The sequence below is a fragment of the Symmachiella macrocystis genome, assembly GCF_007860075.1.
Lineage (GTDB): Bacteria > Planctomycetota > Planctomycetia > Planctomycetales > Planctomycetaceae > Symmachiella > Symmachiella macrocystis.
The window spans coordinates 4,195,254-4,252,924 of sequence record NZ_SJPP01000001.1 but is presented as its reverse complement, the minus strand read 5'-3'; the positions used below and the strand labels follow the sequence as shown (position 1 = coordinate 4,252,924).

At 55.5% G+C, this 57,671-nt stretch carries 44 protein-coding genes (2 of these 44 cut by a window edge); 24 read left to right on the top strand and 20 right to left on the bottom strand.

Features of this window, described 5'->3' with window-relative positions; genetic code table 11:
* The 3 genes from CA54_RS16615 to CA54_RS16605 form a co-directional block, all read left to right on the top strand.
* Positions 1-1,887 carry the 3' portion of a hypothetical protein gene (locus tag CA54_RS16615; RefSeq protein WP_146371928.1) on the top strand. The gene continues 264 nt to the left of window position 1, outside the view, so only the last 1,887 of its 2,151 coding nucleotides appear in the window; its start codon lies off the left edge, out of view; the stop codon is at positions 1,885-1,887.
* A 602-nt stretch (positions 1,888-2,489) separates the two neighbouring features.
* Entirely contained in the window at positions 2,490-4,307 is a 1,818-nt protein-coding gene (locus CA54_RS16610) for a hypothetical protein (RefSeq protein WP_146371927.1), read from the top strand.
* Between the two features lie 101 nt (positions 4,308-4,408).
* Positions 4,409-5,167, top strand: a complete 759-nt coding sequence (locus CA54_RS16605) for a cytochrome c (protein WP_197532513.1) — start codon at positions 4,409-4,411, stop codon at positions 5,165-5,167.
* Positions 5,168-5,196: 29 nt separating this feature from the next.
* Here CA54_RS16605 and ygfZ read toward each other — a convergent pair whose 3' ends face one another.
* The 3 genes from ygfZ to CA54_RS16590 all read right to left on the bottom strand — a co-directional run bounded on the left by ygfZ (position 5,197) and on the right by CA54_RS16590 (position 7,927).
* Positions 5,197-6,261 carry a CAF17-like 4Fe-4S cluster assembly/insertion protein YgfZ gene (gene ygfZ / locus CA54_RS16600; protein ID WP_146371925.1) on the bottom strand — a complete coding sequence of 355 codons (1,065 nt, stop codon included), beginning with the start codon at positions 6,259-6,261 and terminating at the stop codon, positions 5,197-5,199.
* Between the two features lie 87 nt (positions 6,262-6,348).
* Positions 6,349-6,684 carry a DUF983 domain-containing protein gene (locus CA54_RS16595; protein WP_261343736.1) on the bottom strand — a complete coding sequence of 112 codons (336 nt, stop codon included), beginning with the start codon at positions 6,682-6,684 and terminating at the stop codon, positions 6,349-6,351.
* A gap of 139 nt (positions 6,685-6,823) precedes the next feature.
* On the bottom strand, positions 6,824-7,927 hold the full coding sequence (locus CA54_RS16590; RefSeq protein WP_146371923.1) for a Nif3-like dinuclear metal center hexameric protein: 1,104 nt from the start codon (positions 7,925-7,927) through the stop codon (positions 6,824-6,826).
* A gap of 239 nt (positions 7,928-8,166) precedes the next feature.
* Here CA54_RS16590 and CA54_RS16585 point away from each other — a divergent pair, with 239 nt between their 5' ends.
* The 3 genes from CA54_RS16585 (at position 8,167) to CA54_RS16575 (ending at position 10,175) form a co-directional block, all read left to right on the top strand.
* Positions 8,167-8,535: a GxxExxY protein gene (locus tag CA54_RS16585; protein ID WP_197532512.1), complete on the top strand. Its 369-nt coding sequence runs from the start codon at positions 8,167-8,169 to the stop codon at positions 8,533-8,535.
* A gap of 99 nt (positions 8,536-8,634) precedes the next feature.
* Complete coding sequence (dinB, locus tag CA54_RS16580; protein ID WP_146371921.1) at positions 8,635-9,822, top strand: DNA polymerase IV; 1,188 nt, start codon at positions 8,635-8,637, stop codon at positions 9,820-9,822.
* A 170-nt stretch (positions 9,823-9,992) separates the two neighbouring features.
* Positions 9,993-10,175 carry a hypothetical protein gene (locus CA54_RS16575; RefSeq protein ID WP_146371920.1) on the top strand — a complete coding sequence of 61 codons (183 nt, stop codon included), beginning with the start codon at positions 9,993-9,995 and terminating at the stop codon, positions 10,173-10,175.
* 102 nt (positions 10,176-10,277) lie between these two features.
* Here the strand turns inward: CA54_RS16575 and CA54_RS16570 are convergent, their stop codons facing one another.
* On the bottom strand, positions 10,278-11,516 hold the full coding sequence (locus CA54_RS16570; protein ID WP_146371919.1) for a hypothetical protein: 1,239 nt from the start codon (positions 11,514-11,516) through the stop codon (positions 10,278-10,280).
* A 233-nt stretch (positions 11,517-11,749) separates the two neighbouring features.
* Between CA54_RS16570 and CA54_RS16565 the strand changes: the two genes are divergently transcribed.
* Positions 11,750-12,730, top strand: a complete 981-nt coding sequence (locus CA54_RS16565) for a sensor histidine kinase (protein WP_146371918.1) — start codon at positions 11,750-11,752, stop codon at positions 12,728-12,730.
* Entirely contained in the window at positions 12,727-13,479 is a 753-nt protein-coding gene (locus CA54_RS16560) for a response regulator transcription factor (RefSeq protein WP_146371917.1), read from the top strand. The genes CA54_RS16565 and CA54_RS16560 overlap by 4 nt, the downstream gene beginning before the upstream one ends.
* Before the next feature lie 9 nt (positions 13,480-13,488).
* Here CA54_RS16560 and CA54_RS16555 read toward each other — a convergent pair whose 3' ends face one another.
* Positions 13,489-14,601 carry a tRNA-queuosine alpha-mannosyltransferase domain-containing protein gene (locus tag CA54_RS16555; protein ID WP_231963120.1) on the bottom strand — a complete coding sequence of 371 codons (1,113 nt, stop codon included), beginning with the start codon at positions 14,599-14,601 and terminating at the stop codon, positions 13,489-13,491.
* 188 nt (positions 14,602-14,789) lie between these two features.
* Here CA54_RS16555 and CA54_RS16550 point away from each other — a divergent pair, with 188 nt between their 5' ends.
* Entirely contained in the window at positions 14,790-16,169 is a 1,380-nt protein-coding gene (locus tag CA54_RS16550) for a glutamine synthetase family protein (RefSeq protein WP_146371915.1), read from the top strand.
* A gap of 72 nt (positions 16,170-16,241) precedes the next feature.
* Positions 16,242-16,973, top strand: coding sequence for a gamma-glutamyl-gamma-aminobutyrate hydrolase family protein (locus CA54_RS16545; RefSeq protein WP_146371914.1), 732 nt, complete (start codon positions 16,242-16,244; stop codon positions 16,971-16,973).
* 248 nt (positions 16,974-17,221) lie between these two features.
* On the opposite strand, the gene frr is transcribed toward CA54_RS16545, so the two are convergent.
* From frr to dnaE, 3 genes are all read right to left on the bottom strand, one after another.
* Positions 17,222-17,782 (bottom strand): ribosome recycling factor, encoded by a 561-nt coding sequence (frr, locus tag CA54_RS16540; protein ID WP_146371913.1) that lies wholly within the window; start codon positions 17,780-17,782, stop codon positions 17,222-17,224.
* Between the two features lie 56 nt (positions 17,783-17,838).
* A complete protein-coding gene (gene pyrH, locus CA54_RS16535; RefSeq protein ID WP_145378579.1) occupies positions 17,839-18,639 on the bottom strand; it encodes a UMP kinase in 801 nt (266 codons plus the stop codon).
* Between the two features lie 135 nt (positions 18,640-18,774).
* Positions 18,775-22,278, bottom strand: a complete 3,504-nt coding sequence (gene dnaE / locus CA54_RS16530) for a DNA polymerase III subunit alpha (protein WP_146371912.1) — start codon at positions 22,276-22,278, stop codon at positions 18,775-18,777.
* Between the two features lie 331 nt (positions 22,279-22,609).
* Here dnaE and CA54_RS16525 point away from each other — a divergent pair, with 331 nt between their 5' ends.
* On the top strand, positions 22,610-23,326 hold the full coding sequence (locus CA54_RS16525) for a PEP-CTERM sorting domain-containing protein (RefSeq protein ID WP_146371911.1): 717 nt from the start codon (positions 22,610-22,612) through the stop codon (positions 23,324-23,326).
* A gap of 172 nt (positions 23,327-23,498) precedes the next feature.
* Positions 23,499-24,566 (top strand): leucine-rich repeat domain-containing protein, encoded by a 1,068-nt coding sequence (locus tag CA54_RS16520; protein WP_146371910.1) that lies wholly within the window; start codon positions 23,499-23,501, stop codon positions 24,564-24,566.
* A 1-nt stretch (position 24,567) separates the two neighbouring features.
* Here the strand turns inward: CA54_RS16520 and CA54_RS29420 are convergent, their stop codons facing one another.
* Together CA54_RS29420 and CA54_RS16515 are read right to left on the bottom strand one after the other, a co-directional pair.
* A complete protein-coding gene (locus CA54_RS29420; RefSeq protein WP_197532511.1) occupies positions 24,568-24,705 on the bottom strand; it encodes a hypothetical protein in 138 nt (45 codons plus the stop codon).
* Positions 24,706-24,875: 170 nt separating this feature from the next.
* Positions 24,876-25,592, bottom strand: coding sequence for a TVP38/TMEM64 family protein (locus tag CA54_RS16515; RefSeq protein WP_146371909.1), 717 nt, complete (start codon positions 25,590-25,592; stop codon positions 24,876-24,878).
* Positions 25,593-26,020: 428 nt separating this feature from the next.
* Here CA54_RS16515 and CA54_RS16510 point away from each other — a divergent pair, with 428 nt between their 5' ends.
* Positions 26,021-27,100 (top strand): DUF1559 family PulG-like putative transporter, encoded by a 1,080-nt coding sequence (locus tag CA54_RS16510; RefSeq protein ID WP_146371908.1) that lies wholly within the window; start codon positions 26,021-26,023, stop codon positions 27,098-27,100.
* Positions 27,101-27,172: 72 nt separating this feature from the next.
* On the opposite strand, the gene gpmA is transcribed toward CA54_RS16510, so the two are convergent.
* From gpmA to CA54_RS16490, 4 genes are all read right to left on the bottom strand, one after another.
* The gene (gene gpmA / locus CA54_RS16505; protein ID WP_146371907.1) at positions 27,173-27,922 is read right to left on the bottom strand and encodes a 2,3-diphosphoglycerate-dependent phosphoglycerate mutase; all 750 of its coding nucleotides are present in this window, start codon (positions 27,920-27,922) and stop codon (positions 27,173-27,175) included.
* Between the two features lie 199 nt (positions 27,923-28,121).
* Positions 28,122-29,477 (bottom strand): hypothetical protein, encoded by a 1,356-nt coding sequence (locus tag CA54_RS16500; RefSeq protein WP_146371906.1) that lies wholly within the window; start codon positions 29,475-29,477, stop codon positions 28,122-28,124.
* Between the two features lie 33 nt (positions 29,478-29,510).
* Positions 29,511-30,452 carry a dihydrodipicolinate synthase family protein gene (locus CA54_RS16495; RefSeq protein WP_146371905.1) on the bottom strand — a complete coding sequence of 314 codons (942 nt, stop codon included), beginning with the start codon at positions 30,450-30,452 and terminating at the stop codon, positions 29,511-29,513.
* 287 nt (positions 30,453-30,739) lie between these two features.
* The gene (locus CA54_RS16490; RefSeq protein ID WP_146371904.1) at positions 30,740-32,593 is read right to left on the bottom strand and encodes a hypothetical protein; all 1,854 of its coding nucleotides are present in this window, start codon (positions 32,591-32,593) and stop codon (positions 30,740-30,742) included.
* Between the two features lie 237 nt (positions 32,594-32,830).
* Between CA54_RS16490 and CA54_RS16485 the strand changes: the two genes are divergently transcribed.
* The 4 genes from CA54_RS16485 (at position 32,831) to CA54_RS16470 (ending at position 43,349) form a co-directional block, all read left to right on the top strand.
* Positions 32,831-33,598, top strand: coding sequence for a phosphorylase family protein (locus tag CA54_RS16485; protein ID WP_146371903.1), 768 nt, complete (start codon positions 32,831-32,833; stop codon positions 33,596-33,598).
* Positions 33,599-33,656: 58 nt separating this feature from the next.
* Complete coding sequence (locus CA54_RS16480) at positions 33,657-35,015, top strand: sulfatase-like hydrolase/transferase (RefSeq protein ID WP_146371902.1); 1,359 nt, start codon at positions 33,657-33,659, stop codon at positions 35,013-35,015.
* A gap of 309 nt (positions 35,016-35,324) precedes the next feature.
* Positions 35,325-36,602, top strand: coding sequence for a peptidase MA family metallohydrolase (locus CA54_RS16475; protein WP_146371901.1), 1,278 nt, complete (start codon positions 35,325-35,327; stop codon positions 36,600-36,602).
* A gap of 660 nt (positions 36,603-37,262) precedes the next feature.
* The gene (locus tag CA54_RS16470; RefSeq protein WP_197532510.1) at positions 37,263-43,349 is read left to right on the top strand and encodes an alpha-2-macroglobulin family protein; all 6,087 of its coding nucleotides are present in this window, start codon (positions 37,263-37,265) and stop codon (positions 43,347-43,349) included.
* Between the two features lie 45 nt (positions 43,350-43,394).
* Here the strand turns inward: CA54_RS16470 and CA54_RS16465 are convergent, their stop codons facing one another.
* The 4 genes from CA54_RS16465 to mnmG form a co-directional block, all read right to left on the bottom strand.
* The gene (locus tag CA54_RS16465) at positions 43,395-45,605 is read right to left on the bottom strand and encodes a Na+/H+ antiporter NhaC family protein (protein WP_146371899.1); all 2,211 of its coding nucleotides are present in this window, start codon (positions 45,603-45,605) and stop codon (positions 43,395-43,397) included.
* Positions 45,606-45,713: 108 nt separating this feature from the next.
* The gene (locus CA54_RS16460; protein WP_146371898.1) at positions 45,714-46,493 is read right to left on the bottom strand and encodes a two-component system sensor histidine kinase NtrB; all 780 of its coding nucleotides are present in this window, start codon (positions 46,491-46,493) and stop codon (positions 45,714-45,716) included.
* Positions 46,494-46,622: 129 nt separating this feature from the next.
* Complete coding sequence (locus tag CA54_RS16455; protein WP_145378597.1) at positions 46,623-47,204, bottom strand: response regulator; 582 nt, start codon at positions 47,202-47,204, stop codon at positions 46,623-46,625.
* 550 nt (positions 47,205-47,754) lie between these two features.
* Positions 47,755-49,584: a tRNA uridine-5-carboxymethylaminomethyl(34) synthesis enzyme MnmG gene (gene mnmG, locus CA54_RS16450; protein WP_146371897.1), complete on the bottom strand. Its 1,830-nt coding sequence runs from the start codon at positions 49,582-49,584 to the stop codon at positions 47,755-47,757.
* 306 nt (positions 49,585-49,890) lie between these two features.
* Here mnmG and tpx point away from each other — a divergent pair, with 306 nt between their 5' ends.
* Complete coding sequence (gene tpx / locus CA54_RS16445) at positions 49,891-50,409, top strand: thiol peroxidase (RefSeq protein ID WP_146371896.1); 519 nt, start codon at positions 49,891-49,893, stop codon at positions 50,407-50,409.
* A 102-nt stretch (positions 50,410-50,511) separates the two neighbouring features.
* Here the strand turns inward: tpx and CA54_RS16440 are convergent, their stop codons facing one another.
* Positions 50,512-51,399 carry a DMT family transporter gene (locus tag CA54_RS16440; RefSeq protein ID WP_146371895.1) on the bottom strand — a complete coding sequence of 296 codons (888 nt, stop codon included), beginning with the start codon at positions 51,397-51,399 and terminating at the stop codon, positions 50,512-50,514.
* 88 nt (positions 51,400-51,487) lie between these two features.
* Here CA54_RS16440 and thpR point away from each other — a divergent pair, with 88 nt between their 5' ends.
* From thpR to CA54_RS16420, 4 genes are all read left to right on the top strand, one after another.
* A complete protein-coding gene (gene thpR / locus CA54_RS16435; RefSeq protein WP_197532509.1) occupies positions 51,488-52,036 on the top strand; it encodes an RNA 2',3'-cyclic phosphodiesterase in 549 nt (182 codons plus the stop codon).
* 151 nt (positions 52,037-52,187) lie between these two features.
* Positions 52,188-52,919: an SDR family oxidoreductase gene (locus CA54_RS16430; RefSeq protein ID WP_146371893.1), complete on the top strand. Its 732-nt coding sequence runs from the start codon at positions 52,188-52,190 to the stop codon at positions 52,917-52,919.
* Positions 52,920-52,935: 16 nt separating this feature from the next.
* The gene (locus tag CA54_RS16425) at positions 52,936-53,706 is read left to right on the top strand and encodes a methyltransferase family protein (protein WP_197532508.1); all 771 of its coding nucleotides are present in this window, start codon (positions 52,936-52,938) and stop codon (positions 53,704-53,706) included.
* A gap of 371 nt (positions 53,707-54,077) precedes the next feature.
* Positions 54,078-54,386, top strand: coding sequence for a hypothetical protein (locus CA54_RS16420; RefSeq protein WP_146371891.1), 309 nt, complete (start codon positions 54,078-54,080; stop codon positions 54,384-54,386).
* Between the two features lie 31 nt (positions 54,387-54,417).
* Here CA54_RS16420 and CA54_RS16415 read toward each other — a convergent pair whose 3' ends face one another.
* The gene (locus CA54_RS16415; protein ID WP_146371890.1) at positions 54,418-55,146 is read right to left on the bottom strand and encodes an OmpA/MotB family protein; all 729 of its coding nucleotides are present in this window, start codon (positions 55,144-55,146) and stop codon (positions 54,418-54,420) included.
* Between the two features lie 288 nt (positions 55,147-55,434).
* Here CA54_RS16415 and CA54_RS16410 point away from each other — a divergent pair, with 288 nt between their 5' ends.
* Together CA54_RS16410 and CA54_RS16405 are read left to right on the top strand one after the other, a co-directional pair.
* Positions 55,435-56,763 (top strand): hypothetical protein, encoded by a 1,329-nt coding sequence (locus CA54_RS16410; protein ID WP_146371889.1) that lies wholly within the window; start codon positions 55,435-55,437, stop codon positions 56,761-56,763.
* Positions 56,760-57,671: the 5' portion of an ABC transporter permease gene (locus CA54_RS16405; RefSeq protein WP_146371888.1), read on the top strand. Its footprint extends 237 nt past the window's final position; only the first 912 of its 1,149 coding nucleotides appear in the window; it begins with the start codon at positions 56,760-56,762; the stop codon falls past the right edge of the window. The genes CA54_RS16410 and CA54_RS16405 overlap by 4 nt, the downstream gene beginning before the upstream one ends.

Below are 57,671 nucleotides of genomic sequence, written 5' to 3'. Positions count from 1 at the left end.
CCAACCAACTCAGAGGATCCCATTGATAAGGGCGAAAAAGTGCCCGTTCCCGATGCGGGAGGTGAGGTCAAGGCGCCGCCTGTAGTCAACCTACCAAGACTGGCAGCAGACCTCGCAAGCGCGGCACGACGTGTCCCACGTACTCGCAAACCCTTTGCGCGACGTTGGTCGGCTGAAGCAGCTGCGCGAATGGGGAAAGTGAGCGAAGCGAATGGACAGCTGAGAAAGTTAGAAGAAGTCGGTAGAACAGTATTCTTCCTCAAGGTCCCCCCCCTGGCAGAAATTGGTTGGCAACAACGCCAGGAAAAAGCGGGCGACGCCGAAGTTGCGGCCACACTGGAAGAAGCATTGCAGGCGGCAGAAACATTGCGGCCTCAGGGCCGATTCCGCTATGACGCGGCCATGAGCTTGGCCAGTTTGTTGGTGGCTGCCAATCGGGATCAGGAGGCGCTGGATATGATTCGCCAGCATCACACCTCGTCGATGACAGGTCGTGCGGCGGCGGACGTTTTTGTCGCCATGCAGGCAACGGATTTTGACTTTGCCCGTGCGACTGAAGCAGCCCCGATCGGCGGCTGGCATGCACCGCAATTCAGTGGAATGACTGCGGCCTTGGTCACTCGCGGCGAACCAGACGCAGCGTTGCGCTGGGCAAAGTTGGCGGACGGTCCTGAAAAACTCGCCGAAGCCACGATGGTCTGGGCGGATTTCCTCGTCCAATCGACAACAATTGCGGAACTGCCCGATCAACTTGCAGCGATCGACGCGGCAATCAAAAACCTTTCACCTGCCGGTCGCGCATTGGTGCGCGGTCGCACCGCCTTGGCCCTTCTGAAACGTGAACAAGCCGAAACGGCTGATGTTTGGGCCACGGCAGCCCGTGCAGAGTTGGCGGGCATTCCGATCCCGCCGGCCATGGAATTAAAGAGCAAAAAAGAAATCATCAACTTTCGCGCACCAGAACTGGGTGAAATCCGAACAGCGGCACGGGCCACCGCTGAATTGGCCCGTCTGGAAATTGCGCTGGGCAATACCAAAGCGGGTATCGATGCGGTCGACCGCGGACTGCAATTCTGTCGAGCCATGGGTCCTGCTCCAGCGGTCGTACAAGGTTGGCTTAATGAAATCAATCAGTTGGGAATGTCGGTCATAGAATCCCGTATCAAATCGGAATTGTCGCTTCCCAGTAACGACCGGGCCCGGCAACAAGCCGCCGATTATGTTCGCAACTGCAAAGTGCTGAAGGAGATGGCTGATGAGCGGTTTGAATTGCAAGTCGCCACTATCGAAGCGGCCATCGCTCCCACCTCGTTGGAGGCAGTCGTCGCATTCATTACCGACAAACAAAAAATACCCGACAATGAAGCGTTCGGCGACACCGCAATCTCATGGATGTTGGTCGAACAATTCCAAGCGACCGGCGAGAATGACCGGGCCAAGCAGGTCTACAACCAAATGGCAAAAGATTCAAAATCTAATGCCTGGCAACTCCCGCAAATCCGCAACATGATCGCTGATGGAGAGATTGACGATGCTGCGGATCAGATCAATCGTCTGGCCGGAACCGCTGACCAACGTGACCATGACGTGCATCAACTGTTGAGTCGTCTTGTGCGCCAAGGTGACTGGAAATCGGCCTTATCCATCGCTCATCTTCTGTCAGATGCCGGATTGTCCGAGGAGGCATTATTACTAGTGTCTGCCCAGGCATCGACGATGGGTCACGGTGCAGAAATCCTGAAATTTGCCGACCAGCTGCAACCGCAGTACACGGAAAAAGTCTCGATCTACACAGGTATCTTGCTGGGCTCAACGGTCGAGAAACCAACGAACCCTACCCCCCCAATCCCCCCAGAGGGCGCCGACGCAGCTGCATCGAACGAGTAGAATTCCTTTTGTCGGGAAAACTTAGGGGCAATTTTGTGATGGACTTCCCTAAACTACGCAGCCCGAATAAAATCACGCGCTGCCTTCAAGCGGGTCGAATGCTTGGTTCGGATTAGGTGAAATCAGGCGGTTCGTTCATTCGCCTCAGTTCGTCTAGATCTACGGGGTTCGGTCGCCGTGTTGATGGCATCGATGGAGTTTTCTCGATAAGCCAAGTAGATGTTGTCCTTCCACTCGATTTTTCATCGAATCCGGTGGTGCCGCATAGCTGGGCAAGCCCCATGCGCTCTGTGTCGTTTGAAGCTCCTCACCCTTTTGACTGAATTCAAGTACTGGTGCAGCATTCACTTTGTGATGTCAGGTTGTTTTGTATTGGACGAGCACAAATCCAATAGGATTGTGCGCGGAATTCACCAAGAGCAACGTAACATTTTAGAGTGGTTGTGCCACGACAAATCGTTTCAAAACCCTCTGACGCATCTCGCTGAGAATGATTTGCAAGTTTCCGGAGCAAGCGCAACCGAGTTTTGAAACTAATTCTAGGCATTTGTGCCATCCTGCATACAGCCGATACCGCTGTCTATCGAATCAAGGAGTCCGTAGTGGCCCGCATTTTTCATTTGATGTTCGCGTCGTTTGTCCTGGTCGCTTTAGCTGCCCCCAGCGTCTCTGCTCAAGAAGAGACGCCGGCTCCGGTTACGGAAGCAGCTGCAGAAACGCAGGCAGCGGAGACTGAACCCGCTGCCGCAGCGGAACCGCAAGGGTCGGGTCCCTTGGTGACCTTTATGTTCACCAATGCCAATGAGTTTTTGGCCGATTTGAAATTTTTGATGGGCAAAGGACATGATGAGGATAAGGCGCTTGAAAACCTGCAATTACTGTTGTTAGATCCCTACCTGGTCGGCCTGGACCCGAAAAACCCGCCGGTACCGAGCGACAAGCCATCAGGCGCAGTGGTCTACTTGGAAGATGCCAAACTCCAAACCGTACTGTTCTTTCCGGTTCAAAACGAAGCAGAATTCTTTGACACCATTTCCGATGTCGGCATTGATAACGAAGAAGTCGGCGGGGGCTTTTACGCCATCAGTGGCGAGGTCTTCCCCAACAGCCACGCTCGGCTGGCCAACGGATACGTCTATTTTGCCGAATCCAAGGCATTGTTGCTGCGAGACCTTCCCAAACCTGAAGAATTGTTTCACGACTTCTTGGAAAAGAAGTACGATGTGGCCGCTCATATCGACGGTTCGTCGACATCGATTGAACAACGGCGGGATGCGTTTAAAGAATTTCGCAAGGAAACCACCGGTTCGCTGAAAAAATTGAAGGACGAAGAGGAGCTTGATTTTCAGATTCGAAAGTCTGTCGTGGAATTCCAACTCGACGAAATTGAACGCTATTTCTCCGAATCCAAAACCATTGAATTAGGTTGGACGACCGACGTCGAAGGCAAGCGGGGCGTGGTGCATATTGAATTGGAAGCGCTGCCGGATACCGAGTTGGCCAAAACCATTGAAGTCTTGGAACAGACCGACGGCGACGCCAATACAACGGTGACCAAGGATTACGTCAGTTATAGCTCGACCCATTTTCTGTTCGACAAAATGCGGCAGGAGCACATGCTGGCAATTTCGAAATTGCTCCGAGACAAGGCGCACCAGCTGATCGGCGAAGACGAACAGATTGCCGATGCGGATAAAGAGAATGCCAAAAAGGTGAGCGACCTGATTTTCAGCCTGCTGGATGCCAATACCAATGAAGGCACCCTGTTCGGCTGGATGAAGGTTCTCAAGAACGAAGAAAAACAGCACACGCTGTTGGGGCAAACCACGGTTAAGAACGTCCCGCAGATCGCCACCATTCTCACCGACAGTGGCGTGGCTGAACTGAACGTGGATAAGGTCGCGGACAAAGCGGACATACATAAAGTAGCCATTTACGGCGATTACGACGGGTTGAAAGGGCAATTCGGCGATGACTTGGCGATCTACATTGCAACCGGTGCAGGAGAACTGCAGGACCGCGTATGGGTTGGCATGGGACACAACGCCGTCGCCGAAATTAAAAAAGCGATCGAGGCCAACGAAGCGGCTGGTCCGGTCGCTGCGCAACTCCGCATTAAAGTCGGTTCATGGGTCGATGCCCTGATCGATCCGGAAAGCAAAAAGGCGGAAGCTCCGGCGAAAAAATCAAAACGCCCCCGCCGCGGCCGCCGTCGCGCCCGGGGAGCCAAGAAGAAGGAAGCGTACGACATCGGCCGTATTGCCTGGCAAACGCTGGGAAATGTCGAAGATGATATTCTGGTGCTTACACTCGAAAAAGTGGCGGAGAATCGTGTCGTCGTTCACGAAGACATCGACACCGGCCTGTTGAGATTCATCGGCAAAGTGCTGGCCCAGGAAATCAACGCGAATCTCAAGTGACCTGACAGCTCACACCCAAGGCACCGATCACTCTAGACGATGTTTCGATCGTTGCCTTTGGTGAGATTCCTAATAACGTTCTCCAACGTATGAGCATGCGCATGCCCAAGTTGACAGCCCTAGTTCTGACCGCCCTGTTGTTTGTCGCGGCCGTCACCGTTTCAGCCGATGGTGAAACGCAACCCAAAATGTCGGATATCGCCCCGGTTGAGAATTTCACTTCCGCTGCTGATGAGAAAATTGTCGCGCTGCAGAAATATGTTGCCACTCCCGAAGCCTTCGACAAGTCCGCGCGGAAATTAAAGCGTGATGCGGGGATGGTGGCCATCTTGGCGCAGGTGATCGCCGAACACGATCAGGAGTCTCCGGCAAAACAATCGGCTGTGCCGCTGCGAAACGCTGCTATAAAATTAGCCGAGGCCAAAACCCTAGAAGACGCTACGCAATCTCTCAAAGAACTCCAGCAGGCTCAGGCAGGCAAAGAGACAGGCGGCGATGTCTCCATGGATTGGGCACAGCTCATCAAATTCGACAGCTTGATGAACGAGGTCGCGCTGCGAAACAGAAGTGTCGGCCGCGCGGTCCGAAAAATGCGACGCGGCTTGGATCAAACCGCGCGGGACGAGGTGGCCAACGACGCAGACATCCTCGCTGTGCTCGCAATGGTTGCTGTCGCCGATACACATCCCGTCAAAGACAAAGCTACAATCGCCGGCTGGATAAACTACGCAAACGAGCAACGAACGGCAGCGATCGCAACTGCTGCCGCGTTTCGCAAGAACGATGGCCAGGGAGCCAAGACAGCCTACACCCGTCTGGCGAAATCCTGCAGCGGCTGCCACAAAGCGTACCGCAAATAACATCACTCACCGACAATTGTCGGCGGATCTTATTCTTGCCAAAACACGGTGGCGGGCGTTGGCTCGTCACTGTGTTCAACGAGAACCGTCACCCCGGGTTGCACATGATTGCGGCGCAGGTAGGCCAGGGCCACCGGCAGGTCATTGCGATAGGAGAGCGCAGCTGAGGTGATTTCACCGATCGGATTTCCGCCCTCTTTGCCGAGGATTGGTGTTCCTGTCGGCGGGATCGGACCAGCCGATAGCCGCAGGCCGCGTAACTCGCGATTGACATGCCCCAGCGCATCGATGCGGGCAATCGGTTCCTGTCCCAAATAACACCCTTTGCTAAAGCTGATCGCCCGATCAGTGCGGGCGACTTCCTGAGCCAGATTGTCATCGGTGATGTCCACCCGGTCCCAGGGCATACAGGCTTCGATGCGCAGCGCATGAAACGCTTGACTGCCGACCGGGCGAATTCCGCCGTCGATCAGCCGCGACCAAATCGCCGCCAATTCGCTCCGTGCCATGACGAGCGAAAACCCCGGCTGTGACGTCCAATTCACACGGCGGATATTCAAAGGGATGCCGTCGATATCGCCAGCCCGATGGCCGTAGGGCAACAGGTCCTCCACTGCAATTCCCAACCCGGACAAGCGATGCACACAATCCGGTCCGGTTAAAAAAAACTCGCCCCATTCGTCTGAGCGGGGAAGAATTTCCACATCTTCTGCGATCAGATACTTGTCGAGATGCGCGGCAATTACGTCAGCGGTTCCTGCGGCCGCTTCGATCGCGAGGCGATTCTCATCGACGAACACAAACAAATGCGCCAGCACCTTCCCCTTGAGCGAGGTCAAAAACGCCTCACAGCCTTGCCCAGGTTGTAACGGCAGCAGGTCGTTGGTGCAGAAGTTCTGCAGAAATTTCACACGATCGTTGCCTGTCAATTCGAAATGACAACGCTGGCTAAAATCCACGACGCCTGCTTCGGCATCGGCGATTGCGTATTCCCCATGGGGGTTGCCGTAGTGGAGAGGCGCCGCGACGGAATCCTCAGCGAAAACGGCGCCGGATTGTTTCTGCAAGTCGGCAAGTGTAATGGCAAGTGACAACGGGAAATGCCCTCTTGTGTCTGATGTGAGCTTTTAGATTTTAAAGTTATTGCAGTGACGACAGGAACCATCGGCAATTGCAATCCGTCAAGCCGGTGGAACGGGTGGGTTCGTGTACTGTGCGGAGTGGTCATCAGCGGCATCGTCGCGCGAGAAACCTTCGGGGTCGAAATAGCAATCCAGCCCGATCCAGAATGAACGCGCGTATCGCACAAAGAGGATCGGAAACAACAAACAAAAGGCGATCACCGGCGGAAGGACTTCGCGATTTTCATATCCCAGAACAATGTGAAACAGGATGTACGAAAAACTCATCGTCATCGCTGTGATCGCATAGTTGATGTAAATCGAGCCGAGAAAGTAGCCCGGCGCCCGTTCGTATTTCAGCGCACAATGGTCGCACCTGTCATGCATGCGAATCAAACTGCGATACAACCGCCCTTCTCCGCAACGCGGACAGCGTAGATGAACTGCCCTCGATAAAATCGTATCTAATGGAAGTCGATTCAAGAGTTTGCCTTCGGTGAGGATGGCCTAGGTTGGGTCCTGTGGTAACGCGGTCTTAGATATCCCAGTTTAGCGGATCAGATTCGATTTGGCTGGCCGAGACGAATAATTCCTGAAACTGGGACGACAACGTTTCGGCCAGACGTTCCATGGCCGGGCGTTCGCTCGCGTAATGTCCGGGTAAGACCAGCGCCATCCCCAGATGCCGCGCCTCCAAACAATCGTGAAATCGGGCCTCTCCGGTCAGTAAGACGTCACAGCCAAGGCGGTGCCCGTCCCGCATAAACTCCGCCGCCGCTCCACAAGCCATGGCGACGCGGCGGACAGTCCGCTTGGGATCTCCCACAAATTGCAAATGCTCTACGCCCAAACCGGATTTCACGCGGTTATTGAATTCTCTCAGCGTGATTTCGTCAGCCAGGACGCCATACCGTCCGGCTCCGATATCCGCACGTTGTTCGGCGAGCGGGTAAACATCATAGGCTGGTTCTTCGTAGGGATGCGCGGCAAGCATGGCCGCGACAGCGCGGCTGACATTCTCACTTGAGCATTGGACTTCCAAACGGATTTCAGTGACTTGTTCCAGTCGCCCCGCTTCACCAACAACGGGAGAGGTCGCCTCGGCTCCATGAAAGGTCCCGGTTCCTAGTGCGGCAAAACTGCATTGCGAGTAGTCACCGACTTCGCCCGCTCCGTGGTCCCACAGTGCCTGTCGCACAACGAGCAGGTGTGCTTCCGGGACAAAACAGACAATTTTCGACGACGCATGCATCCGAGGACGCAGCGGCGCGATCTGCTGCAGGTTCAGCATTTCCGCCAGTTGTTGATTAATCCCGGCAGCGGCGCTGTCGTAACTGGTGTGCGGGCTATAAACGGCAATTCCGGCGGCGATCAGATCCAACAACATTTTGCCTTGTGTATCGCCGTCGGTGATTTGTTGAATCGGACGAAACATGATCGGATGATGGCTGACGATCAGTTGGACGTCTTGTTCGATGGCTTCAGCAGCCACATCCGGCGTGAGCGTCAAACAAGTCATCACCTTAGTCACCGCCGCATCGCCGCTCCCCAGCAACAGCCCCACATTGTCCCAATCCTCGGCCAATTGTGGTGGCGCGAATTGCCGGAGAAATCGCACAATGTCAGAAACGCAATACATAGATGTCACCATCCCTCAGCTTCGCCAGAGAGCGTCGTTCCATTCGAACCAGAATTTCGTCGACAATAGTTGTTATTATGCGACGGATCAATTCCGTGACGGTAACAATCGTGTTGATCGCGTTCGGCGTAATCAAAAAGGGCTTCACGCGAAGGCGCAAAAGACGCAAATATTTTAGGGGACACTTTTTTAAGAGAATCTAAAAGGATAAACGTGTGGGAAGGCCTAGTGAAAATGAGTTGGCGACCGCGGTCGTGGATGTTGCCTACCACGTACACCGCAAATTAGGACCAGGACTGCTGGAATCGGCCTACGAAGCCATCATGGTTCATGAATTGAAACAACGGGGGTTCCGTGTGGAATCTCAAGCTTCTGTTCCTTTGCTGTGGGGTGGCATTGAAGTTGAAACCGCCTATCGCGCTGATTTGATTGTTGACGGCAAAATGATTGTGGAATTGAGGTCCATAGAGCAAATTGCACCTGTCCACAAAAAACAGCTACTCACGTATCTGAGAATCACCGATTGCCGTCTTGGGTTATTGATCAATTTTGGCTGCGAACTATTCAAGAACGGAGTTTCACGCGTAGTAAATAATTTAGAAGAATAACGCCCTAGAATCACAAAACGTAAATCCAACCCCTTGCACGCCATTAAACACCTTTGCCGCCTTAGCGCCTTCGCGTGAGGCATTTTAAAAAAACACACAATGATCCTACACGTCGACATGGACGCGTTCTACGCGTCAGTGGAACAACGCGATCGGCCGGAGTTGCGGGGGCGACCGGTGATCGTGGGGGGTACGCCGGAAGGGCGGGGCGTGGTGGCGGCGGCGAGTTATGAGGCGCGGCAATTCGGGATCCATAGCGCCATGCCGGCAATCACTGCGCGACGACTGTGTCCGCAAGCCGTCTGTCTGCCGGTTCGCATGCGACATTATGCTGCCATCTCCGCGCAGATTCGCGAAATCTTTCAGCGCTACACACCGACGATCGAACCGCTTTCATTGGACGAGGCGTTTCTGGATGTGGCGGGGACTGAAAAACTGTTTGGTTCCGCTTGCGATGTCGCACGACAGATCCAGACAACCATTCGCGAAGAGTTGAATCTGGCAGCATCGGTTGGCGTCGCTCCGAATAAATTTGTTGCCAAAATTGCCAGTGACCTCCGCAAGCCGCAAGGGTTTGTGTACGTTCCGCCCGACGGAGTGGCCGCATTTCTTGAACCCTTGGGGATCGAGCGGTTGTGGGGCGTTGGTAAAGTTTCCCAACAGGTTCTGCACAAATTGGGGGTGCGGACGATTGGTCAATTGCGGCAAATGGACGTCAGTATTCTGCGGGACCATTTTGGGAAACAGGGGGACCATCTGTGGGATCTGGCACATGGGCGCGACGAGCGGCGCGTGGTGCCGGATCACTTGGCGAAATCGATTTCGCACGAAACTACCTTTGCCCAGGACGTGGGTGACTTCGACGTTCTGCGGGCCTGTTTGTTGGATCTCACAGAACAGGTTGCCCGGCGGTTGCGACGACAGAAACTTAGCGGCCGGACGATTCAGTTGAAAATTCGGTTTGCCAATTTCCGCACGATCACGCGTGCGAACACCTTGCCGGTGCCGACAAATGTGACGCAGACCTTGTGGGAGACGGCGGCGGAATTACTAGCGTCGAACCTGTCGGCCGCGACACCGCCGGTGCGGTTATTGGGGATGGGAGTGAGCGGTTTTGACAATCGTGGTCCGCAGCAAGGTTCGTTGTTTGCCGACAAAGACACGGAGCGGCATAGCCGGCTGGATGTTGTGCGGGACGCGATTCGGGAGAAGTTCGGCGAATCGGCCTTGGGCCGAGGCGCGCGTCTGACGGATCAGGAAAATGCAAGCGGCGGACCTAGTGAATAACGCAGCTCAGCGGCAGGTGGTGCGGACTATGCCGAATTCGCGGGGATTAAGAACTGAAAAAAAGGCGATCTGGCGATTTCCCCACTGGAATCCGATACGCCAAGCCGCATATACTGGGAACTTAAGGCAAGATTTCCTCCTGATGAAAATTGCGGGCAACGGGACGAGGCATGGCGAAAAAAATCGTAATTGTATCATTAGCGGCATCGGGACTAGTGGGAGCCATCGCGTTGGTGGACTTGATCACAGGATTCCCGTTTGGCAAATTTAGCGCCGTGATGGACATCTGCATGATCATCGGTGCTGCCGTTGTGCTTTATATGGCCTACGACACGATCGACGAGGTCAAGTAAGCGGCATTGGGCCACTGAATCATTGGAACGGCTGCGCCGAGTCCCCTCGCGGCGCGGCCGTATTGTTTATCCGCCTCAATGATTTTTTACACGCCAAGCGGCTCAGCGAAAATACGCGGGCAGATCCGGAATGGTTTCCCGCAGGATCTCAAGAATGGCCTTCCGCTCGGCCAGCGGGATTTTCTGAAAATCCTGCCCCGGCTCCTCCCCACTCAGCACTTTCCAAATGCGTTTGTACAAGCGAGCCTTGGCAGCGGCTGGGAGTTGCTGAAATGCGGGGGTGTAGATCTGGTAGCTCAAGCGGTACTTGAACAGCCGCGTGTTCAAGTCGAATTGCCGCAAGCTACGGCCGTGAGAATCCTCCGGCCCGTTGAATTCAAAGGCACCGGTGAATCCGCTATCGCCCAGCACCTCCTCCGTCAGCGGCGGTTCGTCGATGAAAAATAGATACCGCAACAAAAACTCCTCCACGGTCGACTCGCGTTCCAGACGCGTTTCATAATTCAGCCGCGTCAATAGATTTTGGAGATAGGTTTGGTGCTCCATCACCATCAAAGCCACGATGTCGCTGTGAGGCGTCAGGTAGAGTTGGACGTCAAAAAACGAGGAGAGGTCGTTGATGTTGCCGTGCAGCAACGGGTCCTTACGGAATTCACGGGCGGCGTCGGCGCCGATGACATTGCCCATGTGCGGTTGAGCGCCATGGTCACCGGTGACGTACCATCCGCCCCAGCGTTTGATGAGCGGGCTGTCGTGGTTAATGAGGGAGCGACCATTGAGCGGTTCGCCACGATGGTCGGTGAAAAAGGAGCGTGCAAGATGTCCGGGAACCTGCAAGGTATTGGTCGTCACATGGCAGGTGAGGCAGTTTTTGGCGCGCACGAACTTGGCCGGCTGTTCCGGAGTTTGCGGCATGGTGTAAAACATCCCCCCTTTTTGAGGGTCGACCGTGGAAATTTCCAAAGCCTGACTCCCGGGAGTCCAACTCACGTAGGTTTGGTCATTGAAGTAAATCGCCCGCGGCGTTTTGGGGCTGATCAATTTGCGGTTCAGTGAGGTTTTTGAATAAACCAACACCTGCGATTCGACAGAAATGTCCAATGCCCGCAACAGAGACCGCAGGTAGCCGCGCGATGGTTCATGCTTCAACCGCACCTGCCGGGCGTCTAATTTTTTGCTGAGCTGGGCAATTGGATCCGCGCTGGATTCATCCTCGTAATCGATCGGCGGACGGCCATAGGGAAACGGCGTTGCGACGTCAGGAATCCGATCCTCCGCCCGAGCGATGGCCCCGACCGTCAATTCCCCGATCAAAAAAACTACCAGCAAACAGATTCGCATCGTCGCACAACCTCTCCCCAACGGGCTCGCTGCCCCAAACATTATCTAACCTCCGCGTATGACAGATACTTGAGGGTAACACAACTGAATCGGAAGACACAGCAAACCCTGCGGGTACCGAGGGGGGCGCGCGGACGGTTTCCTGATACAATACCAACAGCGAGACCGGCGACGGTTTCTCGGAATCTGCCATCCTTCATTTCCAGGGGCGCGTTCCCGGCGCTGGATTTATCATGGTTCATTACTCCTCACGCAAATGGCCGATCATTCTCGGTGTGATCCTCGTCGCGCTGGTCGTGGCGATGTTGGTGATTTGGATCGTCAATCAAGCCTCCTCCCAACAGTGGGGGATGTTGATTCTCGGCGCCATCTTCTTTTCGCTGGTGTTGATCGGCGTCGTGCTGTATTTCATCCTCACGATCAAAGAGGTCAATCTCAGCCGGCGACAGGCGAATTTTATTGACGCGGTCACGCACGAATTAAAATCGCCGATTGCCTCAATCAAGTTGTACCTGCAGACGCTCGACATGCGCGAAGTCGATCTTGAGCAACAGCGGGAATTTCATCGGTTTATGCTCGAAGATGTGCAACGGCTCGACGCGCTCATCGATCATCTGTTGGTCGCGGCGCGGCTAGATTTTGAAGAACAGGAGGAAGCGCCGCGGGATGTTGATGCGGTGGATTGTTTGACCCACTGCGTTGATATCGTCTCGCGACGTTTTCAGTTGCAACCGGAACAAGTCCAAATGGACCTGGTCCCTTGCACCGTGCATGCCCGCAACCGCGATTTGGAAATGATCTTCACCAACCTGTTGGACAATGCCGCCAAGTATGCCGGCGAAAATCCAAAAATCCACGTACAAGTCCGCCCCGGCGGCATAGATCGCGTGATCATTCGCATTTCGGACAATGGCCGCGGTGTGCGGTTTGAAGTAAGGCGAAAGATATTCCAGCGTTTTTTCCGCGGTGGATCGGAGTTGGTTCGCACCACCGTCGGCACCGGACTGGGGTTGTATCTGGTCCGTTCGCTGGTCAAAAAGGCCAAAGGCAAGATTTCGGTAAACAATCGTGGACCGTTCTCCGGCGCGACGTTTGAAGTCGAGCTGCCGGGGCGTATGATAGAAGCAGCTCAACAGCCACCGACGCCGGAACAACCGGCTGAAAACCTGACACCCCAGCATTCGGCGGAGACTCCGCCGTCCCCACACACATGAACAAGAAAGTTTTGATTGTCGAGGACGAAGCGCACATCGGCATCGGGATCAAGTTCAATTGTGAGGCTGAAGGTCTCGAGGCGACGTTGGTCGAAGATGGTCCGTCGGCGTTGAAATTGATTGCCGACGAACCCGATGAATTTTGCGCCGTCATCTTAGATATCATGCTCCCCGATATGAGCGGCTATGCCGTGCTCGAAGAGATCCGTGCCCGCGGCATTCAGATTCCGGTGCTGATTCTCAGCGCGCGGACCCTGACTGAGGATAAGGTCCGCGGATTCGATGCCGGCGCCGACCAGTACCTGACCAAACCGTTTGAACTACCAGAGCTAATTAGCCGGGTCAAAAGCCTCGTCAATCGCCGCAAGCCCGAACCCGCTGCTCTGCCGACTCCCGATGTCTTTACCTTCGGCAATGCCCGTATCGATTTTAAGCGGCATGAGGTCACAGTCGATGGCGAGTTATTGGAATTGACGACCAAGGAATTGGACCTGTTGCGGTTTTTCGTCGCGCGGGAAGGACAAGTGTTGTCCCGCGGTGATTTGTTGGACAACGTCTGGGGCGTCGATTCATCGCCGATCACCCGTACGGTCGACAATTTCATTGTCCGCCTGCGACGCTACTTCGAGATCGACCCAGCCAACCCGCAGCACTTCCTGTCAGTCCGCGGCGTCGGCTATCGCTTTGTCGCCGACCCCAATGGCGAAGAGAACGAGGAAAGCAAAACCGAGGATGATAAAAACGAATAACGTCGTTCGCTAACGCAAGTTGTCCATGGCAGCGTCCATCTCCGCCGCAATACGATCCCAATAATACTGGCGCATTGCCAGACGACCGCGCTGGGGAGTCGCACCCCACAAACGGCCCGCTTGCTGCCGGGTAGCTAATTCTTGCAAACGATCCGCCAGCCCGCCCACAGTGCCGTCGAAAAAAATAGCGGCGGTCTCATCACTCTCAAGTGCCGCCAAGGTTTCCGGATAGGCCAATCGTCTCGGCACGACCGGAAACGCGCCGGCGGTGACTGCTTCGATGATGCCGATTCCGAAAAACTCATGCACAGCTGTTGAAACAGCGACGTCCGCGTCCAGCAGCGCTGCGACGTATTCCTCGCGCGATGTTTGATAGCCCCACCGGTCGATTCGGTCAGCGAAACGGCGCCGCGCCTCGGCGAAAACCGCGGGAACCTGTGCGAAGGATTCGCCGATCACGCTCAGCCGATATTCAATGCCGGACTGCTGAAGGATTTCGAGCGCCGCGAAAAAATCGTCGGGGTTCTTGTCATGCTCCCAGCGCGCTGCCCATAAAATCCGCAATGGACCGTCACGCCGCGCACCGCGTGCAGGGAACTCATCAATGCCCGGCGAATGCACGACCGCTTTGTCGTGGATACCATCCAACACGTCCGCATGCGAGTAATCCGGCATCCGCTGCAGAAATGTGGCAGCTGCCTCGAGAAAAATGTCGTGATGATACTTCGAATTGAACCACACCGCCTCAGCCGCATACGCCGTGGTGATGTTGGTGTAGGCAAAATGTAAATCCCGCTCTTTTGCTCGTTGTTGCGGATATGTCAATTGGTTCTCGTGGAAATAGACCACCGCTGGCAACGACGCCACGTGCGGCGCGGTCAGACCGCGAAACTCCGGCAGATTCAACATGTCGGAACAAAAGATCGCATCCCACCGCTGGCCCTGATCGACGCGTTTGGCGACCATCTCCGCAAACGTCACAGCAGCATGCCGCATCCGCCATTTCCACTTATAGGCCGGCAGCCCCAGCAGTGTGAAATCATGCTCACTCTGCGCTTGCCAACCATCCAGAAAAGCGCGATGGCTGCCGCCGTAGTAGGGTTCGAGGGCCAAGATGCGCATAGACAACAGGGATCTCCAAAGGACATCGGCGGGCGGGTCTATTTTTCGTCCATTATGGTCCCGTTGCCGCAGTTTGTATATTCTGTAAGACTCTGGCACCACTTGCGACGCCTAGAGCGTCGGCACGATGCCTCACTTCCGTTGCTGTTAAAATTGTCGACAATTGTTTCCGAGAAAACGAAAATACCATGACCGTACCGCAAGGTCTTCTCACCTCCAGCGAATTAGCTGAACTTGTCACGGCCGAAACGATTGACACCGTGTTGGTCGCATTTACGGACCTGTATGGGCGACTCGTTGGCAAACGTTTCGATGCCTCGTTTTTCGTCGAACAGATCGAAAAATCGGGCACGCACGCGTGTGACTATCTGCTGACTGTCGATATGGAGATGACGCCGGTCGCCGGTTATCGCTTTTCTAACTGGGAGCGTGGTTACGGTGACTTTCATCTCGTGCCCGATTTGACCACGCTCCGCGTCGCTACTTGGCTGGACCGCACAGCCATGGTGCTGTGCGACGTCCACAATGAATCGGCCCACGCGCTCGTCAACGTGGCACCCCGTTCGTTGTTGCAAAAACAAATCGAGCAGGCGGAAAAGTTGGGATACGCCGCCAAGGCCGGTTCGGAATTGGAATACTTCATCTTCGAGAATTCCTACCGTGATGCTGCCGAAGGGGGATATGCAAATCTCAAACCGGCGGGATGGTACATCGAGGATTATCACACACTGCAGGGCACGCGGGAGGAATCGTTCAACGGCGCCGTCCGTCGGCATTTGTCACGGTCGGGAATTCCGGTGGAATGCACTAAAGGGGAATGGGGACTCGGGCAGCACGAACTGAATGTACGATACGCCGACATCCTGGCCATGGCCGACAATCAGGGCATCTATAAACAATGCGTGAAGGAAGTTGCCGATTCGCAAGGCATCAGCGTAACGTTCATGGCCAAATATTCTCACGACCATGCCGGTTCCAGTTGCCACATCCATCTCAGCCTGTGGAAAGATGGCAAAAACGCGTTTGCCGGTGATCAGGAATTCGCTGGAATCCAATGTTCAGACCTATTTCGCTGGTTCCTCGCTGGTTGGATGGGCCATGCGGCGGAATTGATGGTCTGTTATGCCCCCACAGTCAATTCCTACAAACGCTATCAATCCGGCTCCTGGGCACCAACGCGTTTGGCTTGGTGCCGCGATAATCGGACCGCTGGGTTTCGCGTCGTCGGTAATGGCCCGAGCTTGCGGATCGAATGCCGCATTCCCGGTGCGGACTGCAATCCGTATCTGGCCTACGCAGCTGCACTCGCCTCGGGTTTGGACGGCATCGCCAACAAAACCGAGCCGCCGTCGATCTTCGAAGGGGACGTCTATGCTGCGGAAGAACTGGAGCATGTCCCCCGCACCCTCGAAGAAGCCGCCCACAATTTCGCAAACAGCGAATTCGCCAAAGCGGCTTTTGGCGCGGAGGTTGTCGAACATTACGCACACTTCTTCCGCACTGAGGTCGACGATTATCACAAGGCGGTCACGGATTGGGAACGGCAGCGGTATTTCGAACGGATTTGATCGACCTGGTGAGACTGAGCCGCGTACAACAGGCAGCGGCACGGGCGACGTGAATATTTCAGAGCAGCAGACATGACAACTCCATTACATAACTCTCGGACGGCCCCGCTGATTGGCATCACGACGTATGGGCGGGATGAGGGAAACCGATTTACGCTCCCAGGCGAATACGTCGATGCCGTCCGCCGCGCCGGCGGCATTCCGTTGCTGATTGCTCCCGGCGAATCGCAGGTGGATGACGTGCTCGCGATTCTCGACGGACTCGTCCTTGCCGGTGGCGGCGATCTCTGTCCGACCTTGTACGGAGGGAGCATGCACGAATCGATCTACATGGTCGACAGCGAACGGGACAACAGCGAACTGGAATTGGCGCGCACGATTATCAAAGCGGGGTTTCCCACATTGGCGATTTGCCGCGGCGCTCAATTGGTCAATATCGCGCTGGGCGGCAATTTGCACGAGCATCTTCCCGATGTGGTCGGCGAAGAAATTCTCCACCGCCTACCGCCGCGTGAACCAGTCGAACATCAAGTCACGATCGACGCCGATTCACGTTTGGCCGCCGCCATGGGCGAAACCGATGTCTCGACCGCTTCGTGGCATCACCAAGCGATTCGCGACGTCGCACCAGCGCTAACAGTCACCGCCCGAGCACCCGACGGCACAATCGAAGCCGTCGAAGCGCGCGAACATCCCTGGCTACTCGCCGTACAATGGCACCCCGAACTCACCGCCGCCCGCGACGCGCACCAACAACGTTTATTCAACGCCTTGGTCGAAACCGCACAGCAAACAAAAACGTAGGGTGCGTCGCGACGCACCTTTCTCGCGTAGCATGAAAGATCCCCCCCAGCCTAATCAGCGACGCAAACCATTCCGCCCCGCGCATCGCACCGAACGCATTTGAATGTGTTCCGTAGACTGTGGGATGGCCTGTCGCTTGGCGATCGAAAACTCTCACCCCGGCCCTCTCCCAGAGAGAGAGGGGGAGATTTTCTTGGCGCGTTTTTTTAGCAGCGGCCCGGGAGAGCGCGGCTTTCGCTTCGCCGCGACTATTCTTCCATGACCTCTTTCTCTTTGGTCGTCGCTTGTTCGTTCACGCGGCCTTCATATTTTTTGGTCAGTTCCTGCACCTTGTCTTTGGTCGTATCTCGAATGTCTTCGGTCATCAGCTTATCTTTTTCCGCCTGCTCCGCATGTTTATTACCGTCTCGGCGGATATTGCGGATCGAGATCCGGGCTTCTTCGGCGAACTCCTTGACCCGCGACACCAATTGCCGACGGCGTTCCGTGGACAGCGGCGGAATGTTCAGGCGAATGATGCGGCCGTCGGAGTTAGGCGCTAAGCCGACGTCGCTGGCTTGAATTGCCTTGGAGATCGCGCTGATCGAAGAGGCGTCGAAGGGGCGGATGGCGATTTGTTGCGGCTCGGGAACAGTAATGCTCGCCAACTGCTTAATCGGTGTTTGTGAGCCGTAATATTCCACGCGAATTGAATCGACTAGTCCGGGAGTGGCGCGGCCGGTGCGCAGCCCTTGCAGTTGGCCGTGAAATACTTCAACGGCTTTTTCCATCCGCTCCTCGGCATCGAGCAAAATTTCGTCTTGATCCATAGTTGAAGTTCCTGCTTATATAATGTCCGTAAAAACGGTTCGATGAGGCAGAACAGTTATTCCGCAGCCTCTTTGCGAATTTGTGCGGCGGGGAGGACACGGGTGCCAATCCGCTCTCCGGCGGCGGCCCGTTCTAAGTTGCCCTCCCGTTTGAAATTGAAAACAACAATCGGAATGCCATGCTCCATGCAATGATGGAAAGCCTGCGCATCCATCACCTGCAGATTTTGAGCAAGCACATCCTGATAGGAAATGTCCGAGTAACGGACGGCATGTGGATTTTTTTCAGGGTCTTCGGCATAAACGCCGTCAACGCGGGTCGCCTTCAACACGACATCCGCTTCGATTTCCCGGGCGCGGAGCGCGGCGGCGGTGTCGGTCGTCACAAAAGGACTGCCGGTCCCCGCTCCCAAAATCACCACGCGGCCTTTTTCCAAATGGCGAATACAGCGGCGACGAATGAACGGTTCCGCCACACCCTCCATACGAATCGCCGTTTGCAACCGCGTGGGGACCCCGGCGTTTTCCAAGGCATCCTGCAGTGCCAACCCGTTGATCACGGTCGCCAACATCCCCATGTAGTGGGCTGTGGGAGCCTTAATCGAGGCGCTCACGGCAGAAAATTGCTTGCCGCGGAGAATGTTCCCCCCGCCGACCACAATCGCCAATTGCACGCCCGATTCGACGACCCGTTTGATTTGTTGTGAAACGGCAGCAACTTCGGACATGGTAATGCCCGATTCGCCGCTGCGGCAAAAACTTTCGCCGCTCAATTTGAGCAACACACGCGGATAAATCAGCGCGTCTTTGGAGACCGAGGAGTCATCGGACACTGGAGAGTCATCAGAGTCGGGCATCGCCGCTGTTCCTTTTGGGCATTGAATCTATCGGACGGAAAACCGCGCCAATTGTTGGTCGAGCCATGCCGTTTTATATCAGGTCACCCAATTCGTGCAACCGGCAAGGTCTGTGAACTGGGGCGTAATATCGACTTAACCGGTCCGCCGACGTCGACGTCGCGCGCCGTGCAAGCGGACATTTGCCTGGCCGACGACATCCTGCAATTCCGCTGCGACGCGGGGATCGCCGGAAACGCGCATCTCTGGAGGCGTTGAGAGGATAAACCGCACCTGCCGGGAACGATCTTCCTGATCGACCGATTCGACGACCAGCACAACTTCACATTTGCCGGGATGCCGGCGGAGAACATCATGCACGCGTTCGATATCTTGGTCGCTGTGAAGACCGCTTTGGAATTTGATGGCCACCTGTTCGGTGAACTTCCGTTTGGCATCCTCGATGGTCACCATTTCGTTGACGATCAAATTCGGCTCGCGACCACGCCGGTCGACTCGCCCGCGAATAAAGCAGATCATTTCCGGTTTGATCAATTCCTCATACCGGGCATAATCTTCCGGCCAGCAAATGCACCGGACAATGCCCTGGACATCCTCGAAATCGAAGTTGGCGTAGCGGGAATGGCCGTTGGTGCTCGGCTTTTTGGTCGCCGCCATCTTCACCGAATTGATGATGCCCCCCAACAGAACTTCGGCTTTATCGTCCAAGGCATGCAGGTCGCTGGTCGTGTGCGTCGCATACAAATTCAAGACGGCCGCACTCTCCGTCAACGGATGTGACGTCAGATAAAATCCAAAAACCTCTTTTTCAAAGGCCAATTGCTGCGCGTGTTGCCAGTCCGGGACCTCCGGCAATGTGCAGACCGGTTCGTCCGTCGTATTGTTCTCCGGTTCGTCGTCGTCGCCAAACAAGCTTTTTTGACCGCTGGCTTTATCGCGATGAATCGCAGCCGCCCCCTGCACCGCTCGTTCGACCACAGCCATTTGTTGTGCGCGGGTGCCGTCGAGGTTGTCCAGTCCCCCAGCTTTGATGAGGATCTCCAACGTCCCTTTGGTCATGTTCTTGGGATCGACCCGTTCGGCGAGATCGAAAATGCTCTTGTACGGTCCGTTGGCCTGCCGTTCCTCGACGATGGCCTTGGTATTGCTTTCGCCGAGACCTTTGATGGCATTCAATCCAAACGTCAATCCATCCTCGATGACGCCAAATTCTTCCACCGATTGATTCACATCGGGAGGATACACCTTGATGTTCATCCGCCGCGCATCGTCCATGTGCTCGTTGATGCGGTCGGAACTTTCCATGCCGCAGGACAACAGCGCCGCCATGAACTCCCAGGGATAATGCGCCTTGAGGTAGGCCGTCTGATAAGCGATCGCTCCGTAGGCCGTGGAGTGCGATTTATTGAATCCGTAACCGGCGAAGAACTCGATCATCTGAAACAGTTCTTCCGCCTGTTTCCGATCCATGTTGTTTTCGACCGCCCCGTTTAAAAACTCCTCGCGGTACTTGGCAATCACAGCCAGCTTTTTCTTACCGATCGCCTTAATACATTGATACGACGACGAAAGTTCAATATTCCCCAACCGGTTGAGGATCCGCATCACCTGTTCTTGGTAGACCATCACGCCGTACGTCTCAGCCAGGATCTCGTCGACCACCGGGTGCACGGTCGGTGGATCCATGCGACCGTTTTTCACGTCGACGTAGGTCATCACCATGCCCCCTTCCAACGGGCCGGGACGATACAGGGCCGAGGTGGCGATGATATCTTCAAACCGGTCAGGACGCATTTTCTGCAACAGGTCCCGCATCCCGCCGCTTTCCAGCTGGAAGATGCCTTTGGTCTCGCCCCGTTGCAGCAGGGCAAACGTCTCCTTGTCGTCCAGTGGAAACTTAGAGGGATCAATATCGTGGCCGGCGTGCTTTTTGACGTTTTTGACCGCCTTGTCGAGAATCGTCAGATTCCGCAGCCCCAAAAAGTCCATCTTCAGCAGCCCGGCAGTCTCGACGTCGGTCCACTGTGTGAGGATGTCGTCTTTGCCGGTGATTTTCTGCAGCGGCACATACTCGTCCAATGGCCGGTCGGCGATCACCACACCGGCGGCGTGGGTTCCGACATTGCGTGCCAAACCTTCCAACCGCATCGCGAAGTCGAGCACCTCTTTGATTTCCGGGTCGGAGTTGTAAACGGCTTTCAACTCGCCGCTCTCTTCGATGGCATCTTTGAGTTTGATCCCCAAGGTTTCGGGAATCATTTTGGCAACTTGATTCACCCGATCGATGGGAATGCTCAGCACCCGTGCCACGTCGCGGACCGCCGCTTTGGCTTTCAGCGTCCCGAACGTGCCAATTTGGGCGACGTTGGCTTCGCCATATTTTTCCTTCACATAGTTGAGCACGTCCGCGCGGCCATCGCGGCAGAAGTCGATGTCGATATCAGGCGCCTCGGCCCGGTTGGGATCGAGAAACCGCTCGAACAGCAGGTCATATTCCAACGGGCAAACGTTACTCAGGCCCAACACATAGGCCACGATCGCTCCACACGCCGAACCGCGGGCCAGATTCGGAATGCCCTTGGACCGTGAAAAGCGGACGAAGTCCCACACGATCAAAAAGTAACTCGAATACCCCATCCGCTCGATGATGCCCAGCTCGTAGTCCAAGCGGTCGAAGTACTTCTGGTCGGCGTCTTTTCCATACCGCCATTCAATGCCGTCCGTGCACAATTCACGGAGGTACTCGACATCGGTTTTGCCTTCGGGTGGTTTGAATACGGGATAATGCCGCGCGGTTAGGTCAATTTGAATATCGACCTTGTCGGCGATTTCCTGACTGCGGGCCACGGCGTCGGCGTGATCGGGGAAGGCGGCGTACATCTCTTCGGGCGAACGGACAAAAAACTGCGAGCCTTCCATCTTCATCCGCCGCGTGTCGCTGCGGTAGCTCTTGGTATTCACGCACAGCAGCACATCGTGAGCGGCTGCGTCATCCTCACACAAATAATGCGAGTCATTCGTCGCAACCAGCGGCAGGCCTTTTTTGTTGGCGAAGTCGACCGTTGCATCGGCGCAGATTTTTTGAATTTCTAATCCGGCATTTTGAATCTCGAGGTAGTAATCCTCGCCGAACATCTTGTGAAACCACTGAATCGTGTTATCGGCTTCTTGCATCCGTTCGCCGAGGATTTGCTGCGACAATTCCGCGGCCGCACATCCGGAAAGGCAAATCAAACCTTCGCGATGCCGTTCCAGGAGTTCCTTGTCGATACGGGGCTTGTAATAAAACCCCTCCAAGTAGGCGGCCGACGCGAGCTTGACCAGGTTTTTGAAACCGGTGTAGTTTTTGGCCAATAGCGTGAGGTGGAAACTCGCCTCTTTCATGCGCGACGCATTGCGATCAAAGCGGCTGCCGGGGGCGATATAGGCTTCGTAGCCCAGGATCGGATTGATCCCTTCTCGTTGGCAGGTTTGGTAGAACTCCAGCGCGCCGAATAAATTCCCGTGATCGGTGATCGCCAGCGAATTCATACCCATGTCTTTGGCTTGTTGAACCAAAGCAGGAATCTTGCTGGCACCGTCGAGCAAGCTGTAGTGGGTGTGGCAATGCAGATGAACAAAGGGACGTGCGTCGTTCATAACGATCCTTCAGTGGGTGTGCCTGTAGCGCGGACGGTCCGTCGCGAGCGGGTTTCTCCCCATTGTATCAACAGCCCTGCGGGGCATCGACCGAATGGAGCGGGAATGTTGATAACGGGCAGTTTTGCCTAGGTTTCAAGGCAAATTCGGGACCAATGGCTCGCCAATTTGCTCGGAATTATTTGCAAAAAGCACGAGGCGTCCCCATTGATTCTGCTTGTCGTTGCCAGCAGCTTGGGACATGATGGAAGGATAAACACGTGGGGAAGGTGCCCGGCGAAACCAGACGGATTTTTCTTCAAAGATTTTCAACGAACGATGAGGCACAGAAATGGCGTTCAAAAAAACAGGACTTATCGTCGTCGCTCTGGCGATGACAGTCACGACGGGGACAGCGGCTCAAGCTGGACCGATTCAGGTGGGAGGCACGTATAACGTTACGAATACGAACTTCCCCAATTCGTTTACGAGCGGACCGCTGACGATCAACTCGACAGCCAAACCGATCGGCGGCGCCGGTTCGGGAGGTCTGACGGTGCGTGAACGGATTACCGACACCAGCTCCGAAGCACAATGGATTGAATGGATCTTTGAAAAGACCGATGCGCCGTTGGCCGATGTGACCACCGGTGGTTGGAAAACAGAAATCTTTAATGTTCCGGTCACCACTCCGGTGATTTACGATGGATTCTTCATCTACTGGACCATCAACGGCACCGCCGCACAAAACATCACCACCATTCCCGGATTGGGAGCCCCGCAGGTCAACCCGCTGAATCCGGCGCATTTGGTATACGGCGGATTTTTCCCAGCCGAAGGCCCTTTCACCGGCCCGTTGAGTTTCGACGCATTCCTGACCAATTATGGATTGGGAATTTCGGATGGGAACATGGACATCAACCAAATCAACGGCTTTGTCGTCGGCGCCCATCTGACAACAGCCACCGGCGCCGAGCTGGTCCCCGAACCAGCCAGCATCACAATGTTGGCCATCGGCGGCATCGCCCTGTGCGGCTACGGTTGGCGACGCAAACGCCGAACGGTCTGAGACGACCGCTACACACGAAATGAAAACAGACCGCCTGCGTAGATACGTCGGCGGTCTGTTTTTGTTCGGTGGTTCTAATTTGGCGAGCGCGCTGGTGGTACGATCTAGCAAAAATTGCCGCCGCGCATTTTTCTGGTAGACTTCCCGGACACACAAAATAGGAGCGCTCGCCATGTCCGAACCCCACCCCCCAAAAAAATCTCGCTGGCCCCGCGCGGGGCTGATGCTGCTCGTCGGCGTCATGTTGCTACTCGTCGGCGGAGTGCTCAGCGTGTGGTTGCCGTATCACCGCGAACAACAGGCGGTGGCCGCTATAGAACGTCTGGGCGGTAGGGTCGACTACGAACTCGTTTGTCCGAAGCCTCTGGCCAAACTAATTGACGATGAGGATAGCCTGGAGCTGTTTCAGCGTGTGAGATACGTTGATTTGAGCTTTACCAGGGTGCGGGACGAGGATATTGCCCTATTGCGCGACTTTCAGCACCTTAAAAGTCTTGGCCTCAGATATTCGCAGATCACCGATGCCGGGATGCGACACGTTGGCGGAATTAGCGAGTTAGAAAGTCTTGACGTCTACAATACGCAGATTAGTGACGCGGGGCTAGCGGAGCTGCGACATCTGTACCAACTCAACATGCTCGCGCTCGGCAAAACTCGTGTCACGGATGCGGGGCTGCAGCACATCGGTCAGTTGAAGAAATTGGAAACCCTTTCGCTCTCGAACACCAAAGTAAGTGACGCCGGATTAGAGCAGTTGCATGATCTGACGAATCTCCGATACCTCGACTTGGAGAGGACAACCGTTGCTGGACCGGGTCTGGTCTACCTTGCGCGGTTAAACGGACTGAAGCATCTCAATCTTCGCCGAACCCTTATCAACGATGCGGCGTTCGCACATCTTGGCGGATTCACCTCGCTGGAATCTCTGGACCTCATGTATACGAAAATCACTGGGGCCGGGTTGGAGCATTTGCGTGCTTTGACCACGCTGACAGACCTAGCTTTGGACGGCACTTCCATCGATAGTGCGGGGTTGAAGTCGCTCCTCGGCCTGTCCAAATTAGAAACGTTATCACTCAACGGCACGCAAGTCACCGATGCCGGTGTCGAGCGATTGTTAAAACTGCCAAAGCTCTATGAGTTGTCAGTAGAACAGACTCAAGTCACCCCAGCCGGTCTCAAAAAAAACGACAAGGTGACCAGTCGTCGATCCTTTGATACGGATTTCTGTTTCCCGTAACCTACTCCGCTGCCGCCGGCACCGGGACGCCGTCGCCTTCGTTGACCGGATCTTCTGAGAGATCCATCGACATTACGTAAATCACCATTCCGACCAGCATCAACACCACGACGGCGATTTGTACTTTTTTGTTTCCCATAGCTTGCTTTCAGCACCTTTATTTAAAAGTCAATTCGTTTTGAAACGGGCGTCGATTCTCGCGAAGCAGCGCCGGAGAATCAAGGGACGTTGTAGGCGTGAGGCTTGAGGGGACAGGCGTGAGGACTGACGGGGCAATTTCCGCATGTCGCACTGCTCGCGTCTCAGGCCTCACTGCTCAGGCCTCAAGTCTTCATCCAACGCAGGGTCCGCTTCGGTCAGTGCTTGCCGTGCCATGCGGGTTACGTAGATGATCAACACGATGCAGACTGCCAGCCCGGCGAACAACACGAATTCGTGGAGTCGGGAATGCGAACTGGCGTTGCCGGCGATTTTGGCCGCATGCCCTGCCACGTAACCGAAATAGACTTCGACAAAAATCCCCGGAATGATCCCCAGGCATCCCAGGATAAACGTGCTGAAGCGCGTGTTGGTCGTGCCTAACGCATAGCTAATGGCGACTGGGCTGAGTGGCGTGAGCCGCAACAACACCTGAAACTTCAACCCCCGACGTTCCGCAGCGGCGGCGACTGCGGCGATTTTTGGCTGCTGACTCAATGCCGCAGCCACACGTTTCCGTAGGATAAAGTGGGAGATGATATAGCACAGGCAGGATGCCCCCAGCGCACCGGTGACGACGACCACGGTCCCTTCGATCAATCCAAACAGCACCCCCGCCGCGACGGCGAACAGTGTATCGGGCACGAATAGCGGCGTGGCTAAGGCCACGATAACGGCTAGCGCAAGCGGTCCCCAAAAGCCCAATGCGGCAATATCGGCCTCGATTTTGGGGATTTCGCTCCCCATCCAACGTCCGAACAGGATCACAGCGACGACCAATGCCACAATGATGACTAGCCGTATGAGGATGCTTTGCCGGTTTTTCACATTCGCCTACAGATTCAATAACCTGAAAATCGTCGAAAAGAACCGTCCTGCTGCCGGACGAACCGGTCGACATCGTATCGTAGGAGAACAAACAGGGATAGCTTTTTCGCAACCCCACCATCCAGCGAAATAATCGGACTGGAACACGAACGATCCAAGATCGGCAGAATAGGGGATAATTACCGTTTGCTAACAGGCAGGATTTCTAGCAGGAACGTTTGTCGAAGAGGGCAAATTACGGTCGCATCGGCCGTGAATTGTGCTTAAACTGTATAAAGCACGAATGACGCACTGCCACAAATTGCGTTGAGGCGGAGACATGCGTCGGAGTTGTACAAATCCACTCTGGAACGTTTTTCGGATGCGGCAAAACCGTAGCGTGAGACGCTGACTGTGTTGCGCTCCCAAAACTTTGGAGACAAAATTTTATGATGATGAATCGACGACGCGTTCGCAAGATTTGGCTTCCGCGGCAGACAATCCGCGAAGGTTTTACCCTGGTGGAACTGTTGGTGGTGATCGCCATCATTGCCTTGCTGATTGCCCTGTTGATGCCGGCCGTACAAAAGGTGCGTGAATCGGCTCGCCGCGCGCAATGCTTAAATCATCTGCACCAAATTGGCATCGCCTCCCATAACTACCTCTCGACGTACAACACGTTTCCGCCGGGTTGGATTCAAGGCGACTACTTCGAGGAGTATCAGAATCCTGCCACGCCAGCGAGTTATGGCATCGTTGCGGGTTTTAATGGACCACACCCCACCGGCGAGGTTGACCTGGACCTTCCGACAGGCTCCAACAAATGGAGCGTATCCTACATGTGGGGTTGGCAAGCGTTCCTGCTCTCGGAGATGGATCAAGGCACGGTGAACCTCAAGTTTAACGAGCCAAAATCAACGAACTACAACCTGCAGGGCATTCAAATGGTGATTCCCACCTATGTCTGCCCCAGCGCAACACTCCCCGACCAGCGCGCCGGCGAGTTGGGCTACGCAACCTATCGCGGCTGCATGGGCAACACGGCCGACAATGGGATGATGAATATGAATAGTACCTACAGCGATCGAGATTGCACGGATGGAACTACGATGACGATTCTCTTCGGAGAAAGCCGGTTCGGTTTTTGGGGCGATGCCCTCTCCTGCTGTGCCCGTGTCCCCCGCATGGACGACACTTACAGCGAAAACGACCCCTTGCGAAATGGAAGGGATCAAAAACTTTGGGACTGGTACAGCGCCCCCTTCCAAGCGGGTTGGGAGATGGATGATATTCCCGATGTCGATGACGACGGCGATGACGTAGACGATGTCGACGACGAAGAGAATCATCCGATTCCCGATAGAAACGCGGTTTTCACATATTTTGGCTTCGGCAGTTTTCACGGTGATGCGGTGAACTTCTTCTTCGTCGACGGTTCCGCTCGTCCGCTAGCCAAGACGATGGACAAAACCATTCTCAATGCATTGGCCACTCGCAATGGCCAGGAACGGATCTCCGAAGAATTTTGATCTACGTTCGCTTCAAGCAACCATGAACCATCGGCCGCCGATTCTATTCGGCGGCCGATTTTCGTGGGCGGGTCAGCTTTTGGCTTGGCCTTGTTTGGCGACGGCATCCATCGCCGCTTGGATCGCTGCTTGATCCCCCAGGTACTCATGCCGGATTGGTTTGAGGTTTTCATCCAACTCATAAACCAACGGCACGCCGGTGGGGATATTCAGGCCGACAATTTCTTCTTCGCTCACGTCATCCAAATACTTGACCAGCGCACGTAGGCTGTTGCCGTGGGCGACGATGATCAACTTTTGGCCTGCCTTAATCGCCGGAGCAATCGTCTCGTGCCAATACGGCATGACTCGTTCCACGGTGTCTTTCAGACATTCCGTCAACGGGAGTTGCTCGGCGGACAGGTTCTCGTAACGACGGTCATTGCCGGGACACCGTTCATCGCCGGCATCCAACGGCGGCGGCGGGGTGTCGTAACTTCGTCGCCAAACCAAAACTTGCTCGTCGCCGAACTTTTTAGCGGTCTCCGCTTTGTTGAGTCCCTGCAGGTCCCCGTAATGCCGCTCATTGAGCCGCCAGTCCCGCTCGACCGGAATCCACATCAAGTCCATCTCATCCAGCGCCAACCACAACGTGCGAATCGCTCGTTTGAGCACCGACGTATACGCCTGGTCAAAAGTGAATCCTTGCTCTTTGAGAATTTTTCCGGCACCGCTGGCTTGGCCGATTCCAGCCTCCGTCAGATCCACATCGGTCCAACCGGTAAATCGGTTTTCCAGGTTCCACTGACTTTCACCGTGCCGCAATAAAACGACTTTATACATCGAACTGTGTCTTTCCTAGAATAACGTGTGCTTCGAACGTTTTAACAATCTGGTTTCAGTTGCCGTTTTGGCAATTGCTGAGTTTGGATTTCTAACTGAGCTTCGTTTGGAATTCCGCTGCGGCGCGTCGCAGGTTGGAATGCTTGTCTATCGTACTGCATAGAAGGGTGCGTCGCGACGCCCCCTACGCGGCGTCGATTCACTCCTGTGTACTGACATCGGACGTGTCCTGCAAGTCGCCGGTTGCGGGATAGGTGACTTCGAACCGGCAGTTTTTGACGAATTCTTGGCTGGAGTGCTCCTCGGTTTCGATTCGGATCACAAAACCCCGTTCATAGGTCTCCAGGACCAGCGGTTGACCGAATAATAAGTCGGGGGCGACGATCCGGCACTCTGCATCGCAAACTTGCGACAACTCGGCTGGAAAGCGGCCATTTTGGCGGTAAAAGCGATCCACTCGCAGCGCCCAACGGGCCAGAATGAACCGTTGCCGCATGGCGAGAATCGGCCCCCGCAATTGCGGGGCAGCTGCGAGGTAAGGCTTAACGTACAAAAAAGAACTTTGTGCGACCCGCTGTTGCCAATCGCGGATGTCTGGATTGTCTAACCCCGGTTGATCACTGATCGCTGCCAATTCGGAAAGCATCTGTATCCAGTACACGGCATTGTCAATCACCTGTGGCTCAGAGAGCACTCGTTTGCACCAAGCAATCCATGCAGGCGCTCCTGGCATGCTGATCGCTTCTCGAATCCGGGGCAGCGCGGTTCCGTCAATCAAATAAGTTCGAATTGCAATCAACGTCGGTTGGCAACGGCAGTCGCTTGCTGCGCGCGAGAGTTCGCCGTCCAGTGCTAAAAAATCCGCCGGTGTGATTTTTCCCCCGGAGAGCAGTTCTGCTAGAGAATTGAGGCTCGTGTTTTGCATGGCGATCGCCGTGAAACGAGATTCTGTCAGCGACTCTTCCCCAACCAGCCTAGCTGACTGAAACCCTTGAATCGTCGACGAGAACGCCGCCTGGTCTTCCCCGGTTCCCAACGACCAGAGGACCTCCGCGTGTAGCAAATCGCTCAATGCCCGGCATTTCAATATCTTGGACCGACGCGGATCGCCTGCAGAGGCATCGACCAAAAGTCGGCAGTGCGGGCGAGCCACCGCCTGCGCAATCAGCTCTCGACTTTTTTGATTCGCCTGCAATTCATCACGTAGCGGCCCGTGCGCACCGGCGCGCGTTGGTGTTTCGGCCGTCATCAATTGCAAATACGCTTGTTCCGGTTCCTGTAGCGCGCCGATCGCTTCCAGCAACAACGGACCGGCATCGTCCTGAGGGTTGTCGAGCTTGATTGCCAGGTCCGCGCTACGCACCGGTTCACCACGACCTTCGATGCGGCGAATCTCCGCCTTCCAAGCAGCGTGGGATTGGTACAGTTGGAAGCAATAGACCGCCGCCGCCGCAACCAGTAACGTCGGCACCGTCCAAAGCGCCAGCCGCTTCAGCAGTGACGACCGTTTCGCCGATTTGTCCTCCATGAAAATCGCCTTTCCGCGAACGTGCATTGTCTCAACCTCTGTCAGCAGAGCATGCCGCTGTTAGGGGATGTTCGGCCAATGTTTTCGCCAACCAATGCGGTCCAGGATCCAATCCAACTCCGCTTGTTCCACGGCGCTCATCGCCGCCGCTGCTGGGGGAGCCAACACGTCAGGGCAATCAATCACGCCACGCTCGTGCAGCATCGTTTTGAGTAGTTCCTCGGAATAGTCCAGATAAAACTGCAAGTACGGCAGAATCTGTTCCACGTAAATCTTGGCCGCTTGCTCCGTCTCGCCCTCAAGATGTGCGTGAACGGCGGCGGCGTGTAGGTCGAGGGCTTCGGTCCCGGTCATGAATGCCGTGACACCCAAGCGCAACAGATGCAGCAAGTGCTTACCACCCGCGCCGCCGATCACCGAGATATTCCCGCCGGAAAGTTCCAGCAGCTGTGCAGTCTTGGTGACAAAGTTTTTGCCTTCGGCTTTGACGTGTTGTACGCCGGCAATCTCTTGATCCATCCGCCACAATAACTGGGCCGTCAGAATCGATGAACTAGCGGGGGTGTCTTGGATGATGATTGGCAGTGTGGTTGCCTCCGACAGCGACGCATAATAGTCGAAGGCGCCCTCCGCATCGGGCAGATCGACATACGGCAGCGCCGCCATAATCATATCCGCGCCAAGTTGTTCGGCTTGGCGGGCATAGTTCAGCGAGGTACCGACCCCCGGAGCAGTGACACCGAGAAACACCGGCACGCGGCCGGCCACTTCGTCGACAATCATCTCGGTCAAACTCTGCCGGGCATGGTCGGGGATTTTGTGAAATTCCGAAGCGATCCCAAAATGGCCAATCGCCACGGCGCCGCACTTCAGGCAGTATTGCACCAACCGCCGCTGGCTCGCTTCGTCAATAGCACCATCGCGAGTGATCGCTGTGGGCAGAATCGGCATCATGCCCCGCAGTCCAACTTGCGATGTATCTGGATCCTCCGAGTTGTTCATAATCACGGCACTTTCACTGCAATTCGTTTCAAAACCCTCTGCAGCGTCTCGCTGACACTGATCTGCAAGTTTCCAGAACAAGCTCAACCGGGTTTTGAAAGTGGTTCTCGACGATGGTTTGGGATGTGCGACTCAAGATCGCATCCGCGCGGCCCCTGTGCGGGATCGGCGGGGAGATCATACCAAATCAATCGGCAGTGAAAACCGCAACAGTGTGAGGCTGCTGGTGCAACGACTAATATGCGGGGCGTCAGACGGTTGCACCATTCTTGACTCTAGGAACACGGCTATTCATAGGGAAGTTGCGGTGGCAGATTTTTTCTGTCGATGACATCAACGGCAACACGAAATCGCGGCTTCCCCTCTAACTTGCGTGCGTAGAACCGGAGGGTCGATGAGTCACCCAAACGTATTTGATGGCTGGTCCAGCGATCCTCAGAAACAAGCCCGCCGTTGCCCCAGGATCGAGAACCCTTGTCCGGTTCGGAATCGACAAATGCGAACTCGAATTGGTGATTTCCCAGAGGGACCACGCGGAAACTAAGAAGCTTTGTCGTACCTTCGAGGGTACGATAGATAAATACCGCCGGCTCATTCACCGCGAATTCAAGGTCCGCGAATTTGCTCCCCTGTTCAACTTCGCGAATCCCCAGCTCCTTCAACAATTCGACATCGATTGTCTTGGGAGGAAAGTCCTCGATTTTCATGGTCTTGGCGAGTTGTTTCAGACGGTTTTTGTATTTCCCTGGATCTGACGTCGTTTCGCTGAGCGCGTGTGCGGTCAGTATGACATGCAACGCTTCGTCGGCTCGTTTGAGCCGGTGCAGCAACTCTGCTGTGGCGATCAATGCCTCAATCGATGTAGTGGATTGAGATTGCAGATACGACAGAACTCGTGATTCCAAATCTCGATCACCATACCAATGACGGTGGAACAAGACGAGCGCCTCGACTGGAGGCTTCTCTGTCAGAAAAGCTTCGCAGGCCGCACGAATTTCCTCACGCTGCATACGGTCCAAATACGACACGTAGTAAGTATACCGCCTGGATTGACCGCCACCATTCAGATTTCCATTGATGTCCAAGTCCGTACGAGATTCGTGATCCGGGAATACCTCGAGGACGAAGTTGTTATGCTTGACACGCAAATGTTGCACGCTCTCGTCGGCTGCCAATTCGGGCACGTCCCAACCCTGGGTCGCCAATTCGTCGGAAATCGCACGTAGAAGGTCTTGGGGCGGCTCATCAGCTTGAAAGGTCCAAACCGACTGGTTGCGGTTCATCAGCCCGTGTCCGGAAAATAGCAACTCTGCATTGTGATTTTCTAAAAACGTCAGCGGCTCCGTCTCTTTAAAATCCGGATAAAAATAATTTGGAAGCGGCGGTAGCATGCTATGCTTTTCACGCAAACCGTCGAAATGTTTGACCATTGCGTCCGCGATTTGCTTGGCAATGTCTTCGGCCACCAATTTGTATTTCGCTGCTGACGATCCAATACCAGTCGTCGTCGAATCGTGTTCTAGCTTGCCGTGCCAATCAAACTCAATTTTCGGCGGTGTGAGATTATCGATATACGAATTGTGGCTACGGACCACGTTGTCTGATGCCACAATACTGATTTTGGCCTGAACCGCATGTTCGATGAGCAACCCGGACTCTTCCAAATTCTTGAGGTCTAATGAGACAAAAATGTCCGGCGCTCGTTCCCCTTGCGGCATCGACTCCCCCAGCGGGTAGTAGTCGATTCGCTGGAACGCAGGCTGTTGTTTCAGCCGCTCCAGTACTAGTCCTCCAACCCGTTTCATCAAGGTGTGGTCGCTGCGATTGATGATCGCAATATGGCTGTCAGCAAAAAAACTAGGGTTGCTAGAAGTCGAGCTCGCCGAGGACGCCAGATTGTTCTTGGCATTCAGCTTGCCGAATTGGGCCTCAAATGTCACACCGGCCGCTGGTTCTGATTCGTCCCCCAACAGCTGTTCGATGAAGTTTCCTTCGGCATCCCGCTCGGCTCGAATCGCTTGGTTCGGAACATCGGGCGAAAAGCCGAACCACAGTACGGCCAGGATCGTCATCGGCAGCCAAACGCCAAAGAACAACCACACGTGGCGATGTTTGCGGATTTTTTCGCGGGAAATGAACATCGTTTCGTCCGTTTTTGCTGTGAGTGAATTCGCCGGCGAGCGCGTGCGCAACGCCCCGTAACCAGTCATTCGTCCGAGGCACGTTTATCTTAACCGACTTTTCGAAAACTCGCACAAATCGGCCGCCGGATGGATCATCCTGTGGACATGCGATACAGTGCGGGTGGAGATTTCGCAGCGGACCGTTGCCGTTCGTCCCGGAATCGTCCACTTTGTGAAATTGCTACTGGACCAAGAATGACCACCCCGCCCCCACCCGAAAAGAATGCCGCGCATGCCGACATCGGCATTGTCTGCGCACTGCCGCTGGAAATCGCACCGTTTTTGGAACGTTGCGAAAAACTCCGTAAATACAAGAGCGATCACTTCGTGTTTCGCGGCGGTCGTTATGGAGACATTAAAGTCGCCATTGTGGAAACCGGCACCGGCTTCGCGCCTGCCCGGCGGGCGACGCAGGCCATGGTCGATGCGCACTCGCCCTCCTGGATTCTCTCCGCCGGCTTCTCAGGCGCATTACAACCGGAAATGAAAATTGGCAACATTGTGATGGCCAACGATGTTTGCGACGTGCATGGACAGGAATTACGTGTCGACATCAACATGCCGGCCAACCCCGACGGTGGACTCTACGTGGGCCGGATCCTGAATACCGACGAGATCGTCCGCACCGTGGATGAGAAACGGCAATTGGCCGAACAACATCACGCGCTGGCCGTCGACATGGAAAGCTTGGCTGTCGCTCAAGTCTGTCGCGATACGCAGACGCGGTTTTTAGCTGTGCGGGTGATCAGCGACGATATGTCGGCCGACCTGCCGCCGGAAGTCTTGTCGATTCTAGGGGCGACCGGCACGTATCGCGTGGGTGCTGCTATGGGAGCCATGTGGAAACGCCCCGCCGCCGTTAAGGATTTATGGAAGCTCCGCGAATCAGCCAATTTTGCCGCCGAGCGTCTCGCCATTTTCCTGGATGGAGTCGTCGCTCAATTGTATGAATCACGACATTAGCATCGTCGCGTTTTCAAAAAAACGCGGTGGGAACGTGACGCGTGATAGGTGAAACCACATGGATAGAAAACGACTCGTCAATACAGGGCTGATCATCATTCTGCTCGCGGGGTTGCCGGAAATGAGTTCCGGTGGCGAGGCACCGCAAAATCGTTTGCCCAACATTGTACTGATCACCGCTGACAATTTGGGCTATGGCGACGTGGGTTGTTATGGCAACTCCACGATCAAAACGCCCGCCATTGATCGGTTGGCGACACAAGGGGTGCGCTGCACTTCATTTTATTCGGCCTCTCCCACCTGCACTGTTTCGCGGGCGACGTTACTCACCGGACGATATCCAGAGCGTATCGGGCTGAATCATCAACTCAGTGCCAAGCAAAACCTAGGCATTGGATTGCGGCAGACCGAAAAACTGATTCCGCAATATCTCAAACCATTGGGCTACGCGACCGCTTGTTTCGGTAAATGGAATATCGGTTTCGCGCCCGGCAGTCGCCCGACCGAACGAGGGTTCGATGAGTTTTTCGGGAACGCGTCGGGGAACTTCGACTATTACACACACATTTATGCTGGCCGCAACGACCTCTATCACGGTACCGAACCGGTAAAGGTCGCAGGATACAGCACCGATCTGTTCGCCGAAGCGGCATGCGATTTCATCGGCCGCCATACGCAGTCCCCGTTTTTCTTGTATCTTCCCTTCAATGCACCGCACTTCCCCAGCTCGCGGAACAAAGGGCCGGGCGAGCCGAATATCTGGCAAGCCCCGGCAACCGCTTTGGCTGCCTACGGATATGCAGAGGATGAAGCCGATCCGCAAAAGCGATATCACGCCGTCGTCACCGCGCTGGATACGGGGATTGATCGCGTCTTAAAAAAATTGGACGCACTCCACCTGACCGACGACACGCTGGTCATTTTCTACTCCGACAATGGCGCTTTCATGTTGCCGGGCCGTGGCTTGGAGGTCGCCTCGAATCGACCGCTCCGTGATGGGGGAATCACATTGTGGGAAGGGGGGATTCGCGTCCCCTGCATCGTCCGTTGGCCAGGGCGACTCAAACCGGGTTCGCTCAGCGACCAACCTTGGATCAGTCTCGATATCCTCCCCCTCATTCTTTCCGTCGCCGGCGTTGAACGTCCCGAGACGCCGGTACTGGACGGGGTCGATCCGCTGCCAGAGTTACGCGATGATACGCGACCGTCGCCGCGGCGATTCTTTTGGGGATTTCGCGGCATGCAAGCTGTGCGAGAGGGCCGCTACAAATGGATTCTCCCCAAACGACGGCCCGTTGCCCAACTGTTTGATCTGAGCAGCGATGTGTCGGAAAAAGTTGACCTAGCCTCTTCACAGCCGGAAGTTGCCGACTCTCTGCGCCGGGCATTCGCCGAGTGGCGCTCGCAATTTCCTTGAAGCCAAAATGTAAACATTGCATTTTTTACAATCGGGCCTTGGCAAGGCTGCGATGCGCTGGTTTCGAGATAAAAACTTTCCCAACCTGCAACTTCCAGCCGTGTAAGCTCTTACCGCGCGGTGCGTGCGATGCTGCTGCGGTGAAATGTGCCTTTTCACAGATTTGGCCTCAAGTTTGCTTCTTTGATCTGACCGCACGACGCGGCTGACATTTACAAACACGTCCCCTGGTCAGCCGTCACTCATTTCAAACACTACGGTCCTCGCAGGAAGCGAAGACCGCACTCCACTCTGGAGGATACATCGAGCATGGATGCTCTCCTGATTCGACTCGCGCTTGCCGCCGCTGCCATCACATCGATGGGCGCAAGTTATCAATCCCCGAACTTTACCGTTACCGCACCCACCGAAAAAATGGCCCAACAAGTGGCTCAACATGCTGAGCATCATCGTCGCGAATTGGCGATGGCTTGGTTGGGACACGAATTGCCCAACTGGTATTCCCCCTGCCCTGTCAAAGTCAAAGTCGGCCAACTGGGAGCCGGCGGATATACATCGTTCTCCTTCGATCGTGGCAAGTCGGGCCAAATGGAAGTTTTTGGCTGGAATATGGTCGTCCAAGGCTCGCTGGAACGCGTGTTGGATTCGGTCATTCCCCACGAAGTCAGCCACACCATCTTCGCCTGTCACTTTCGCCGTCCGTTACCGCGTTGGGCCGATGAAGGAGCGGCCACGTTGGCCGAACACGAGTCGGAAAAAAGACGCCAACTGATGACCGTCAAACAAATCCTACATACCAGCCAGCGAATTCCGCTGCGGAAATTATTGAGCATGAAAGAATATCCCAAAGACCCGCAAGCCGTGTTGAGCTTGTATGCTCAGGGATATACGTTGGCCGAGTTATTGGTGCAAACTGAGGGCAAGGAGTGCTACCTGAAATTTCTCGCCGAATCAGAAAAACTGGGCTGGGATCGTGCCATCAAAAAACACTACGGTTACCACAATTTGGAATCATTGGAAAAACGTTGGGAGAATTGGATTGAAGAGGGATGCCCGCGCCTCGACAGACAGGAAGCACCTCTCTTAGCTGCTGGAAACTCGAACAATCGTAACAACGAAAACCTGGTCGTCCGCTCGCAAACGCCCGATGAGCCGGAAGCAGAACTTCAATCCGGTGTGGCCGCCAAAAACGGTCCACTGAGCCGCTTAGTGGCTCCGCGGCCTAAAGTCGCAGCCCGCCCCCGTCGCACAACACAGCCAACCGCCTTGGCAGCGGCGGCACGACAAACGCGTCCCAACACGAAGACCAATTCGCGTAGCGGCAACGATGGTTGGATTGCCATTCGCACCTCCGGCCGCGCCCTGCCGGCCATGGCTACCTCGCAAACCATTGCTGCTGCAAATCGCAGAGAACAAACAAATGTTCGCTCACGACGGCGAACTAATTCCAATACCACAGACCTGCCGGAAACAACCGAGACGCCTAGAAGCTGGCCCGGCAGCAAGACCTCAAATCAACGACAGATCTCCGCAGACCGTCGCACAAAGAAACGTTCGGAATTCCCCGACCGAACATCGCGACAATGACCCAGTGCCGCCGGCAATAGCCGGTACGAACGAGCGTTCGGACCTCCCCAACCGAGCGTCGACTCACGCCCATCGGATTGTCGATAACCACAGGTGAATGCCCCCCGCATTGTCCCCCACCCTGGTTCTTGCCTTCCTCAAATGGGCCAAACGAAACCGACAAGCCTTCCGCCCCCCACGGAAGGCTTGTCGGCATTTCCAGGCGGCGGGCGGTGACGACCGCCGGCGGGTTCGAGCTTCCGCTCGGTGTGGCGTGGTCCGCTCCCGTTGGTCGCTGGTGTGCGTGAAGGGGCTTGCTATAGGGTTTATTGGGCTGGGGTAATGCTGTGGTGTGTGACTCCCATTTTTGTCATGCGAGCTAACGATTTTGCAAATCACGCCTAGAGTAGCGATGCGGCTCAACCGGAGCATCGCCGGATCGTGAATGGTCCGCAATAACTTATCCTAACGGTTGCGCCGCCGACAACCGTGGAAGCAGGCCGCGATTTTATGTTCCGGGGCGTTTTTCCGGAACTTTCGCCGCGTCGCTGCCGTCTCATGCGGTGTAGTTGGGGCAAATTCGGCTATGCGATATGCTATCGCTGTACGCTTGCACGCCCGTTTTTATTCAAAATCTATCTCCATCATATATCGGGTTGATTCATGTTCCAGAAATTCTACGTGAAATCGCTTATGATCGTGCTGGTCGGCGCCGCTTGCGCGTATGCCGCCCAAGCCTCAGTGGTCCCCAAACAGGGCGAGGTCCAAAAATTGTTCAACGAAGGGAATTACAAAGAGGCATACGACGATTTCCGCCGGCGTGCCTTACTCAAGGATGCGAACCCGCGGGAGGTCGGGACCGATCTCCTGATGGCCTTGAATTGTCTGCAGCGCTTAAATCGTGCCAATGAGATCGATGCGTTTCGCGACGAAGTGATTGCCCAACATGCCGACAATTGGCGGTTGCTCAAAGCAGCGGCTCAGTCGCTGCAGAACGGCCCGCACTACGGTTTCATGATTGCCGGAGAATTCGAGCGGGGGCAACATCGCGGCGGTGGGCAACATGCCAGTTCTCAGCAGCGCGACCGCGTGCGGGCGTTGCAATTGATGCAGCAAGCCATGCCGCTGCTGGACGAGGAACAATCAAAGCCCGAGGTCGCGCAGTACTATCGCGACTTCGCCAATATGCTATTACAAAATCGCCGCGGCGGGCAGGCGTGGCGGTTGCAGTATTTGACCGACTTGACGACGCTGCCCGACTACGAGGTCGGCGGAAATCGTTATGGTTACGGGGGCAGCACGCAAGGGGCGGCGGTCGATGCCGAGGGCAAACCGGTCTTTTATCATGTGCCGGAAAGTTACGCGGCCTCACAATCCGACGGCGAGCGCTGGCGGTGGTTGCTCTCCCAAGTGGTGGAGTTCGCGCCGCAGCGACGTGCGGAAATCGACACGTTCTTCGCGCAGTTCCTTCGTGAACAATTTGGTGTGACGACATTGGCTCATTATTCCAGATTCTTCGGGCAAACCGACGACGAGGGGGATGAAAGCGGCACCTATGCACTACACACGCTCAAGGAAACCGAGACGATCGCCCGCCTAGCCACCGGCATCAAACGCTTTTCGCTCCCCGATGAATTCAACTTCATCAAAATCTACCAATCAGTCGCTGAGATGCCGGAGGATCACTACGCCGATCAGGCGCTCATGACATTGGCACAACTGTTTTCCGACCGTCGTCAGTATGACCGGTCGGCGGAGTATTGGCGGGAAAGCTTGGAACGCTTTCCCAATCGAAACGGCTCCAACAAAAAACAGCAACTGGCGCAGATCGTTGACAACTGGGGGATGTTTGATGCCTCCGGCGTTCAACCCGCGCGAAGCGGAGCGACGATCGACTATCGTTTTCGCAACGGCAAACGCTTGCAACTGACCGCATATGAACTCCGCATCCCCGAATTGTTGGCTGACGTTAAAAAATATATCTCCGACAATCCGCAACGGCTCGATTACAAGAAGATGAACATCGATAACATTGGGTATCGAATTGTTCAGCAAAACGAACGCAAATATCTGGGCAAGCAGGTCGCCGATTGGTCGCTCGATTTGGAGCCCCGTGAGAACCATTTCGACAAACGCATCACCATCACCACGCCGCTCCAAAATGCCGGCGCCTATTTGCTGACGGCGAAACTGGAGGACGGCAACGTCAGCCGCATCATCGTTTGGCTGGACGATACGGTGATCGCCAAGAAGCAGTTGGATGGCCAAGTGATGTACTACGTCGCCGACGCCGTCACCGGCAAGCCGATCCCTAAGGCCAACTTAGAGTTTTTCGGCTTTCGTCAGGAACCAGTCAAGAATCGCCGCAATCAATTCCGCGTGCTCACCAATAATTTTGCGGAGTTCACCAACGAAAACGGTATTGTCACCACCGACGCCAAACGTCAGCCGAGGGATTACACGTGGCTGATCACCGCTCGTACCAAAGACGGACGCTTCGCGTATTACGGTTTCAATTCTGTGTGGTACGGTCAGTACTACGATCAGCAATACAACCAGACCAAGGTCTTTACGATCACGGACCGTCCGGTCTATCGCCCCAACCAAAAGGTCGAATTCAAGTTCTGGGTGCGGCACGCGCAGTATGACCAAGCGGACCGCTCGGACTTTGCGAATCAAGAATTCACGGTTCGCATCACCGATGGCCGTGGGCAAAAAGTCTTCGAAGAAAAACTGAAGAGCGACGATTACGGCGGAATCGTCGGGGAGTATTCGCTGCCCAAAGACGCCACGCTTGGCGCATATCAATTGCAGATCATCGGGCACGGCGGCGGCTCGTTTCGCGTCGAGGAATACAAAAAGCCCGAATTCGAAGTCACCGTCGAAGCGCCCGACGAACCGGTCATGCTGGGCGAAAAAATCACCGCCAAAATCGTCGCCAAATATTACTTCGGAGCACCGGTCACCAACGGAACGGTCAAATACAAGGTCCTGCGTTCTAAGTATTCACAACAATGGTACCCGCCCAGCATTTGGGATTGGTTCTACGGTCCGGGATACTGGTGGTTTGGGTATGACTACACTTGGTACCCCGGTTGGAACGACTGGGGTTGCCGGCGCCCGGTCGGCTGGTGGTGGCCCGCGCGTCACGATCCGCCCGAGGTGGTCCTGGAGAACGAAGTCGAAATCGGCGAAGACGGCACCGTCGCCTTGGAAATCGATACGGCGCTGGCCAAAGAAATTCACGGCAACAGCGACCACCGTTACGAGATCACCGCTGAAGTCGTAGACGAGTCGCGGCGAACCATCGTCGGCAAAGGCAAAGTGCTCGTCGCCCGCAAACCGTTCAAGGTCTTCACCTGGCTCGACCGTGGGTATTACCGCGTTGGCGACGACATCAACGCCAGTTTCTCGGCCCACACCCTGGATAACAAACCGGTGCAAGGGACCGGAAAGCTAACCTTGTACCGCGTCAGCTATAACGAAAAGAATGAACCGGTTGAAACCGTTGAAGAGACATGGGACGTCAATACGAATGACGAGGGCAAGGCGTCACAAAAAATCGCCGCCTCCCGCGCCGGGCAATTTCGGCTCTCCTATAAACTGACCGATGCCGCCGGACACGAAATCGAAGGCGCCTACGTCTTCATCGTCCGTGGCGATGGCTTTGACGGCCGACAGTTTCGCTTTGATGACATCGAAATCATTACCGACAAACGGGAATACAAACCGGGTGAAACGGTACGGATGGCGCTCAATACCAATCGTAGCGACGCCACCATTTTGTTATTTGTGCGACCCACCAACGGCGTCTATCTGCCGCCGCAAGTGATCCGTATGGATGGGAAGAGCACGGTTGTTGATGTGACGGTCGTCCAAAAGGACATGCCCAACTTCTTCGTCGAAGCGATGACCATTTCCGACGCCAAGATTCATACCGGGATGCGCGAAGTCATCGTTCCGCCCGAAAAACGAGTGTTAAACGTCGACGTCACCTCCTCGGCCGAATCGTATAAACCGGGAGAACCGGCCAAGGTCAGCATCAAATTGACCGACACCGATGGCGAACCGTTCATGGGATCGACAGTGCTCTCGATCTACGATAAGAGCGTGGAATACATTTCCGGCGGATCAAACGTACCGGAGATCAAAGCCTTCTTCTGGAAATGGCGGAGGCGACATACACCGCGGACCGAATCGAATCTCACACGGTATTTCGGCAACATGCTGAAACCCAAAGAGGTCGCCATGCAGTTTCTGGGCGCGTTCGGGGCGACGGTTGTCGATGAAATTGCCGACAGTGCCATAAAAGAGAACCGCGGCGGTGGCGGCGCAAGATTCGGCCCATCTCGAGGCCGCGCGATGTCTAAATCCATGGCGGCACCGGCTGCCACGCGGATGGAAGCGTCTGAAGGGCTGGCCATGGCCGATGCCGTCCCCGAAGACAGCGGCGGAGGGGACGTTGTCGAACCGACGGTCCGCAGCAACTTCGCCGATACCGCCCTGTGGGTCGGAACCCTTGAAACGGACAAGAACGGCATAGCGGAAGTCACCTTGGATATGCCGGAAAACCTCACCGCTTGGAAAATCCGTAGCTGGGCGATGGGACAGGGGACGAAAGTCGGGCAAGGTGAATCAGAAGTCGTAACCGCCAAAAACCTGCTCGTCCGTCTACAGGCTCCGCGGTTTTTCATGCAAAACGATGAAGTGGTTCTGTCGGCCAACGTGCATAATTATCTGGACCAGGACAAATCAGTGCGCGTCGAACTTGAATTGGACGGCGACACGCTGCGAGCACAATCCGGCACCACGCAAACCATCACCGTGCCGGCCGGCGGCGATGTCCGTGTCGATTGGCGGGTCAGCGTAGTCAATCCCGGTGAAGCAACGATTCGCGTCAAAGCACTGACCGATGAAGAATCGGACGCGATGCAGATGAAGTTCCCGGTGTACGTCCATGGCATGCTCAAGCTGGAGTCATTCTCCGGTGCGTTGCGGCCCGACGAAACGAGCGGAAAGTTTACGATCGACGTTCCCGAGGCACGACGGATCAATGAGTCGATCTTAGAAATCCGCTATTCCCCCAGTTTGGCCGGCGCGATGGTCGATGCGCTGCCTTATCTGATCAACTACCCTTATAAGACGACCGAAAGCACGCTCAATCGGTTCTTGCCGGCGGTCATCACGCAGAACATTTTGTTGCGGATGAAACTGAACCTCAAAGACATCCGCGAAAAACGGACGAATCTCAATGCCCAGGAAATCGGCGACGATGCCCAGCGGGCAACGCAATGGAAACGGTTCGACGTGGATCCGGTCTTCGACGAGGACCTCATGCGCGAGATCGTTGCCGAAAACCTGCAAGCTTTGACCGAGATGCAACTGGCCGACGGCGGTTGGGGTTGGTTCTCCGGATGGGGCGAGCATTCCTATCCGCACACGACAGCCAACGTCGTTCGCGGCCTGCAACTGGCCCAGGCCAACGACGTCGCCCTGGTACCGGGGATGTACGAACGCGGCGTCGAGTGGTTAAAGCGTTACCAGGATCAGCAAATCGAATTGCTCAAAAACGCAGCCACCGAAAAGAAACCGTATAAAACGAGGGCCGATAATCTCGACGCACTGGTCTATATGGTGCTCGTCGACGCCGACATCGCCAGCGCCGACATGCGAGAGTTTTTGTATCGCGATCGCACCAAGTTGTCGGTCTACGGCATGGCGCTGTTTGGTTTGGCACTGCAAAAACAACAGCAAGCTGAACAGTTGGCGATGATCATGCGGAACATCGAACAATACCTCGTCGAAGATGACGAAAACCAAACCGCGTATCTCAACCTCCCCAACGGCGGGTATTGGTGGTCTTGGTACGGCAGCGAATTTGAGGCGCATGCGATGTACCTCAAATTGCTGGCTCGCACAGAACCGAAGTCACGCAAGGCGTCGCGGCTGGTGAAATATCTGTTGAACAATCGCAAGCACGCCACCTACTGGAACAGCACTCGCGACACGGCGTTGTGTGTTGAAGCCCTTGCCGATTACATGGTCGCCAGCGGCGAAGACCGGCCGGACATGACGGTCGAGATCTACTACGACGGCGAAAAACAGAAGGAAGTCAAAATCGACGCCGAAAACCTCTTCAGCTTCGACAACAAAGTCGTTCTGGTGGGCGATGCGATCACCACCGGTCGGCATACGATTGAACTCCGCAAAAAGGGAACCGGCCCGCTCTATTTCAACGGCTACCTGACGACTTTCACGCTAGAGAAATTCATCAAGCGTGCCGGTTTAGAAGTCAAAGTCAATCGCAAGTACTACAAGTTGGTCGAGCGTGAAAAAACGGTCAAAGTCGCCGGCTCCCGCGGGCAAGCGGTCGATCAAAAAGTCGAAAAATATGATCGGCAACAGCTCGTCAATCTGGAACAAATCCAAAGCGGCGACCTGATCGAAATCGAATTAGAAATCGACAGCAAAAACGACTACGAATACCTCGTCTTCGAAGACATGAAAGCGGCCGGGTTTGAACCGTACGAAGTCCGTAGCGGCTACGGCGGTAAGGGCATGCGAGCCTATATGGAACTGCGCGATGACCGTGTCACGTTCTTCGTGCGGCATTTGGCTCGCGGTAAACACAGCATCGCCTATCGCATGCGGGCGGAGATCCCCGGCCTCTTCAACGCCCTGCCGACGCGCGGCTATGCGATGTATGCTCCGGAGCTAAAGGGCAACTCCGACGAGATGCAGGTGCGGATCGTGGACGAAACCAAGTAGTTGCAGACCAAGCGGTTCATTGACTGAGCGATTGAGGGCGGGGACTTAATACTTTCCGCCCTCATCGTCTTCCGACGGCTCTTCTTCCACCTCTGCTTCGGCTTCAGCCGCTTCGGCGGCCTCACGTTCCAGGCGGCGTTCGCGTTTTTCTTCATCCTCATTCGCCTCTTCGGATTCGTCGTCTGCGACGTTGGATTCCGGAGTCGCTTCGCCGATTTCAGCCAGGATGATATTGGCTTGGGTCTCAGCCGATCGGCCGTAGAATTGAATGATCAACAGCAACACAATGGCCCCCATCGGCAACAGGGCGACTAAAAACGAATAGCCAAAACCGATGGGGATATAACCAAACAGTAGTGAGACGCCGGCGACGGTCAGCGCGTACGGGACTTGCGTGCCGACGTGATCCAGGTGGTCGCAATTTGTGGCGGCCGACGAAAGGACCGTCGTATCGGAAATCGGCGAACAATGATCACCAAAAATAGCGCCGGACAGGACCGCTCCGATCGAAGCGACCATCAAATGATGGCTGGGATCTCCCTGGTTGAGCAGGGCCAGTTTACTGTGCGTGATGGTGATCGCCAGCGGCATCAGCAGTCCCATGGTCGTGAAGGAGCTTCCCGTTGCCAGGGAAATCACACCCGCCAAAACAAACACCACGGCCGGCACCCATTGGACGGCGAGTGTTTGCTGCGTATGTTCGACAAGAAAACCGGCTGTATTCAATTGGCCTGCCTGACAAATATCGGCCAAGGCCCACGCCAGGATCAAAATCACCACGGCCAAAAACATACTCTTGGCTCCATTCAGCCAAGCTTCGACCGCTTGATTCAACGTTAACGACTTGAAGAGCAATGCCGTTGCCATGGCAACCAGTGAGGCCGTGAAGGACGCAAAAAACAACACGCGGTTCGATTCGGCCAATGCGATGACCCGCCAGATCGTTTTTTCCAACACCGGCTGACCCGATGCAACTGCCTGCGCATTGGCGACATCCAGCAGACGGCTCCCGCTGAACCATAGGCCCAGCAACACCAATGCAACGAGACCGACCAGGGGAATGATCGCATTGAAAGCAGTCGGCCGATCGGGCAGGTCGACCGATGGCGAGTCATTGACCGCAACGGCCGATCCCGGCGCGGCTGGTTGGTCATAAACCAAAGTACGGATTTCGGCTTTGAGCATCGGACCATAGTCATGACCCACGATTGCAATCAAAGCGACGAACACCAGCAAATAAACCGCATAGAATCGAAAAGGGATGCTAAACAGAAAAACCTCGTACACGCTCTGTGAATCGAGTCCCAAGATCGTATACGTGTCCTGGATCTGGCCCAATTCAAATCCCACCCACGTGGATATCAACGCCAAACCGGCGACCGGGGCCGCTGTGGAATCGACCAGAAACGACAGTTTCTCACGCGAGATTTTCAGACGATCGGTCACCGGCCGCATCGTCGTTCCGACGAGCATGGTATTGGCGTAATCATCAAAGAACACGACCATACCGAGACACCACGTCATCAACTGGCCCCGCTGACGTGTCCGCGTAAACCGCGACATCGAGTCCACCAGCGCATGCGTGCCGCCGCTGGCCGACATCACACCAATCGTCGCGCCGAGAAACATCGTGAACAGTAAAATGAGCAAATGCGAGTGCGCTGGATCATTGGGCTGCGTTAGTTGATTCAGCAAGTACGTATCGAGCGTGCGAACGAAGCCGGCATAAAAATTGCCTCGCGCTAATATGACCGCCCCCACCCAGACGCTGGCAAACAGTGCGACAATGACGTTCCGCAGCCAAACGGCAACGCCAATCGCCAGTAGCGGCGGCAATAGGCTGAGCAGTCCCGAAATCCGTACGACCGACAACACGACAGTCCGCTGTGGCTGCTTCAATCGGTGGACGGAAATTTTGTTGCTTTCCACGTAGACCTTCGTCTCGCGGGCGAAGTCGGTGGTGAGCGTCAGGAGACCATGTTGAAACGGAGGAATCGCCTTGGGTTTGCCGGCAGTGCGAATGATGATGCCTTCGATCATCGCACGGTCGTTGAAACCGGTATCCAGTTGTCCGTCCGGATCGAGGGCTTCGATGACCACTTTTGAAACCGGGACACCGGAGATGACCACACCCGGATTGAGGATGCGAAATTGCGGGGGCAACGGAGGCGGGTTACGCTCGGCGGCCGGCACTTGCCCACAGGCGGGATGCGCCAGCAACAGCAGTAGCAGACAACTCGCCGAGAACGTTTTCATCACTCAGCCACCATTCCTTTGGCATACTCTCGATGAGGCAAAACGAGGCCGCTCCATCGTACGACAAAATGGCGCACCCTTGCATCAAATGCAGCCGCGGCAACTCACCTACTTGTCGTTGTTGCCGTTGTCGTGCGTGGGCCAAAACACCGCGCAGACCGTTTCTTCCGACGGTGTACGCGAAACGTCAATCCGTCCGCCGTGACCATCGACAATCCGCCAGCATTTGGACAGGCCGAAACCCAATCCACGACCAGCTTGCCGTCCGGAATAAAACGGGTCGAACAAATGCTCCCGGTCGATATCGCTCAAGCCGGGGCCGTTGTCGATGACGCACAGCCTAACAAACCGTGCGGTGCCTTCCAAGACAGATGTCGTGGTGACCCGCACGCGGCCCTGTTCTCCGGTGGCTTCGGCGGCGTTTTGCAACAAACTGCTGATGACGATTTTCAGTTGCAGCGGATCGGCGTGGAGTGCTGGGCAGTCCTCGATCTGCTGTTCCAACGTCGTGCCCGTAGCGGCGAAAACTTCGGCGAGCTTGTCCGCAACTTCGCTGACCGTGGCCGCCAAATCACACGCTTGGGGAACTGGTTCGGGAGGTCGGCCAAACAGCATCGTATCGCCGATCATGTCGCGAATGCGATACGCTTGAGCACCGATGGCAGCCAGTTCCCGTCGACGTCGCGGGTCGGACTCCTCATCCAGAAGACGCTGCGCACGGTTGATGATCACGGCCAACGGATTGTTAATTTCGTGACCCGCCCCGGCGGCGAATTCGGCCAATGCCTCCAACTTGGCTTGCCATAACTGTTGCTGCGCCAATTCGGAGTCCATGGTCGGGCCTGTATTGCCGGAATGAGCCGGTGGATCATTGAAAAGCGGGCGCATGGATTATTGATTCCGGTGACAACGTGAAATTGAACCGGGGGATGTTTGCCGCGTTGATTTGTAACGACTTGTAGTAAAAAAAGCCCAGCCCGGGATTTGCCGGGCTGGGCCTCTCGTTGAATTCGCTGACTATTTCCCGCTGGTCGGTTCGATGTCCAACTGGCTACACAGCTCATCGACAAGCGCGTCGACTTCGAATGGTTTTTGCAGAAACACATTCGCGCCGGCCTCAATCAGTTCCCCTTTTTTGTCCTCTTCGACCATACCGCTGATACAGATGATCCGCGTATCGTCCAAATTCGAATCGCTGCGTACGCGCTGGCACACTTCTTTACCGTTGATGTCCGGAAGCATGACGTCCAGCACGATGACGTCGGGCCGGTATTCCTTGACCATCATCCCGGCATCGAACCCGTTGTTGGCCGTACGGATTTCGAAACGGCCGTCAGCTTCCAATGCGTCGCTGATCAATTCTACTAGTTCTTCGTCGTCATCCACTACCAGCGCCTTGCGGCGTCCGCTTTCTAGCGCATCGGTTGGAATACCGTTTTCCTTCATGAACTTGTACAGCAAGTCCCGAGGAATCCGACGAAACCGGGATCCGGGAACCCGGAACCCCTTGAGTTGGCCTGAGTCGAAACAACGAATAATCGTTTGCTGACTGACTTTGCAGACCTTTGCCGCCTCACCGGTCGTAAAGACTGTTTTCATGGTGCTCGTCCACCTTCACCATCGGTCTGCGATCCCGCATCCGACGTAACAGAACCTCTCGTGAATCCCTCCGCGAAGAGAGGCCAAGCCCTCCCTGACCGCGACAACCGCTTTTCGGACCGACCTCTCAAGGCATCCACACCACATCTGCATGCAAAGATCTCGAAACGTTGCGGGCAAAACGTGGGGAGGCTGCGTGGATCAGGACAATCCGGGTGACTGGATGGCCCTGGTGAACCGCTCCAGTCCAAAACACTCATCGTCGTATGAACGTGACTTCCAATGCCAATTACGTTCAGTGCCAATTTGATTTTTCAGTGTCAACAGTCAATAAACAATAACCGAGTCAACGCCAAGCTGCTTAAATATGGCCAAATGGGCATATTCAGGCAAACGGGAAGACTGCAGAATGCTTACCGATTTTACCGTTGATCCACATTATATCCATTCTGCGGAATCGTGCAATACCCTTCGTATTCGCCGTGCGCCCCCAAATGGCGAGGCTTATGGTGCCCTTTGCAGAGTCACAATATTACTCGTCTTATGGTCCCTAAGATGCGACCCGACTTGGGTCTTCAAGATACAAAAGCACGATTGCCAAATCCGCCGGAGTGATCCCGCTGATCCGCTCCGCGTGCGAAATATCACGGGGAGCAATCTTCGCCAATTTTTCTTTTGCTTCCGTCCGCAATTGCGGAACCGCGTGGTAATCAAACTCTGCCGGAATGGGGACGGCGGCTAATCGTGCTTGCTTGGCGATTTGGGATGTTTGGCGACGAATGTATCCCGCGTATTTTGTTTCAATCGTGATTTGTGTTTGTGCCTGCGGTGACAAATTCAACGCGGCCGCTTCGGAAGAAATTGCGCACAACTGCGTCCAATCGACTTCGGGTCGTCGTAAGACTTGTTCCAACTTGTTCCCCTCGTGGAATTTCGTCGAGAGCAATGCGGCTGCGCGGGCCAGTTCTTCCTCCAACGATTGCAGTCGTTGCATCCGCTCGTCATCGACCAGTCCCGCGGCATGGGCCAATCGCGTCAGCCGTCGATCCGCATTGTCGTGCCGCAATAATAACCGGTACTCTGCCCGTGACGTGAACATGCGATACGGTTCATCGACTCCCTTGGTCACCAAGTCGTCGATCAATACGCCGAGATACGCTTGGTCGCGGTCCAGAATCAAGGGCGGTTTTCCGGCGATTTTCAAAGCGGCATTGCAACCCGCCAGCAGCCCTTGCCCGGCCGCCTCTTCATATCCGGTGGTCCCGTTGATTTGTCCGGCAAAATACAATCCAGCGACTGTTTTGGTTTCCAACGTCGCATGCAACTGCGTGGGGACGGCGAAGTCGTATTCGACCGCATAGCCGTAACGCATAATTTCGGCTCGTTCCAAGCCGGGAATCATGCGCATCATTTTGTCCTGCACATCGCGCGGCAGACTGGTGGAGATGCCGTTGCAATAATACTCCCGCGTATTGCGGCCCTCCGGTTCCAGAAATATCTGGTGCCCCGTTTGTTCGGCGAACCGCACGACTTTATCTTCGATGGAGGGGCAGTACCGCGGACCGGTGGTTTGGATTTGTCCGCTATACATCGGCGCGCGGTGCAGATTCTCACGAATCAGGTCATGCACTTGGGGTGTAGTTGTCGTCAGATGGCAATCCATCTGTGGTTGTGTGATGCGATCGGTGAGGAACGAAAAGGGTTGCGGATCGTCGTCGCCCGGTTGACGTTCGGTGGCAGCGAAATCGATCGTGCGTCCGTTCAATCGCGCCGGGGTACCGGTTTTGAAACGATCGAGTTCGAAATTCAATTCTCGCAAACTGTCGGATAACGTCCCGGTGGTCCCTTCGCCCGCGCGGCCGCCAGCCGTCTTGGCTTCGCCGGTGTGCATCACTGCTTGCAGAAACGTGCCGGTCGTCAACACCACAGCTGGGGCGCGATAAACCGCATTGCCGCGGACTCGGACGCCCGTCGCGATTCCGTCTTCGACCAACAACTGCTCGACCAATTCTTGCCGCAAGGTCAGGTTCTCTTGATCCTCAACGACACATTTCATGTAGAACTGATACGCTTTTTTATCAGCCTGTGCGCGGGGGCTGTGCATGGCGGGGCCTTTGCCCCGATTGAGCATGCGGAATTGGATGCCGGTTTCGTCGATGGCCCGCCCCATCCAACCGCCGAGTGCGTCGATTTCGCGGACAATTTGCCCTTTGGCAATTCCGCCGATCGCCGGATTGCAACTCATGGCGGCGACCGTGTCGCAACTCATACTGAGCAGCGCGGTCTTGGCCCCCATCCGCGCGGCCGCTAGCGCAGCCTCAACACCGGCGTGCCCCGCCCCCACCACAACCACATCAAAATGATAAACCGAGTCCGTCATAACTCACGACAACTTCCACAACCAGATACGAAATTCGAGGACCGAGAACAGGGCTGTCCCCCGGAATTAAATGACCTACACATCCACTTTCCGGTTCGCAATCACCCTCGGCCGCCGCCATTCTAAGCAACTTGGGCCGAAGAAGAAACTGCGCACCTGTAACGCTTGCAAGTCGAGTTTGAATCGCCATACTTCAAGGCATATTGGATTTTGCACTCAGTAGCGGCCGGTCGGCCGCGTCGGCGAACCACGCTGTGGAAACGCGCTGATCACCATTTTGGAAAATAGGATTCAAGGAGCACAACCATGGCTGATACTCGTAAAGGAGCGGTCACGCTCAAAGGCGGTCCGGTGGATTTGGTCGGACCGGAACTCAAAGTTGGCGACGATGCCCCCGATTTCACACTGCAAGGCGCGGACCTGAGCGACATCACATTGGCCAGCTCGGCTGGTAAAACGCGGATCATCGCCACCGTGCCGTCGCTGGATACGCCGACCTGCCACAAAGAAACCAAACAATTCAACGAAGTCGCCGGCACGTTGGACAACGTCGAAGTCCTGTGCGTGAGCATGGATTTGCCGTTCGGTCAAAAACGTTGGTGCGGAGCCGAAGGCGTGGAAAACGTCTCCTGCCTGAGCGGCCACCGCTGCACGAAATTCGGTGACGATTATGGCGTGACCATTTCCGGCGGTCCACTGGATCGCGTCTTGGCCCGAGCGATCTTTGTGATCAGTCCGGACAACAAATTGACACACGTTGAATACGTCAGCGAAATCGCCGACGAACCCAACTATGACGCTGCCCTGGCCGCCGCCAAAGGGTAACGTTTGTCGCGATGTTGAACGTAAAACAGAACAGGGCATGGGGGCCAATTCCCCGTGCCCTGTTTCGTTCAACCGACGGGAGCGCGCGGCACTCCGAGAAAATCACTGCCCGCCTCCACGGACTTTCCATCCTCTCAGTGAGCGCAGGCACAATCCGGCCGCAATCATGGCGCCGCCGATCAGCGTTGGGCCAGGAATGCTTTCATTCCAAACCAGCCAGACCCACAACGGATTGCAAATCGGCTCGAACAACGGGATCAAGGCGGCTTCTTGGATGGGAATGTAGCGTAAACCCCGCGAAAACAACACGTAGGGAATTGCCATTTGCATGACTCCCAACAGGATGATCATGCTCCATTGCATGCCGTCCGGAACCGCGCTGCCCGACAGGACCCAAGGCAACAGCACGCCACAGCTGACAACGTGACAAAGCGCAATGAGCCAAGGACCGTTTTCCTCACGCAGGACGCGCAGACTGACGACCACGCCGCCATAGGCGAACCCACTGCCCAACCCCATCAACGTGCCCCAAAACCGCTCGTTATTCCAATCAGCAGCCACAATCCAAGAAATGCCGGCCAAGGCGAATCCGAGCGCCACCATGTTACGGCGTTCCAGCGGCTCCTTCAAAAAGACCACGCCGAACAGCGACGCCCAAAACGTACTGGTGTATTGCAGAAAAATCGCCGCTGCTGCGGTGGTGTAAGTCATCGCCGAAATAAATAGCCAGTTCATCGCAGCAAACGAACAAACCAACGGAACCAGCGCAGGGCGAAATCGAATGCGGCTGTAATTCACGAACGGCAACAGACAAATTGCCGCCGCTGCTGCCCGATAACAGGCAATCGTCGGGCCGCGTTCCGACTGCGGCATCAACTGCTGCAGCGGAGGGCTCTTGACGATGACACCACTGGTACTCCAGAGCAGCGCCGCCGCAACAACCAGCAGTCGCCCGCGGGAAATCGATCGTGTTGTGGAATCGTCAAGCATATTGTCATAAAGTCATCAGGGAGGTCCCTGAGCAGTAGACGTCATCGACAGCGGACCGGCAAGTCAAAACCGAACAGGTTGTGTAACTTTGCTGCGGACATTTCTTGCATTCCGAATCGCTGCCAATCCGAAATTGCAGCGCGTGCACGCCGATCTGGGTGAACTGGGACGATCCGTCCGCCCGGTCGCGCCAGAGAATTGGCACGTGACGCTTAAATTTCTGGGCGACCCCCAAGAGGAGTTGATTGCCCCCCTCACAGACATCCTCAACAAGGCGGCGGCCGGACGGGAGCCATTCCTGGTCGATCTCCACGGGATGGGAGCGTTTCCGCATCTGCGCCGTCCAAATGTTGTGTGGGTTGGATTGCGCACAGATGCCGGATTGGGGGAATTGGTGGAGACGTTCCATGAACGCCTAACACCGTTGAGATTCTCCCGCGAATCACGCCCCTTTGCTCCACACCTCACGGTCGCTCGTATTAAAGGGACTGCACCGGTGGAACTCGCGACTTATGTCGCCCACAACGCTAACACCGATTACGGAAGTCACATCGTTGAATCCTTGGAACTGTATCAGTCTGAACTGACGTCCCGGGGTGCCCGATATACCGTAATGGCAGCGGCTGAATTGAGATAGCGACCTTCGCCACCCTGGAATCAGTGCTCCTGGCAACCGTTGCGCCTGGGCCGAGGTACCAAATTTGGGTGAAATATTCTTGAGGCTGTCAACTAGAGACGCTAAGATAATCTAGGCTAAACAGGCAACCTGAATAGAAAAGGCGTAGTTTATGCCACAACTCGACGGTCAAGTTTGTGTGATTACCGGTGCGAATCAAGGGATTGGCAAAGCCATTGCCGAAGCATTCGCCGCCGAAGGAGCCAAGTTGGCGCTCTGTGCGCGAAACATGGAGAAGCTTGGCAAAGTTGAAAAAGAATTGACGCAAGGGGGCGCCGACGTCTTGGCGGTTTCCACCGATGTCTCTGACGATGCGGCGGTTGAGCAGTTTTTCAGCCTCATCCAGGAGCGGTTTGGTCGTGTGGATGTGCTGATCAACAACGCGGGCGCCTTCGATGGGGGCCGGCTGGATCAGGTGACGACCGAGGGTTGGAACAATGTGATCGGTGCCTGCTTGACCGGCGCGTTCCTTTGTAGCCGCAGTGCCTTCTCCATGATGAAAGAACAGGGAGGCGGTCGGATTATCAACATCGGTTCGATTTCCGCCCAACGCACCCGCGAGGCATGTGGTCCGTATACAGCGGCGAAATTCGGCGTGTGGGGATTGACGCAAGCGACCGCTCTGGACGGGCGGCCTTTTGGAATCATCTGCAGTTGCCTGCACCCCGGAAACGTGCGGGTCGAACGTCGTGTTGAATCCGGTTTGAATTCTGATGACGAACCCATGATGAGCATGGAAACGATTGCCAAAGTCGCGCTGACGATGGCCACCTTACCGCCTGAGGTGAATATGTTGGAGGCGATTGTGCTACCCAATGAACAACTTTACATCGGCCGAGGCTGACACCAGGGGAACCCATATGAACATATTTCAAGCTGCACAACCTTGGGAATACCGATGGCGCATCGCGATACTCTTTTTGAGCCAACCCGTGCTGGCTGCCATCTATTATTTTTGGAATGGATCCCAGGGCGTCTGGTACGCGCCCCCGATTGATCCGACCTATGGATTCATCGCCACGTTGCTGGCCGGTTGCGGACTGGCGATCCGCATTTGGGGGACGAGTTTCTTAACTGCGGAAGTCGTCACCGGTTTGACGGCCCGCAATGACCGTTTGGTGGTCGGGGGCCCGTTTGCCGCCATACGCAACCCGCTGTACGTCGGCACGCTGTTGATTTTTGCCGGTTTTGGAATGTTCTTTGGACCGGTGTTCGCCGCGATTTTTGTCGCCGTGCATTGGCTGCGTTACGGTCGCGTGATCCGGTACGAAGAAGGCTTTTTGAAACAGGAATGGGGCGCTCAGTTTGACGCCTATTGCAAAACCGTGCCGCGTTGGTGGCCCATCACGATCAGCCGTCAACATTTTGCCGGGCCGTTTGCCACGATTGACGGTATTCTGGGCAATGGCGTATTTTTTGGCATGTTTTTGGGTTATTCCGCTTCGGTGTGGTATGGGACGCTTGAACCGTTGGTCCATTTTGAAGCCCTGGGGTGGATGGTTTCCGGCATTGCCTTACTGCGGACACGGTATCTGGGCGATCAGGCGGAGGCACAGCTTCCCGACCTTACCGCCGGTATGCAGTTGGCTGCTCAGGAAAGTCCTGCCGGTCAATCGCGGCATGCGGGTTGATGCCGGCCAAAACCGACTTGGCCTTCAGTCCGCGCCGGTTTTTGCGACGTTTTGAGACAAGCCCAGCCGATGTAAAAGCAGGAACGAATAGTTGGGAACTTCCCCGCTGATTCTGTTCCGATCAATCAACCACACGTGCTGGCCCCCATTGTTTTCTGAGGGGGCCGGCAACGTTCATCCATGAGCCCCGCCTTGAAGGCACGGGACTCAACTGCTCGCGACTTCTCTCGGCCAGCGAGACGGGGAACCGGGCGGCCACCATTATTTGCTGTCGGTCTAGAAACCGAGATCGGAAGATGGTTGGCCAAAGTGTATGTCCGGGGATGGTTGATTTTCTCATTAATATTTCCAACTCACCGAGGAGGCGCGATATGGCCGGGACCACGGACGTTGGCATGGATGTAGTAGACGAACTACGATTACGGAGATGGGCGAGGCAACACCATGTGGCGAGCGAAGAGCGGGATGCGACTTGGCATCCGATTGTGCTCGACGAGATGCGCCGCCGCGACAGTGAGCATGAGATGACGCTCAAGCCGCATGCCTTTTCCGGCGCACTGGTGCCCCTTGCACCGCATCAAACGCTGGCGACCCACCGGCAACCCGCGCTGACCAAATCGGAAGGGACCTTGCTGTTTCGCATCGATTCCGCCGCTGAATCGGCAAGCCCGAACAGCTAATTCGGCGAATTCGAATTACCGCAGCGCTGCGTCATTCTTCGGCATCGGCTGTCCCTACGAACTCTTGCGCGTAGGTGTCCAAGACGAAGACGGTGACACGGGCGTGATCGACGGAATCTTCATCTCCGATGTCGTCGATCGGCTCGGTGTCGCCGGCGGCGCTGATCCGCAATCGGCGTTGTTCAACTCCATCGCGGACGAGTAAATCGGCAACGGCGCGCGCCCGTTGATAAGAGAGCTGCACCTTATCCAATTGAGGATCCTGGGGGACTTCGTCGTTTGACGAATGTCCCCGCACTTCAATCTTGTTCGGTTTGCCGGCAAGCTTTTCGGCAATCGTGCGAACAATAGCGGCTACCTCCGGCGAGACTTTGCTGCTTCCCCTCTTGAAGGAAAGCTCGCCCCCGATCGTAATCGCCGTCCCTTCACGCCCGCGGAATACACGGAGATGCGTCCCGTCGGGTGCCTTGATACGCACGCCCCCGGTGCCCCGTTTTTTCTTGGGGACATCGTCGCGAAAGGCGCCCAGCGATTTCATCCTCTCCACCAGACTATTCAGTGGATAGTTCTTCCCCGCCGGAGCTGCGGGAGCCGTGCTGTATCCCAAATATCCATGCAGCGCCGCCATCACGGCGCGGTATTTCGAATCCGCGACGACTTCGCTGAGCGAGACGAGCATGATAAAAAAGGTCAACAACAGTGACATCATGTCACCGTAAGTCACGACCCATTCTGGGACGCCCGCAGGTTCGTCATCCATGGCAATTCTCTACCTACGTGATGCACAATGCTTTTTGGCGGTGGCTGCTGAAGAGCGAAATTCTCTCGCCCTGTACACTTGTGTCGGAATTCCGAGCGGACCGGCTAAAGTGTTATCGTCGTTACGGTCCGCCCGACTTCTCTCGATTCCCCTGCCCCGGCAGCGACCACCACGGCAGGAATGATGCCCATCTCAAAAGCCCTCGGCCCGTTGAGCATGTACAACAGCGAATCGGCCACTTATCTTATAACCAGGAGACAACGCGACTTCTTTCCAGAATTGGCATGCATGTTGAGACGATTTTGCAATAACCAGCTGAAGCGGACGGCGCGAATTTTGTATTGCGCCGTCTGTGTCGCGTTCTGCTTAGCGCCGGCGACCGCCACGGCTTGCAAGTACTCGGTGCGGGATGTCGGTTTTGTGGATCTCAGTTCGCAGCCGTATCGTTTGTATTGTTTTCTGGATAGCGACTCACACGCGGATTTCGCGGCGGAATTTCTCAAAACCGCCCAGTCACGGTTTGCGGATAGCAATGTGATCGCCGAAGTCATCGACGTCGTCGCGAATCCCGATCACCCTGCATTGAAATATCGCTCCGCAACAGCAGCGAGTGACGCGCCGGAACTCGTGTTGGTCGCTCCAGAGTCCGATTTGTATCCGTTGCCAGTAGCTGTCTCCGCAACAGAAATGGGCAATGAACTGAGTCGTCTGGTCGCCTCTCCCTTGCGCGATCAGATTTGGAATTCCATCGTTGAGGCTTATGCGGTTGTGGTTGTGATCGAAGGGGAATCAGCAGAAGAAAACCGCCGCGCTGCCGACGCGGGCCGTTTCGCGATAAAGCAGTTGAACGGCATTATGGCCCAGATGGATAAACCGGTCGATACGCCTCCTAAGTTGTTAACCGTTTCCGCGGAACAGGCGGCGCAGGAACCGGTGTTGCTTTGGAGTTGGGGACTCAGTGCGGAAGAACGTAAGGAACCGGCGGTGGTGACGCTATTTGGACGGGGACGCCAACTCGGACCGGTCGTCACCGGCAGTGACATCAGCGGCACGGAATTGTTTGAGACCTTGGCGCTCGTGGGCAAGTCGTGTGAGTGCGAATTGGACCGCAGTTGGATGCAAGGACCGATGTTTCCGCACGCCTGGGACATCAACCGGCAAGCAGACGTAACTCGGGCCTTGGGGTTTGATGCGGAAAACCCGCTGATCAAAGTCGAGATCAGCCGCATCATCGCCCGCGGCGACCAAAACCGCTCAGCCAAGGATGCAGTCGATGCCATTGCCATCGACCCTTTGCTCGGATACGGAGAATTCGATGTCGATACCGTTTCAATTGATGAATCTCCACTCGATGAAGCGCCGCTCGATGAGGAATCGGCCGACAGCCTCTCGACCGCGGATGACGCACCCGAGAAGCCGATAACCACCGAAGTTCCCCCTGCGGTTGTCGCGTCAAAACCCAACGCAACAACCACCACTGACGAGACCGCGGCGGAGCCAGAAGAAACATCACGCTTAGCATCGAGAGACATGGCAGTGATTACGACCGCCCTGCTTTGCATCGTCGCAATAGGCGGCGGGTTGTTTTTGCTGTATCGCAGGCAGGGACAGGCATGATCGGGACAATGCGCTTAATCATTAACGAGATCCGCTATCGCAAATTCAACTTTCTGTTGAGTCTCGGCGCTGTGGCTGCGGCGACGGCGATCTTTGTTGCCTTTCACACGATCACAACGGCGCAAGAGCGAGAGACGCGCCGCGTGACCCGTGACCTGGGCTTCAATCTCCGCGTGATTCCTCGCGAAACCGATATGGATCGGTTTTATGCAACCGGCTACTCGGACCTCACCATGGACGAACAAGCCGTGCATCGCTTGGTCGAATATCCGGGTCTGTCTTACAACCATCTGGTCGCCACATTGCAGCGACATTTTGAATTGAGCGGAGTCCCGGTGTTGCTGACAGGGATTTCCAACGAATATGCCCCACCGGGTCAAAAAAAGAAACCGATGATCTTCACCGTTCCACCGGGCAAGGTCTATGTTGGTTTCGAAGTCGCGCAGCGGTTGAACATCAAAAACGGAGAGACGCTCGATGTCGGTGGAAAGTCCTTTGTGGTGGAACGCACGCTCTCTGAAACGGGAACCAGTGAGGACGTGCGCGTCTCTGCCAACCTATCGGACGTGCAAGACATCTTAAGTGAGCCGGGCCGAATCAATGAAATTCAAGCGATTGATTGTTTGTGTATGACACCCGACGAAGACCCATTGGGAATTCTCCGCAGCGAATTGGATTCGGCCTTTCCCGATGCCAAGGTCATCATGCTTAAGTCGATGGCCGAAGCACGGGCGCGGCAACGGCAATCGGCGGAAAAGTTTTTTGCCTATTTGACGCCCATCATTCTCATCGGCTGCGCGTTGTGCGTCGGGGCGTTGGCGATGATGAACGTCAACGATCGTCGCCAGGAGGTCGGCCTGTATCGCGCGTTGGGACGGTCCTCAGCACGGATCATGGCGCTATTTATT

Excerpts from the sequence above, each read along its gene's own strand:
- CA54_RS16605 (WP_197532513.1), top strand. The coding sequence starts at position 4,409 with ATGCCCAAGTTGACAGCCCTAGTTCTGACCGCCCTGTTGTTTGTCGCG.
- CA54_RS16590 (WP_146371923.1), bottom strand. The coding sequence starts at position 7,927 with ATGTATTGCGTTTCTGACATTGTGCGATTTCTCCGGCAATTCGCGCCA.
- dinB (WP_146371921.1), top strand. The coding sequence starts at position 8,635 with ATGATCCTACACGTCGACATGGACGCGTTCTACGCGTCAGTGGAACAA.
- CA54_RS16575 (WP_146371920.1), top strand. The coding sequence starts at position 9,993 with ATGGCGAAAAAAATCGTAATTGTATCATTAGCGGCATCGGGACTAGTG.
- CA54_RS16570 (WP_146371919.1), bottom strand. The coding sequence starts at position 11,516 with ATGCGAATCTGTTTGCTGGTAGTTTTTTTGATCGGGGAATTGACGGTC.
- CA54_RS16565 (WP_146371918.1), top strand. The coding sequence starts at position 11,750 with ATGGTTCATTACTCCTCACGCAAATGGCCGATCATTCTCGGTGTGATC.
- CA54_RS16560 (WP_146371917.1), top strand. The coding sequence starts at position 12,727 with ATGAACAAGAAAGTTTTGATTGTCGAGGACGAAGCGCACATCGGCATC.
- CA54_RS16555 (WP_231963120.1), bottom strand. The coding sequence starts at position 14,601 with ATGCGCATCTTGGCCCTCGAACCCTACTACGGCGGCAGCCATCGCGCT.
- CA54_RS16550 (WP_146371915.1), top strand. The coding sequence starts at position 14,790 with ATGACCGTACCGCAAGGTCTTCTCACCTCCAGCGAATTAGCTGAACTT.
- CA54_RS16545 (WP_146371914.1), top strand. The coding sequence starts at position 16,242 with ATGACAACTCCATTACATAACTCTCGGACGGCCCCGCTGATTGGCATC.
- frr (WP_146371913.1), bottom strand. The coding sequence starts at position 17,782 with ATGGATCAAGACGAAATTTTGCTCGATGCCGAGGAGCGGATGGAAAAA.
- pyrH (WP_145378579.1), bottom strand. The coding sequence starts at position 18,639 with ATGCCCGACTCTGATGACTCTCCAGTGTCCGATGACTCCTCGGTCTCC.
- dnaE (WP_146371912.1), bottom strand. The coding sequence starts at position 22,278 with ATGAACGACGCACGTCCCTTTGTTCATCTGCATTGCCACACCCACTAC.
- CA54_RS16525 (WP_146371911.1), top strand. The coding sequence starts at position 22,610 with ATGGCGTTCAAAAAAACAGGACTTATCGTCGTCGCTCTGGCGATGACA.
- CA54_RS16520 (WP_146371910.1), top strand. The coding sequence starts at position 23,499 with ATGTCCGAACCCCACCCCCCAAAAAAATCTCGCTGGCCCCGCGCGGGG.
- CA54_RS29420 (WP_197532511.1), bottom strand. The coding sequence starts at position 24,705 with ATGGGAAACAAAAAAGTACAAATCGCCGTCGTGGTGTTGATGCTGGTC.
- CA54_RS16510 (WP_146371908.1), top strand. The coding sequence starts at position 26,021 with ATGATGATGAATCGACGACGCGTTCGCAAGATTTGGCTTCCGCGGCAG.
- gpmA (WP_146371907.1), bottom strand. The coding sequence starts at position 27,922 with ATGTATAAAGTCGTTTTATTGCGGCACGGTGAAAGTCAGTGGAACCTG.
- CA54_RS16500 (WP_146371906.1), bottom strand. The coding sequence starts at position 29,477 with ATGCACGTTCGCGGAAAGGCGATTTTCATGGAGGACAAATCGGCGAAA.
- CA54_RS16495 (WP_146371905.1), bottom strand. The coding sequence starts at position 30,452 with ATGAACAACTCGGAGGATCCAGATACATCGCAAGTTGGACTGCGGGGC.
- CA54_RS16490 (WP_146371904.1), bottom strand. The coding sequence starts at position 32,593 with ATGTTCATTTCCCGCGAAAAAATCCGCAAACATCGCCACGTGTGGTTG.
- CA54_RS16485 (WP_146371903.1), top strand. The coding sequence starts at position 32,831 with ATGACCACCCCGCCCCCACCCGAAAAGAATGCCGCGCATGCCGACATC.
- CA54_RS16480 (WP_146371902.1), top strand. The coding sequence starts at position 33,657 with ATGGATAGAAAACGACTCGTCAATACAGGGCTGATCATCATTCTGCTC.
- CA54_RS16475 (WP_146371901.1), top strand. The coding sequence starts at position 35,325 with ATGGATGCTCTCCTGATTCGACTCGCGCTTGCCGCCGCTGCCATCACA.
- CA54_RS16465 (WP_146371899.1), bottom strand. The coding sequence starts at position 45,605 with ATGAAAACGTTCTCGGCGAGTTGTCTGCTACTGCTGTTGCTGGCGCAT.
- CA54_RS16460 (WP_146371898.1), bottom strand. The coding sequence starts at position 46,493 with ATGCGCCCGCTTTTCAATGATCCACCGGCTCATTCCGGCAATACAGGC.
- CA54_RS16455 (WP_145378597.1), bottom strand. The coding sequence starts at position 47,204 with ATGAAAACAGTCTTTACGACCGGTGAGGCGGCAAAGGTCTGCAAAGTC.
- mnmG (WP_146371897.1), bottom strand. The coding sequence starts at position 49,584 with ATGACGGACTCGGTTTATCATTTTGATGTGGTTGTGGTGGGGGCGGGG.
- tpx (WP_146371896.1), top strand. The coding sequence starts at position 49,891 with ATGGCTGATACTCGTAAAGGAGCGGTCACGCTCAAAGGCGGTCCGGTG.
- CA54_RS16440 (WP_146371895.1), bottom strand. The coding sequence starts at position 51,399 with ATGCTTGACGATTCCACAACACGATCGATTTCCCGCGGGCGACTGCTG.
- CA54_RS16430 (WP_146371893.1), top strand. The coding sequence starts at position 52,188 with ATGCCACAACTCGACGGTCAAGTTTGTGTGATTACCGGTGCGAATCAA.
- CA54_RS16425 (WP_197532508.1), top strand. The coding sequence starts at position 52,936 with ATGAACATATTTCAAGCTGCACAACCTTGGGAATACCGATGGCGCATC.
- CA54_RS16420 (WP_146371891.1), top strand. The coding sequence starts at position 54,078 with ATGGCCGGGACCACGGACGTTGGCATGGATGTAGTAGACGAACTACGA.
- CA54_RS16415 (WP_146371890.1), bottom strand. The coding sequence starts at position 55,146 with ATGGATGACGAACCTGCGGGCGTCCCAGAATGGGTCGTGACTTACGGT.
- CA54_RS16410 (WP_146371889.1), top strand. The coding sequence starts at position 55,435 with ATGTTGAGACGATTTTGCAATAACCAGCTGAAGCGGACGGCGCGAATT.